Genomic DNA, 57,671 nt, shown 5'->3' with positions numbered 1-57,671 from the left:
GGGTAAACTACTTCATAAAAATCAAAGTTCGTCTCGGAATTTTTAACAATATTATAGCGATCTTCTATTGTATGTAATTCATTGATTAAATCATTTATCAACATAGTATCCATGAAGACGCCCCCCTTATATTCAATTTAATTTATCATAATTTAAACTAACCGTCATTTAAATTGCTAGCTATATAAACAGGATAAATACATTGAAATATTGTTTTACTAGTTAATTAACGTTAAAATAAAGTAGATTAATAATGAAATTCATAGATAAGATTAAATACTTATTTGTCTATTTTTATTATTATCTATCATAGTTTGAACATATAATCATTTTACATAAATGATTATTAATAGTATTAGTTAGTGTAAGTATTACATAACCACTATTATATGAATTCAAACTTGTGTGGTGAATTAAATGAATTACCCTAATGGAAAACCTTTTAAGGGAAATACGACTATGGTCGGAAGAAACGGTAAATCGAATTTTAGTAATATAGAATATGGTGGCCGTGGTATGACTCTTGAAAAGGATATTGAACTTTCAAATGATTATTATTTAAAACATGGTAAAGCGGTTATCCATAAAAAACCAACACCTGTTCAAATCGTTAATGTTCATTATCCCAAGCGAAGTAAAGCAGTTATAAATGAGGCTTACTTTCGTACACCTTCAACTACAGATTATAATGGCGTTTATAATGGTCATTATATTGATTTTGAAGCAAAGGAAACTAAAAATAAAACATCTTTTCCTTTGAATAATATTCATGATCATCAAGTAGAACATATGAAAAATGCATTTCTTCAAAAAGGAATTGTATTTTTAATTATAAGATTCAAATTACTTGATGAAGCATATTTATTGCCATTTTCCAAATTCCAAAAATATTGGGATAGATATAAAAATGAAATAAAAAAATCAATAACAGTTGAAGAAATAAGAAAAAATAGTTACTATATTCCTTATCAGTATCAACCAAGATTAAATTACCTCAATGCAGTTGATAAGTTGATATTAGATGAAAGTGAGGACCGCGTATGACGGAAAATAAAGGATCTTCTCAACCTAAAAATGGTAAAAATGGGAAGTCCAAAGCAAAAAAGAATAAGAATGTGAAAAGAACGATTATCAAGATTATTGGCTTTTTATTAATTGCCTTTATCGTTTTAGTTCTATTAGGCATTTTATTATTTGCGTATTATGCATGGAAAGCTCCTGCATTTACCGAATCTAAATTACAAGATCCTAAACCGGCAGAAATTTACGACAAAAATGGTGATTTAGTAAAAAAATTAGATAACGGCGCAAGAAGAGAACATGTTGAGTTAAAAGATGTTCCTAAAAATATGAGAAATGCTGTGTTAGCAACTGAAGATAACCGATTCTATGACCACGGTGCAATTGACTATAAACGTTTATTTGGTGCCATTGGTAAAAACTTGACTGGTGGATTTGGTTCACAAGGTGCATCTACTTTAACACAACAAGTAGTTAAACGAGCATTCTTAAGTGAAGAGAAATCTATCGGACGTAAAGCACAAGAAGCTTACCTATCCTACCGTCTAGAACAAGAGTACAGTAAAGATGAAATCTTCCAAATGTACTTAAATAAAATTTATTATTCAGATGGTGTTTATGGCGTTAAAGCTGCAGCTAAATATTACTTCAATAAAGATTTGAAAGATTTAAATCTTGCGGAAGAAGCATATTTAGCAGGTTTACCACAGGTGCCTAACCTTTATAATATTTACGACAACCCTAAACAAGCGGAAAATCGTAAAAACACTGTACTCTACTTAATGCATTATCACAACAGAATTTCTGATAAAGAGTATAATGCCGCTAAGAAAATTAATTTAAAAGCTAATTTAGTAGATCGTACAGCTAAGGAACGTCAAATTGGCACTGATAACTCTGATTCAGAATACGATTCATATGTGAACTTTGTTAAATCTGAATTGATGAACAATAAAGAATTCAAGAATAAAAACTTGAGTGATGTTCTTCAAAGTGGAATTAAGATTTATACAAATATGGACAAAGATGTTCAAAAAACATTACAAGATCGTATAGACAACGGTAATTACTATAAAAATGAAGACCAACGTGTTGGTTCTACAATTCTTGATAGTAAGACTGGTGGCTTAGTTGCAATTTCTGGAGGTCGTAACTTCAAGGACGTTGTTGACAATAACGCTGCAACTGATGCGCATTTAACTGGTTCATCATTGAAACCGTTCTTAGCTTATGGTCCAGCTATTGAAAACATGCAATGGGCTACGAATCATGCAATTCAAGACGAATCAAGCTATTCAATAGATGGTGGTACATTCCGTAACTATGATGGAAATGGACATGGTACTGTAACTGCGTATGATGCGTTAAGACAAAGTTTCAACATTCCAGCGCTTAAAACTTGGCAACAAGTTAATTCACAAGCTGGGGATAATGCAGCTAAGAAATTCGCATCAAAAGTTGGATTAGATTATCAAAGTGACATTGGCCCTTCTGATGTACTTGGTGGTGGCGCTTCTGAGTTCTCACCTACTCAATTAGCATCTGCTTTCGCAGCAATTGCTAACGGCGGTACTTACAATAATGCACATTCTATCCAAAAAGTTGTAACAGCTGATGATGACACAATTGAGTTTGACCATACAAGTCATAAAGCTATGAAAGACTACACTTCTTATATGTTAGCTGAAATGCTTACAGGTACATTCAAAGCCTATGGTTCAGCCTATGGACATGGCGTATCAGGCGTTACTATGGGTGCTAAAACTGGTACAAGTACTTACGGTACTGAAATTAACCAACAATATAACCTACCTGATAACGCTGCAAAAGACGTTTGGATAAATGGTTTCACACCTAAATACACAATATCTATCTGGATGGGCTTCAGTGAAATTAAAGAAGGTGGCGTTAACTCATTCTTAGGTCACTCAGAACAAGAATATCCACAATATTTATATGAGGATGTTATGTCTGATATTACTTCAAGTGATGATGGTGACTTCAAGAAACCAGATTCAGTTAATGGCTCAAGTGCTGATAATTTATCAGTAAGTGGTCACCCAGATAACAACACGACTAATCGTGAAGTAAATGGTAGCAGTGGCTCAAGTTCATCAAATAGCTCAAATAGTTCAAATAACTCAAGTAATTCTAATAGTAGTAACACTAATAATAGTGGCAATATTAATTCAGGAACTACAAACAATAATTCAACAACACAAGGTACTAATACTGTCGGAAGTACACTTTCAAACATCTTTAATTTAAATAATATTTTCGATTTTAAAAAGTCCTCATAGTGTTTTTGAAATGTTAAATAATTAAAAGAAGGCAATTTCTATTACATCAAATAGAAATTGCCTTTCTTTATAATCATTGATAAAAATTAAATATTTGAGTATAAATATAAGCCAGTAGATGAATTAAATAACTCATTTTACTGGCTAATTACTGTTATAGTATTAACTTTGTCGCTTTCTTCTAATTTGGTATGACGCATTCATTTTAATTAATTCATTTTTTAAAGTCTTCATTTGACTATAACCCATAAAGTGATATTTTCTAGCTAACATATATCGATAGCGTTCTTCAAAGTTCATTGGAACTACTGGGTATTGATCTAATAATTTGAAATCAATAGTTTTAATTTCATTAATTTCTTTAAAAAATTGAATTATTAAATCAAAGTACTTATCGATTACTGGCTTAGCGTTTGATGAATTTAATGCTCTTTGTTTAGTGTATTCATCAAGTAACTCTTCAATTTCATCAAATTCTTGTTTATTAATCATTTAATCAAGCTTCCTTTAATTGCCCTTTCATACGTTTTTGCCCTTCTCTACAATCATTTAGTAAGGGACATATGTCACACTTAGGCTTTCTAGCTAAACAATGGTAGCGACCAAAGAAGATAAGTTGATGATGACTTCTACTCCATCTTTCCTTTGGAATAATACTACATAATCTATCTTCTACTTGTGTCACATTATCTTTCCATCTATTAATTCCTAGTCGCTTAGAAACACGTTCAACATGCGTATCAACTGCTAATGATGGCTCATCGAAAGCTACACTCATAACAACATTTGCTGTTTTACGACCGACTCCAGCTAAACTTTCTAATTCTTTATGAGTACTAGGAATTTGACCATTGAATTGTTCGAGTAGTGACTGACAAAGCTTTTGTATATTTTTCGCTTTGTTACGATATAAGCCAATCGAACGTATATCATTTTGCAGTTCTTCGATATCCACATTCAAGTAGTCTTGAGGCGTTTTATATTTTTGAAAAAGCGTACGTGTAACTTTATTTACTAAATTATCGGTACATTGAGCTGATAAAAGGACTGCAATTGTTAATTCGAAAGCATTATCATGTTTGAGCTCGCATTCAGCATTTGGAAACATATCAGCTATGACATCTATCATTTCTAGTGCTTTCTTTTTACTTATCATCTAACTTCTCCCCATTTAACCAATCAAATTTTGGTATATGATTAACCGTATGTGTCATAGATGGCTTGTTAAATTGTTCTCTTATTTTCTTAGATTCTTCAGTAGTTGTGACATTATTCTTTTTCCAATTTAACAATATACGATCTACGTACTTGAAACTAAGTTTGTCATGACTATATGCTTCATCTAACGCTGCTCTAATTAAAGTAAAGTCATGCTTGTCTGTGTCAATCCATTGATTAAGTGTTTCAATTTCATATGGTGAAATAGGTCTAGCAAACAAGGATTCTATATATTGGAAAAGGTCTTTAAAATTTTGTTGAGCTTGATTTGTTAGTTGTTTTGAATGATCTTGAGATAAAATATTGCTTAATTTTTCATAGAAACCATCTAAATTCATATATTCCGTAAATTTACCTTCTTCGTCCTTTTTTACATGAAGTTGTAATAAATCCCTTTGAATTAAATGCTGAATGATGCTAGTTATTTCACGTGGTTCCATATCTGAGCCTAATTTCAACTCATCGATGGATGGTTGTTTATTTGTTGTTTCAGAGGCATAAATCAATTTAATTAAAATAATTAAATCTTTTTCTGTCAGTCCTAATTCACTATAATGGTCAAATAATTCTCTTCTAACGACGACAGGACGTGTTTTGAGTTGAATTTTATTCAAATTGATATTCCCCCTCTTTAAAGTTGAAAAAGCGTCCAGTCAACATGCTGACTGGACGAGTAAATTAATATGGTATGTGGGATTAGAACTTATGGATATAAACGATTTAATAATCGTGGGAATGGAGCAGTTTCTCTTACGTGTTCCACACCAGAAATCCAAGCAACAGTTCTCTCTAACCCTAATCCAAATCCGCTATGTGGCACACTACCATAACGACGTAAGTCTAAATAATAGTTATAACTTTCAGCGTCTAATTGATGTTCATCTATACGTTGTTCTAATAATTCTAAATCATTAATACGTTCAGAACCACCAATGATTTCACCATAACCTTCTGGTGCAATTAAATCTGCACATAAAACTGTTTCTTCATTCTCTGGATTTGGTTGCATATAGAATGGTTTAATTTTAGTTGGATAATTTGTAATAAATACCGGTAAATCATAATGATTTGCAATAGCAGTTTCATGTGGTGCACCGAAGTCCTCGCCCCACTCAATATCATCGAAACCTTCTTCTTTTAAGAACTTAATTGCATCATCATAAGAAATTCTTGGGAAAGGTGCTGAAACCTTTTCAAGTTTACTCGTATCTCTATCTAGTGCTTTAAGTTCTAATTGACAATTTTTAAGTACAGATTTAACGACATGTGATACATACTGTTCTTGGACTTCTAAACTTTCCACATGATTTGTAAATGCCATTTCTGGTTCAATCATCCAGAATTCAATCAAATGGCGTCGAGTTTTAGATTTTTCAGCTCTGAAAGTTGGTCCAAATGAGAATACACGACCATGAGCCATTGCAGCTGCTTCCATATATAATTGACCACTTTGAGAAAGGAAAGCATCTTCATCAAAGTACTTAGTATGGAACAATTCACTTGTTCCTTCTGGAGCACTTGCTGTTAAGATTGGAGGATCAATTTTAGTGAATCCATTTTCATTAAAGAATTCGTATGTCGCTCTAATAATTTCATTTCTGATTTTCATAACAGCATGTTGTTTTTTTGAACGCAACCATAAATGTCTATGATCCATTAAAAATTCAGTACCGTGATTTTTAGGTGTAATTGGATAATCATGTGCTTCGTGAATAACTTCAATTGATTTCACTTGCATTTCGTAGCCTAAATCTGAACGGTTATCTTCTGTGATAACACCAGTCACATAAAGTGATGATTCTTGTGTAATTTCTTTAGCTAGTTGGAATGTTTCTTCAGAAACCTCTGATTTAACCACTACACCTTGCATAAAGCCACTACCATCACGTAATTGTAAAAAGGCAATCTTGCCACTTGAACGTTTATTTGTTAACCAAGCACCAATAGTCACTTCTTGGTTAAGATGTTGTTTAGCTTGTTTAATCGTTGTTTTCATAACCAATCTCCTAATTGTCATTCTTTGTAATCAATACTTATTTATTTTAACAAAATAAATTGTGAAGTTCTAGCATGTGAACACACTATCTCAATGTATAACAGTTTGAATCATTTATTAGCATCAATATTATGTTGGATTTTGTTAACAAGTTTGCTAAATTGTTTAATATCGCCCTTTTTTTGCTTATAATTTTCTAAAGTTTGAGCAAAAAAGTTTTTATAGTTACTGCTTACAAGACGATCATCAAAAGAGACAATCAACCCTTGATCATCTTCATTGCGAATTAAACGACCTAAACCTTGTCTAAAACGAGTAACTGCGTCGGGTAAAACATAGTCCTTAAAGGTAGAATCAAATTCAGAATCCATAAGCCAATGTTTCGTATTGTATTTATTCATAAATGGAAGTTTAGCTATCATAACACATTTAATACCTTTAGCTTGATAATCAAAACCTTCGAAAAACGTTGATGTGCCAAGTAAAATTGTCTTATCAAAATTATTAAATTGTTGAACAATTTTATAGTTTTGATTTTGTTGTTGTGTAAGTACTACATAGTCTTCAAAAGTGGGTAATTCATTTAATAACTCTTGTACCATGTGCATCATACGGTAGCTTGTAAATAACACTAAACATTTCGAATCAGTGATTGTTACATACTCTTGAATATAATCCACTATAGATGCTATGTAATCATCGATATTTTTGAAGTTATAAGAACTAACATCACTAGGAATAAACACGTTCGTATTCGTGCGATTAGATAATGTCGATGGAACTTGATACGTGTTAAAATGCACATCTTCTTTAAACCAATTTTTAAAGGCATCAAACTTATGATTAAACGTCAATGTTCCAGAAATAAATGTTAATGAATTAAATTTATCTAAAACGCGAGTCGTTAAAATATCACGAACTGCATAATCTTTAACAATCAACTTAATAGTTGACTTTTGAGTTAGATTCCTAATGGACAAGTACGCAGTATGTTTATCTTTTAAACTCTGCTCTATATTTCGATAAGTATCATTAATATATAAAAGTTGTTTGCGTAAAGTCTTAATTGTTTTGTGCGTCATACCATTAAAAATTTCTAATGTCTTATTTATCTTATCAACAATCAAATGCAAATCTTTAAGTATCTGAGTTGAATCAAATTCAAATACATAATGGTGTCGATGTATATCATCATCATAAACGTCAGAGTTTTGAATGATTTCGAATATATGATTAAATAGACGTTCATTTAAATCATGTATTTCTGATATATTCATTTTTAAACCGAATACATCTATCGGTGCGATATCTAAACGTTCTAAAATTCGTTGTTGTTCTAGTTTATCAATCGCTTTTAATAATTTTTCATTTTCATTTTTTCCTATTAAACCAAGTTGATATTTTAAATCTGAATAATCGAGTTCATTAGTGACTTGGTTTAATGCATAGTCAGGTAAACGATGTGCCTCATCAATTATACAATCATCGAAAAGTTGATAAATTGAATTCTCTTGGTCTGAGTGTATGAGATGTGCATGATTAGTGATTCCGATTTGAATATGATGTGCATTTCGTTTGATGTAATTGTAATAATGTATATCATGTCTAACTGCTACATAAGTTTCAATCTTTTGGTCAAAATACATTTTCTGGCCACCTTTAAGATTTAAATCTTGAATATCTCCATTTTCCGTTTCGATAATCCAGGTCAATAATTGCATTTTTAAAATATTAACTTCATAGTTGGTAGTTTCATCTTTCAAAATCTGACTAATTAAGCCAAGTGAAATGTATTCAGATTTACTTTTTATGAGTGTGGCATTAATTTTAAAGTTTAGTGCTTGATTGATACTCGGAATATCTTTTAGCAAAAGTTGATTTTGCAACAGTTTAGTATTAGTCGAAATCATGACATGACGTCCAGTTTCAATGTTATACATCAAAGCCGCCAAAAGATATGCCAATGACTTTCCACTACCTAAAGGTGCTTCAATCATCGCTTTATCATTGTGCATGAGTTGCTCTAGGATGATTTCAGATAAATATAGTTGTTGTGGACGATATGTTAGATTAAGTGATTTAACTACTTCACTATACAATTCTTTAAGTGATCCATTAAATGTTGTTTTAGGTGCTTTTAAATCAATTTGCTTTTTATAAATTATTTGTTCGAATTGACCGTATTGATTATCTAAAGGTGAATTTTCATGTTGACGTACCATTTCAAACAAGACATTAAATAAGTCATATTTTAAATTTTTACTTAAATAATAGAGTTGTTTTAATGTATCTATTGGTAGTTGTTCGAACTTTTGAAAGGCTTTAATCATTAGTAATGCAGTAGTAGTAGCGTCTTCATCAGCCCTATGTGCGTTGTCTAAGGGTATGTCGTGTGCCTCTGCTAATTCACTAAGTTGATAACTCTTATCAGTAGGATAAGCAATTTTAAATAATTCTAACGTATCCAGAACCTTTTTAGGTTCAAAATCTATATTACAGTTTTGAAAGGCTTGTTTTATAAAATTTAAGTCAAAATCAACATTATGAGCAACGAAAACACAATCTTTCAATTGTTTGTAAATTTCTTGTGCAATTTCATGAAAATAAGGGGCTTGCTCTAACATGGTATCTTCAATAGAAGTCAACGCTTGGATGAATGGAGGAATTTCCAAATCAGTACGAATCATAGAATGATAAGTCCCAGATATTTTATTGTTACTTACAAAAGTAATACCAATTTGTATAATTTCATCATAATCAAGTTGATTGCCAGTTGTCTCTAAATCTACAACTGCATAACTTGTGTGTCCCATAACTAACTCTCCTTATTTTCATGTCATTCGCATTATATATCTATATCCGCACTAATAAGGTGTCTAACTTCATTATTTTCGTCTCTAACTATTAAGAAACCATCGTCATCAATATCGATTGCTTCACCTATAAATTGTTTGTCGTTTTCAGTGAAACGCAATTGGCGTTGCCATATATTTGAGGCTTCAATATACTCATTTCGAATTTCTGAAAAAGGCTTTGTTAAAAATTGTGAATATCGTTTTTCGATTGATGAAATGAGCTTTTCTAAAAATGAGTATCGATTAATTTTATTATTACTATATAAACGAATGCTTGTTGCTCTCTGTTTAATATCATCAGAGAAATCACTGTCACTGTGGTTTAAATTAATACCTATACCACAAATAATAGCGTCAATTGAATCGTAATTTGCTATCATTTCAGTTAAAAAACCACATACTTTTTTATCAGCAATATAGATATCGTTCGGCCATTTAATTTCTACTTTATCATTCGTGAAAGATTGTATTGCATCCCTAATTCCTAAAGCAATAAACAAGTTAAATTTTGGGATCATTGAAAAAGGTACATTTGGACGCAATACTAGAGACATCCATAAGCCTTTTCCTTTTGAAGAAGCCCAATTACGATTAAATCGACCTCTTCCTTTTGTTTGTTCGTCACTTAATATAATCATAGACTTATTATTATCTACCAATTCTTGCTTAGCAATAATCTGAGTTGATTCAACACTTTCAAATACTTTTATCTCCGAAGCTAGTTGTGAATTTTTTAAAATATAAGATACGATACCATTATACCAACTATCTGGGAGTTCATTTAATTGGTGGCCTTTATGATTGATAGATTCGATTTTGCAACCATCTTTTTTTAATTGATCAATGACTTTTTTAACAGCTGCTCTAGAAATATTTAGCTGATCAGCAATATATTGTCCCGAAATATATTCAGATTGATGTATATATAACATACGTATAACATCTTGACTATATTTTGACATTCTCTTTCACCCACTTCAATAATTCATCTTTTAAATTTGGAACTTTATTTGTTAACACATCATTTTCTATTTGTCTAAGAACTTCTTTCAGCCAAGGGCCACTTTTTTTAGACGTAATTCTAAGTATATCTCCACCATTTATGTTTAGATCTCTACGACTTCTAATAGGTAAATGTTGATCAATTTCTTTTATTGATTGAAGATTAAATATTAACGGAGAGGCTACTTTAATGTTATTGTCTTCAAGTATTGAATTAATAGCAATGATATCTAAAATATTATTCATACCATAGTTATAAACGAATAATTTTAATTGATCTTTAGATGAAACATGAGGCATCTCTAGCATTATTTTATGATATTGATTGATTTTAGTTTTCTCATTGTTGCTTATATTTAAGTCAGAAAGTGAAGTATTTGTTTGTTCAACAGTCATTAATATTGCTAACCATAATTCAAAGCTTATTGGTGAATTAACTTTAGTTTGCTTCATATCAAGACTTCTAAAGAAAGGTACATAATTAAAGAAATTCAAACCTATTAGGTTTAGGTAGCTTTGGCTTACATTTTGACCTTTAATTAATTTTTTTAATTCCACGACAATGCGTTCTATAGATAAATGTTCTACATCTGCGATTTGATGTTTCATCGCATCAAAAGTATCACCTTCTATAGTAAAATTCAATTGGGATTGAAAGCGTAAGCCTCTTAAAATGCGTAATGCATCCTCTTTAAACCGTTCTTTAGCATCACCAACAGTTTTAATAATATGTTGATTTAATGCTGCATTACCGTCAAAATAGTCATAAATATTAAAATTTTTATCCATGGCAATTGCATTAATTGTAAAGTCACGACGTTGTAAATCTTCTTTTAAATCACGCACGAAATAGACTTCACTAGGCCTACGATGATCAACATACTCTGCTTCAGCTCTGAAGGTTGTTACTTCATAATTTGTTCCTTGATACACGACATTTATAGTGCCATGCTCTCTCCCGATTGGGATAGTCTTGTCAAATATTGTTTCTATTTCATCTGGTGTAGCACTAGTAGTAATATCGATGTCGTGAATGGGTCTGTTCATTAAGTAATCTCTCACCGATCCACCAACGAAATATGCTTCAAATCCATGTTGTTCTATTTTTTCTAAAATGGGTTTTGCTTGATTAAATAGTTCTGTTCCCATACTAATCCTCTTTTTGATTTAACATTTTTCTATAGTAGTGTTCATATTGATCAGTTATTAATTCTGAACCAAATCGTACATCAATATCCTTTAACATAGCAGTTTGCATTTTATTATATAATTCTTTATTTGAAAGCAGTTGTAACGCATATTCACTTGCACTAGTGCTATCTCCTATATCCACAATGAAACCAGTCTCATCATGTTTAATAACCTCTTTAATCCCACCAGCATTAGAACCTATCGGCACTACTCCTGTTTTCATTGCCTCAAGCAAAGTTAATCCAAAGCTTTCTTTTTCACTTAATAGAAGTACTAAATCAGACATTTGGTAAAATTCACTTACTTGGTCTTGCTTGCCTAAGAATAGTACATCACTATCGATACCTAAGTGACGCGCTAACTTTCTCATGTCTAATAATTCAGGACCGTCTCCTAACAAGATTAATTTACTTGGTATGTTTTTATGAACTTTAGCAAATGTCTCTAATATAGTATCTATGCGTTTCACTTTTCTAAAATTAGATACATGTATAAGTACCTTTTCATCAGGTTTAATACCATATACTTCTTTAAGCGTTTCATCATGACGTGTTGTAAATTCATTTTCACGCACAAAATTATAAATAGGAACAATTTCTTTCTCGGTTTCAATGATTGATTTAGTTTGATGTGCCAAAGAGTGACTCACACTTGTAACAATATCACTTTGCTCAATCCCAAATTTAATGGCGCCTTTGAGTGAATGGTCGTAACCTAGCACTGTGATATCAGTACCGTGTAACGTGGTCATTATTTTAATATCTTTTCCAGACATTTGACGTGCTAAAATTCCACAAACTGCATGAGGTACTGCATAGTGCATGTGTAATACATCTAAATCGTATTCCTTTATAACTTCTGAAATTTTAGTACTCAAAGTAATATCATATGGAGGATATTGAAAGACTGCATATTGATTTACTTCAACTTGATGAAAAGTAATATTAGGTAAAGGCTTACGTATTCTAAAAGGAATATTGGAAGTTATAAAATGTACTTCATGGCCTCTTTCTGCCATTTTTATTCCTAGCTCAGTAGCAATAATACCAGAACCGCCCATAGATGGATAACATGTGATACCTATTTTCATGAAAATCTATCCTCCTCTTGTTTATATTTATTTGCGTTCAAAACGATTTTTATCTCTAGTGTTGAACTTTTCCATTGTTTCATTAAAACTTTCAGTCATATCAATATCTAATGAATTAGCTATACAAAGTAAAACAAATAAATTGTCTCCTAATTCAGCTTTAATTGTATTATCTTCTTCAGTTTCTTTCTTTTTCTTTTCACCATGATAGTGGTTTATCTCTCTAGCAAGTTCTCCAGCTTCTTCTGTTAAACGTGCTAAATTTGCCAGTGGAGAAAAATAACCAGCTTTGAATTGTCCAATGTACGCATCCACTTCATTTTGCATTTCTTTCATAGATTTCATTACGATCACTTTCTCCTTTATTATTTACTCTTATTAAGTATATATCATATTAAAAAATCATGCATTTTATGAATATGAAAAGAACAGACTATATTTTAAATCATACTGCTATATTTAAAAAATAAAAAAGGAGCAGAACAGAATTCATCTTGAATTCATTGTTCTACTCTCTTATAAGGATATCTAAAGTTAAAAATTTTGGTATTTGAACATTCAAAGTTTTAAATAACTACTAAAAATTTATAGTAGTTTTTACATCATTGTTTTTTATACCTATAACCCTAATTTCATTAATTATCACTTGCTTTAGCGATTAGAATAATTCTAACTAGTTCTGCAACAGCTGTCGCAGTAGCAGCAACATAAGTCATTGCAGCGGCTGAAAGAACCTTTTTAGCATGTTTATATTCTTTTTCATTTACAATGTTTAATGCAGTTATTTGTTTCATTGCTCTTGAACTTGCGTCAAATTCAACAGGTAAAGTTACGATTGAGAATAAGACTGCAAGTGACATTAACCCAGCACCAATCCATAAAGCTGTTGAGCCAAATGCACTACCCATAGCTGTTAAGATGATACCTAACATGATAATCATGTAACTTAATGAACTACCTAAATTAGCTAGTGGTACTAATGCACTTCTAAATCTTAAAAATGCATACCCTTGTTGATGTTGAATCGCATGTCCAACTTCGTGTGCAGCAATAGCTGTACCAGCTACTGAAGGTCTATCGAAGTTTGCAGGAGATAAACAAACAACTTTCTTTTTAGGATCATAGTGGTCTGTTAAGAAACCTTCACCCTTTACTACGTCAACATCATAAATACCATTTGCATGAAGTATTTCTTCTGCTACCTCGCGACCAGTTTTACCACTTGTTGATCTTACTTGTGCATATTTTTCATAGTTAGATTTTACTTTGTGTTGTGCCCACATAGGAATGAGCATAATAATGACAATATATATTATATAAGACATTATAGACAATAATTCCACTCTCCTTTAATCATATTCTACTGACTATCTAGTATTTAATCAAATAATTTAACCGATAAGATTTTTTTTAAATTATAATATAAACTTAGTGCAAAAACACTTAGCCAGAAAGCAATATAGCCTACCATCTCTTTGTGCTGTTCAATAAAATCATAGTACGGGTACTTATTTAAAACATAATCCATATAGTCATTGTTAAGTACCCAGATCATTGCCACTAATAGCCCACTAATCCTAATTTTTAAACGAGGATAGAAATAAATAGCTTGAATCGCCATAATACCATGACTCATAATCAAAAAAACATTCATTATGGTTAAGTTATGATCTAGATTAATCATGAGAATATTCATTATTATTGCCCAAAGTCCATATTTAACTAAAGTTACGAATGCAAGCGCCTCTACAAATGGGATATGCTTATTAAAAATGAGACAAATAATAACAATACACAAAAAAAGTGAAGCGATTGGGCTATCTGGTATAAATGGCAAGAAATACCAAGGTGTTTTAACTAATTGATTACCATACCAAATAAATCCATATAAGGTACCGAGTATGTTGAAAATAAGTAAAAAGATTAAGCAAGAGTAGCGATATAAGGTTAACTCCCACATCTGTTTTAATGTAAGCATGTGATTAAATTCCTTTGTGACTTTATCGGTTTTCAAGGACTTCTAAAATCTGTGTTAATTGGTAAAATTGTTCTCGATCATTAAGTTGTAAGCTTAAATCTATATTATGTCGTAAGTGTTCTACTAGCGAATGCACTTTTGTAGAATCTAGAGGTAAACTATAAATTGTGTTTAGATAAGCCATGTACTGAGGAGAGTACATTAATTGATGAATAATTAAATCATTGAATCTAAAATCTATCGAGTGTTGGTCCGAAAAATGAATAAGAATATCGAAGTCGTTATGATGAGTTGTTACGTATTCGAATATCTCATTTGTATTAATGAGTAAGTGATTATTTTTAACTAATCTAATTGCTGGTGCATCTGTATTTGTTAAAGCAAGTTCTAACGTTTTATGGTCAAATATTCTTTGATTTACAAAATGTACATGTTCTAGTAACTCGGTATGAGATTTAATATAATTTAAAATCCACACGCTAATTCGTGATTTAAAATGATAATGAAACAAAGCATATTCAATATAACTTTGTTTCATTTGTGTAAGTGTTTGAGTCAAAAGAATCACCTACATTAATAATCAAGACGATTGGCTTCTTCTTGCCATGTCTCATTACTAGGGTCTATTTCTATTAATTGTTGTAATATTGTTTTCGCTTTTTCGTTATACCCGATTTCGATTAAATAATAGTAATAGTCATTTAAGAAAGCGCTTTGAGTTTTCATTGTAGGATAAGCTAGTTCAAAGAAATGTTGTGCTTCTTTATCACGTTCTTCTTGGCCAAATGCATGAGCTAAATGCCACATGAATACAGGGTCCAAATCATCTTCATCCACATATGATAGCAATGCGATGATTGCTTCATAATCTTCTTCATTTCGGAACAAATCACTCAAAATTAATAAAGGTTCATGATAAGCATTGTCCACTTCAAGTGCTTGTTTTAGTAATTCAACACCTTCATTTGCATCACCATGTTCAATTTCTAAACTTCCTGTTGAAACCATCAATTCTTTATAAAATTGATTTAAACGTAACCCCTCTTTGCCGGTCTCAATGGCATCAGGATAATTTTTTTCATTTTCATAAAGTGATTGTAAATAGAAATATCCTTGAATAAAATCGGGATCTTTCGATAGAAGGTTCTTAGTAATTTTAATGGCTTCATGAGTGATATCATTTTTTTCATACGCGATTGCTTTTTTGAAGAAATCTTCAGAAGTCATTTCATCTTCATTAATTTCATCATATAGATTAATCGCATCACTATAGTTTCCACTTTGTAATGCACAATCTGCCATACGAGCAAATAAATTAATACCATTTACTTCGTATTCACCCGTATCTAATACGACTTCATATTCACGTGTAGCGCGCAAATATTGACCATCAAAATATAGCATCTCAGCTAATGCGAAATGGATGATTGGATCATTTGGCTCTAATTCCCTAGCTTCAATTAATTTATCAATGGCAACTTCTGTCATATTAATTTGCTGATATAAATCAGACTCTAACATTAATTTTTCTGTTGATATTGCAACTTGACTTAAATATTCTAATGCTTCATCAGTTTGATTCTCTGACATTAGACCTTCAATAAAATATATAAGTAATTCACTTTCATCTGGATATTTATGATATAAAGTTCTAAATACCTCTAGACCTTGAGGTGTTAAACCAAAATTATATAAGGTTTCACCAAGAATAAATAATGCATCGTCATTATTAGAAGTTAAAGCATCATTTACACGAGAATCTAAATTATCTAATTTTTGAAGATTGATATCGTCTATTAATTTATAGATATCTTCCATACTGTTTTATCCCTCATTTTCTAAAAGCATTAATTTAGGAAGGAAACCTGGGAACGATACATTTACTGCATCAAACTGACGGATATTCAGTGGTTCATCACTTAATAATGATGCAATAGCTAACATCATCCCTATTCGGTGATCTGTTAAACTATCTACGGTTGCTGACTTTTTAAATTCTGAAGGATGAATAATAAGTCCGTCATCAGTGGGTTGCAATTCAAACCCTAATAAACCGAGCATGTCTGCAGTCGTATCAATTCGATTAGTTTCTTTCACTTTTAATTCTTCTGCATCTTTAATAATACTAGTACCACTTGCTTGTGTACACAATAGTGCAATAATTGGTAACTCGTCAATAGCTTTTGGAACTATATCACCTTCAATAAGAACAGGTTTTAAGTTTGGTGTGTATTTAACACGGATTGATGCAGTAGGTTCTGATGTATCTGTGATATTTAAACATTCAATATTTCCTTCCATTTGTTTAACGATATCTATAATACCTGAACGAGTTGGATTGATGCCAACATTATGAATTGTAATATCACTACCAGGAGTAATAAGTGCTGCCACTATAAAGAATGCTGCTGAAGAGATATCACCAGGCACATAAAAATCTTTAGCTTTTATATGTTCGATAGCATTTGGTTGAGTAGTAATTTCTTTACCAGAAATGCTAATCGGAATATTAAAATGTTCAAACATTGTTTCAGTATGATTTCGACTTACATCTAACTCAGTAATTTTAGAAATGTCATTAGAAAATAGACTTGCAAATAATAATGCACTTTTGACTTGTGCACTGGCTACTTCCATTTTATAGGTAATACCATTAATTGAAGCGGGTTTAATAATTAAGGGTGTAAAATTATCGTCAATGCCAGTAATATTTGCCCCCATTAATCTGAGTGGCTTCATTATTCTATCCATAGGTCGTTTACCTATTGAAGCATCACCGGACAAAACGCAATTTAGATTGAGCCCACTTAGTAAACCAGCTAATAATCGGGTTGTAGTACCAGAATTTCCAGTATATAGTGTTTGATGTGGTGTTTTAAATTTATTATAACCAGGTGAATCAACTATAATCTTTTCATCAGCAAGCTGTAAGTTAACACCTAATAATTTAAATATTTCTATTGTGCGTAAACAATCTTCACCCAAAAGAGGCTTATATATAGTCGATTGACCAGTTGCTAAAGACGCCAACATAATCGCTCGATGGGTCATTGACTTGTCTCCGGGCACTTCAATTTCTCCAATTAATGGCCCTTTTATATCTATTATTTGCTCATTTGACATACTGTAATCCACCTACTTTAATACTAGTTGTAAATCGTTAAATGCTTTTATTAATATAGTTTTTTCAACGTGACATACTCGTGGTTTTCCAAGTTCTTCAAGTAATACCATTTGAATACCTTCACCATTATTTTTCTTATCAGTTAGCATATAGTGATACATATCATCAAAGTTTAATTGCTGAACAATTTGAACTGGATAATGAAGTTTCTTTAAATACTTAGCATAATATGAGATGTCGAATTGTGTATCAAGTAAAGTATTAGCAACTATAAATTGGTAAATGATTCCAATCATAACAGCATGACCATGTGGTATTTTAGTCTTGTACTCAACGGCATGACCGAATGTATGTCCCAAATTTAAATACTTTCGCATATTGTGCTCTTTTTCATCTTTAATGATGACGTTTAGTTTAGCTTTAATTCCTTTGAAAATAAACTGATCTATATCATTCAAAGATTCTAGTTTTTCTTTTGTGGAGAAGTGTTTTTCAATGTCATCTACTGCAACTTGACCTGTTAATAGTGCATGCTTATAAACTTCAGCATACCCACTTAGTATTTCGTCATAAGGCAATGTTGCTAAGAAATTTAAATCGTATATCACAGCTTTTGGTCTATAAAATGCGCCAATTAAATTTTTACCGTGAATGGAATTAATCCCTACTTTACCTCCCACGCTAGAGTCATGGGCAAGTATTGTTGTAGGTACTTGTATGAAATCAACACCTCTTAATAAAGATGAAGCAAGAAATCCAGTGAAATCTCCAGTAGCACCGCCTCCTATCGCAACTAAACAAGTATTACGTGTTAAATTGTATTCAAGAAGGTGTTCTAGCGTTTGTTGATAATGTTCAAACGTCTTCATCTTCTCACCAGCTGGAACTATTATCTTATATATATGTGTTGATTCAAGTAACGGTGTAAACTTAGTTTTAAAGTTAAAATCGACGTACTCATCAATGATAAGAAACACTTTATCATAGTCTTGTATATATTCAGATAACTCCTCGAAAGCATTATGTTCAACTATAATTGGATAATTATTATTTGGATAAGTTGTTTGTAATTGCATATGAAATACCTCGTTCCTTACCTAATAATTTATTAGAATTCAATATTAAGGCGTCTTCGTTCATCAATTTGGGTTTTTAGCTGATCGATATGATTGGATTGAAACTCTTCTGTAATGGCTTTAGCAACCTCAAAAGCAACAACATGTTCACAAACAACACTTGCTGCAGGTACTGCACAACTGTCAGAACGTTCAATCGTGGCTTTGAAGTCTTCTTTAGTATTAATATCAACGGAATTAAGTGGTTTATATAAAGTAGGAATTGGCTTCATAACACCATTAACAATAATTGGCATACCATTTGTCATTCCACCTTCAAAGCCACCTAAATGATTGGAGCCTCTATAGAATCCAATTTCATTATCATATAAAATTTCGTCTTGAATTTCGCTACCTGGTTTTTCAGCAGCTTTGAATCCTTCACCGAAGCTTACTCCTTTAAATGCGTTAATACTTACAACACCTTGTGCTATACGACCATCTAATTTACGATCATATTGCACATAACTACCGACTGCAACAGGCATATTTTCAACCATAACTTGAACAACACCACCAATTGAATCGCCATCTTTTTTAGCAGCATCAATTTTATCTCTCATTTTTTGAGCGATAGTTTCATCAATTACACGTACGTCATTCTTATCAATATTTTGTTTGAATGTTTCAGTATCATATAAACCTTCATCTTTAATACCACCAATTTCAACAACACGACTATACATGTGAATGTCTAATTGTTCTAGAAGAATTTTAGAAACTGCACCTACTGCAACACGTGCTGCTGTCTCTCGAGCCGATGAACGTTCTAAAACATTTCTTAAATCTCTATGATTATATTTCATACCACCGATTAAATCTGCGTGTCCAGGACGGGGTTTTGTAATCGTACGTTTCATATTATCTCTTTCTTCATCAGAAATAGGCTCAATGCCCATAATATTTCTCCAATGTGTGAAATCATCATTTGTGACAACAATCGTAATTGGACTACCAAGTGTATATCCATTTCTGACTCCTGATACAATCTCTACTGCATCTTTTTCAATTTGCATACGACGTCCTCTACCGTAGCCACCTTGACGTTTAAACATTTCTTTATTTATATCTTCCGCTTTAATTTCTAAATTAGCAGGCACACCTTCAATAATTACTGTTAATTGAGGACCATGTGATTCTCCAGATGTTAAATATCTCATGAGAATACGCTCCTTTCCCTTTACTACGTTAAATTGTGATATGTGTTATCATATCACATTCAACCTTATAACATAACTAGTGTGCTACAGTATTTTTTAATTTATTAGAATATTTTAATAATTATCAAATGATAGATTAGTGATTTAATATTCAAATTAACAAAGAAGGTAGGACAGAATTCATTTTGAATTCATTGTCCTACCTTTAAAATGTTGAATATATGCTTAATTTAAGAAATTACCTATTTCAATCAACTAAAGTCAATTTGAATTGTAAACGCTTAATAAAATATTTCAATTTACTATTCATATAACCAAGTATCTCTAGGTGCTTCGTAGCTACTTAATTCCTCTTCTTTGAACCATAAATTAATCTCTCTTTGTGCTGATTCAACTGAATCAGAACCATGAATTACGTTTCTTCCTACTGTTAAACCTAAATCTCCTCTTATAGAACCTGGCGTAGCTTCAGAAGGATTTGTTTTACCTATAATATGTCTTGATACATCTACAGCGTCTTCACCTTCGACAACCATTGCAAAAACAGGTGCTGAAGTAATAAATGAAACTAATTTACCATAGAATGGCTTGTCAGTATGTTCGGAATAGTGTTCTTCAGCTAGAGATTGAGGAACTGTCATTAATTTAGCACCGACAAGTTTTAACCCTTTTCTTTCAATACGTGAAATAATTTCTCCCACTAAATTACGTTGTACTGCATCTGGTTTAATCATTAAGAAAGTTCTTTCCATCGTAATTGATCCCCCTGTGAATTAAGTCTGATTAATTTAAGACTTAAAGTATAAATGTTTATTTATGTATAGTAATATTGTGTAACAAACAACCTGCTACTATTCAATAGTAACAGGTTGTTAAAGCGCTTTCAATATTTTTCCGTTCTAAACACTACGTGATCCCATTTTCTTTATTAATTTAATAAAAAGACTTTGAGCATTGGGTTCATCAAGTTCATCAATTAACTTAAGCGCCTTAGCTAAATATTTGTCACTAATTGCTTTTGATTCTTTAATACTATAAGAATTTCTAATCTGTTCAATTAGAGGTTTAAACTCTTGAGATTCAGATTGATGATTTAGAGCAGCAATTTTTTTCTTAAATGACGTATCTTTTTTCATTTCAAGTAAAACTGGTAACGTTATATGTCCATTCATTAAATCGCTACCAACTGGTTTGCCAAGTTTCTTTTCAGTGCTAGTGAAATCCAAAATATCATCTACTATTTGGAAACTCATACCAATATAATGACCTATCATTTTAAGTTTTCGAATGGTTTCATCATTAGCTTCTGAAGTAATTGCTCCTACTTCAGTTGCTAGCTGAATTAATAAAGCTGTTTTTCTATTGATACGTCTCAGATAGTTAGTAATACTTTGTTCGCTATTAAATTGATCTTGAAATTGGAATAACTCACCAAGTCCTACATTTACAATTGAATTTGAAATTATGTGATGAATTCGATTGTCACGAATTTCAGATAAATGTTCGAGTCCTAATGCTAGTAGAAAGTTTCCAGTTAGTATTGCAGTAGTAACATCCCATTTTTTTACTATGGTTAATCGTCCACGTCGTTTGTCACTCTTATCTATAACATCATCATGAACGAGCGTTGCCATATGAATTAACTCTAATGCAACTGCGACGCGATACGTGTCTTCTGTTTTCTTTTGTGGACCGAATTGACTACTTAATATAACAAATGCCGGTCTAACTCTTTTACCTCCTGAAGAAAGCAAATGTGATGAGGCTTCACGTAATATCGGATCATTGCTTTCAATAGCTTTTTGAAGGCGTTTTTCTACATTTTTTATCTCGCTATTCATGTTTAACTTTGCCACGTTAATCACCTTTTATTTAGTCGAACTTTTTTGTTTATAGCCTAGATGCATTGCAGCAACGCCACCTGTAAAGCTACGAATTTTAATTTTATTAAAGCCAGCATGTTCAAACAATTGTTTTAACTTATCCTTATCTGGAAAATCGAACGTAGATTGTTGTAACCATTCATATTCTTCTTTTGATTTGGCAAATAATTTACCAAATACTGGCATTACAAATTTAAAGTACAATTTATAAACTTGTTTAAACACAGGCATTGTTGGTTGACTTGTTTCAAGACAAACAATCATTCCGCCTGGCTTTAAGACTCTGTTCATTTCTTTTAATGCAACTAAATAATCAGGTACGTTACGTAGACCGAAACCAATAGTTACATAATCAAATGAATTATCTTCAAACGGTAAATTCATTGCATCGCCATGTACTAAATGAATATTGTTCATATGTTTGGTTTTTTCTTTACCAACTTCTAACATGTTTTCACTAAAGTCTAAACCCGTCACCTCACCATGAGCACCAACTGCTTTACTTAAGGCTATTGTCCAATCAGCAGTACCACAACAAACATCAAGTGCTTTACTACCAACTTTAACTTGCATATCTTTCATTACATGTTTACGCCATACTTTGTGTTGTTCGAAACTAATTATGTTATTTAAACGATCATATTTACTTGAAATATTTTGAAAGACTGTATGAACTTGTTCTTTTTTTGCATTATTTTCAGTCATTAATATTACCTCTACTTTTCTCTATATAACTTTGATTGATATCTTTTAAAAACTGATGTACATCAGCGGCTTGATACATTTTAAGGTAAGATGGATAGTAATCATCAACCTCAGGAATTAATTTTTGATACAAATTTAAAGGGGCTACTTGTTCTTTACTGAAATGAGACAAAGTTATATATGGGAAGATTGTTTCTATTTCAATAATTGCATCATAGATATCTTCAGTTTCTATTACTTGATGATGTAAAGATGATTTTAATTCATTAGATTTAACAATTGCTTTACTCATTGCTAATTGAAAAGTTGGATCATTTATTTCAGCTAACAACGTATAAAAATGAGCACTTAGCAAATCACCAATCAAAATAGATTTCTTTGACTTTTGATTTTGAGTAATTTCATCAAGGTGTTTCATTGAAGTATCGATAGTGAGGCAAGCAAGTTTAGCATTCTTAGGAATATCATAACAATCTAATAATTCACCCAATCTAGAGTTTATGTTAATAGCTTCATAGTCATGAATTCCCTTAAGCTTTTGATTAATTTGTCTATTTAATTTGCTTATAGTTCTTTCCATGTTCACACCTCACGTTATTATCACTATACATCTTAACATTATATGAATAAAAATAAAATATAGCGACTTAACGTTACAATTACTTTATTTATTGAATTGAAAAGCTATTACGGAATAACAACATACATAATATAGTAATAAATTATATGCATTAATTCTCTAAAATGATTTATGTATAAAAAAAAGCCCTTTATAGGGCTTTTAAGTAAATTATTTAACAGCATCTTTTAATGCTTTACCAGCTTTAAATGCTGGAACTTTACTTGCAGGAATTTCAATTTCTTTACCTGTTTGAGGGTTACGTCCTTTACGTGCAGCACGTTCACGAACCTCAAAGTTTCCGAAACCAATTAATTGAACTTTTTCACCTTTAGAAAGTGATTGTTGGATTGATTCGAAAACAGCATCTACAGCTGAACCAGCTTCTTTTTTAGTTAAATCAGCTTGTTCTGCAACTGCATTAATTAAATCAGTTTTATTCATTACGAGTTCACCTCCAGATGAATGATAATGATATCTTTATATCATTATGCTATGACTTTAACACAACAATTAATGTTACCGCAATAATTTATGCACTTAAAACACTGAAATATCAGTATTTTATGTACAAGTCTGCGAAAAATTTTTGATAATGAGTAATATTACACTTTATTCAGATTTTTTATCTCTTCCCATTAAATCTTTAACACTGTCTTTAACCGGATTATCTTCGAATAAAACCTTGTAAAGTGCATTAGTTATAGGCATATCAACATTTTGTTGTTTAGCTAAATGGTATACAGAATTAGTAGTATAAATCCCTTCTACTACCATATTCATTTCATTTAAAGCTTCATCCATCGTTTGGCCTTGCCCTAATTTAAATCCTAAAGTGTAATTACGTGAATGCGTTGATGTACAAGTAACAATTAAATCTCCAATACCACCAAGACCTAAAAATGTCATTGGATCAGCACCTAATTTTTCACCTAATCTGCTTATTTCGGCTAAACCTCGTGTCATTAAAGCAGCTTTAGCATTATCACCATAGCCCATGCCGGCTACAATACCACTTGCAACTGCAATGATATTTTTTAATGCTCCTCCTAGTTCAACACCGACTAAATCATTATTAGTGTATACACGTAGATAATCATTCATAAATAAATCTTGAATCAATTTGCTAACTTTTTCATCTTTTGATGATGCGGCGACTGTAGTTGGTTGTTTAATCACTACTTCTTCTGCGTGACTAGGACCTGATAAAACACCGATTCCGCCATTGTGTTCTTCTGAAATTGAATCTTCAATCATTTCTGAAACACGTTTGAATGTATCATTTTCTATCCCTTTTGCAACATGTATAAAAGTTTTCCTAGTATCAATTAAATTATCAATTTCACTAGTAACTTCGCGCATTGCTTTAGTTGGTAGAGCCATTAAATATATATCAGTAAAATTCACGGCTTCTTTAATATCACTAGTTGCTTTAATACTACTATTTAAAACAACATCTTTTAGATAGCGTTTATTTTGATGGTGATCATTTAATTCTTTCACACTATCTTCATTTTTTCCCCACATTAAAACAGTATGTCCATTTTCAGCTAATACATTAGCTAATGCAGTACCAAAACTTCCCATACCAAAAACAGTAATTTTAGTCATAGTTTTATCTCCTTCTTAGTTTCTTCTTCTTGGAATGATGTGAATAGGTGTTCCTTCAAAACCAAATGCATGACGGATTTGATTTTCAAGGTAACGTTTGTAAGAAAAATGCATTAGTTCGACATCATTAACGAATACAACAAATGTTGGAGGCTCGATAGCTACTTGTGTAGTATAGAATACATTTAAACGACGGCCTTTATCTGTTGGCGTAGGATTCATAGATATAGCGTCAGTGACAACTTCATTTAAAGTAGAACTTTGAACACGTTTTTTATGGTTTTCGCTTGCTTCATTAATATATGGGAATAACGTGCGTAAACGAGTGCCTTCCTTAGCAGAAACAAAAGCAATTTGAGCATAATCTAAAAATTGGAACTGATTTCTGACATCATCAGCAAATTTCTTCATTGTGTTACTATCTTTGTCAACTGTGTCCCATTTATTCACTACAATGACAACTGCTTTACCTTCTTCGTGAGCATATCCTGCAACACGTTTATCTTGCTCGATTATACCTTCCTCAGCATCGATTACAATCAAGACTACATTAGATCGTTCAATTGCTTTAAGTGCACGTAGTACTGAATATTTTTCAGTTGATTCATACACTTTCCCTTTTTTACGCATACCTGCTGTATCTATTAAAACATAATCTTGTCCATCAAAACTGTATTCAGTATCAACAGCGTCTCTAGTAGTTCCTGCAACATTTGATACAATAACGCGTTCTTCACCAAGAATTGCATTTACTAAACTAGATTTTCCTACATTAGGACGACCAATTATTGAGAGTTTTATAGTATCTTCATCATATGGATCTTCAGTTTCTTCATTAAAGTGCTTAACTACCTCATCTAATAAATCTCCTAAACCTAAGCCGTGTGATCCTGATATTGGATATGGATCTCCAAAACCTAATGAGTAAAAGTCAAAAATGTCATTTCTCATTTCAGGGTTATCTACTTTATTAACGGCCAATACAACAGGCTTTTTAGATTTATATAGCATCTGTGCAACCATTTCATCACTTTGGGTTAAACCTTCTCGTACATTCACCATAAAGATAATGACATCTGCTTCATCAATTGCGATTTCAGCTTGTGCTCTTATTTGGGTTTGAAAAGGAGCATCTCCTATTTCTATTCCACCAGTATCAATAATATTAAATTCATGTGTTAACCATTCGCCTGATGAATATATTCTATCACGTGTAACACCAGGTGTGTCTTCGACAATTGAAACACGTTCACCTACTACTCTATTAAATATTGTAGATTTCCCCACGTTAGGCCTACCTACAATAGCTACAATAGGTTTCGTCATAAGCTAACTTCCTCTCTTTCTAAAATCTCTATAATTTTATCATATGACCTACTTATTTCAAACTAAGTATGTAAGTTAAGCAAAAATATGGTTTTTAAAACAATAAATCTCGCTACATTTCATAATTTAATTACCATTATGATCCATTAAATTGTGAGAAAATGAAAATTCCCAATTAAAGTCTTAAACTTTAATTGGGAATGAGTTTGTATAATAACTTGAGATTAAAATTTTAAGTCTTTAAATTTATCGCCAAAGACATCACCTAATGTTGGATTGTCTTCATTTGAATCATTACTTAAATAAGATTGAGTTGTAGCATCATCGCTCTCAACAACGTCCTCTTTAGGTAATGTAGCTTTAATTGAAAGTGAGATACGTTCATTTTCTTCATCTATACCTAAAATTTTAGCATTAACTTGTTGTCCTGGCTCAAGTTTTTCACCTGGTGTGCCAATATGTTCATGAGCAATTTCTGAAATATGCACTAAACCTTGAACACCTGGAGCAATTTCAACGAAAGCACCGAAGTTAGCTAAACGCGCAACTTTACCTTCAATAACATCATCTTCATGAAATTGTCCTTTAATGCTTTCAAATGGTGTAGGTAAAGTATCTTTGATAGAAAGTGAAATACGTTCAGCATCTTTTTCTACAGACTTAACTTTTACATCTACCTCTTGACCTACAGAAACTACATCTTCTGGAGAATCAACATGTTCATGAGATAATTCAGAAACGTGGACTAAACCATCTACGCCACCGATATCAACAAAAGCACCAAAGTTAGTTAGACGAGCGACTTTACCTTTAATAACATCACCAGCATTAAGTGATTCTAATAAAGAAGCTTTTTTTACATCATTTTCAGCTTGCTCTACTGCTTTACGGCTTAAAATGACTCTATTATTTTCAGGATCTAATTCTTCTACTTTAATGCGAATAGTTTGTCCATCGAATACAGAGAAATCTTCAATGAAATCAGTTGAAATTAGTGAAGCTGGTACAAAACCGCGTTGACCTACATCTACAACCAGGCCACCTTTAACTACTTCTGTAACTTTAGCCTCAATTATTTCGTCATTATCAAGTTTTTCTTGTAAATACTCATATGATTTTTCAGTTTCAAGTTGACGTTTTGAAAGAATATACGCACCTGAGTCATTTTCTTCATCAACTTCGATTTTAGTAACATATGCTTCAATTTCATCACCTTGTTTAACTACCTCACTTGGGTTCTCAATATGATGAGTTGAAAGCTGGCTAATTGGAATGATTCCATTGAATTTGCCACCATTAATATGAACTACGACTTGTTTGTCTTCAACTTGTTGAACCTCACCAGTGACTTTGTCACCTTCTTTAATATCATTAATCATTGATTCATTGAATTCTTCAGTCATCTTGTTTGCCTCCTTATACACTACATACATATAACATCTTATAAACCAGTAGAATTGTCAAGAAATTCCCCTTTAGTTTCATAAGTTCTTAAAAAAATTATCAATTATTAAAATTATAAAATGAAAATTTAACTGATTTATAACTTTTGAAAATTTAAAATTTTTATACGAACTAAATGTATGTTATACGATTAAAAAAGTGCTTAATAGTTACCACTTTTAATTATATAGAATAAAAATAGCTATTTAAAATAATTCGCACTTTAAACTTAGTTAAGTACGAATCACTCTAAATAGCTGTCATTATTTATTTAAATATTGTTAACCAAAGTCATTATTTCTTCAGTTACTTCTTCAATCGTTTTACCAGTTGTATCCACTGTGACGGCGTCATCAGCTTTTTTTAAAGGTGAAATGTCCCGATTCATATCGTAATGATCTCTTTCTTCTATTTCTTTTTTTAATTGCGATAGTGTTGATGGGATACCTCTTTGTTCGTTTTCTTTTTGACGTCTTTCAGCTCTTTCTTCAACTGAAGCGATCATGAACACTTTTAATTCTGCATCTGGTAATACTACTGTGCCAATATCTCGGCCATCCATAACAATTCCTTTTTTAGCTGCTAGATCTTTCTGCTTTTCAACTGCAAATGTTCTAACAGGTTCTTTAGAAGCAACATAAGATACATTTTGAGTTACATCATTTTCTCTTAAAAAATCAGTGACGTCTTGATTATCTAATAAAATTCGTTGTCCTTTACTTTTGTCATAGGTTAATTCCAACGTCGTTTGATTAACGAGTGTTTTAAAATCCTCTGGTTTATCATTTTGAAGATATTTATAAGTAATCGCACGGTACATTGCACCTGTATCAACGTAAATCATAGACAATTTACTAGCTACTTGTCGTGCAATGGTACTTTTACCTGCAGCTGCAGGACCATCCAAGGCAATATTTATTAAGTCCATATTATTTATCCTTCCTTGTTGTTTTATTTGTATTATTTTATCATAAATATGTAAATTAAAAATAGGAGGAACGAAATGAAAAGATTATTAGTTATACATACTGGTGGCACAATTAGCATGTCCCAAAACCAATTTAGTCAGGTAGTAACAAATGATGTGAATCCAATATCTCTTCATAGAGACATTATTGGCCAATACGCTGATGTTGATGAAATTCATCCATTTAACATTCCGTCTCCTCATATAACAATTCAAAATGTCGAGAAGTTGAGAAATATAATTATTGAAGCTAATGAGACAGATAAATATGATGGTTTTGTAGTTACACATGGTACTGATACTCTTGAAGAGACTGCATACCTTTTAGATTTATTATTAGACATTAGATGTCCTGTTGTTATAACTGGTGCAATGAGATCTTCTAATGAGATTGGTTCCGATGGATTATATAATTTCATTTCATCAATTCGTGTAGCCTCTTCTAGTGATGCAAATGACAAAGGCGTTATGGTCGTATTCAATGATGAAATACATACTGCTAGAAATGTAACGAAGACGCATACTTCTAACATCAATACCTTCCAAAGTCCAAATCAAGGACCATTAGGAATATTAACTAAAGATAATGTTCAATTCTATAATCAACCTTATAAACAACAGTCATTTGAAATAATAAATTATCAGTTGAAAGTACCATTGATAAAAGCTTATATGGGTATGGAAAGTGACATATTTAATTTTTATGCGCAACAAAACGTAGATGGTATCGTCATTGAAGCTTTAGGGCAAGGAAATTTACCTCCAAGTTGCTTGAAAGGTGTCCAATCTTGTTTAAATAATAATATACCTATTGTGTTAGTTTCTAGATCTTTTAATGGGATTGTAAGTCCAGTTTATGCCTATGAAGGTGGTGGCTTTCAATTAGCGAATAATGGTTTAATATTTTCAAATGGATTAAATGGTCCTAAAGCAAGACTTAAGTTACTAATTGGCCTAAGTAATCAACTCAATATTGTAGAATTAAAAAATTATTTTGAAAAGCAAAATTAATTACAAGATTTTAGAAAAATAATGTGATTTAATTTGATTTGCTTGAGAAGTTACTACTTAATAATCTTTTGGTATCATATTAATTTATCTTCATAAGGATGATAAGAGCTGAGAAGACACTAATGTTGCGTCGTTCTCAGCTCTTATTAACTATACTGCTGTTTTATACTTCTGTCCTTAACTTTCAAGTGGTGTTTGCTTTTTACTTAAAATACTCTGAGTAATAATCCCGCCATGATATTTACCATTTTCAATAAAGATTGCATTATTATCATTACCTGCAGCAATTACGCCAGCAATATAGCAATTCTCAACATTTGTCTCAAAAGTTTCTTTATTATGAACTGGAGCAGTTCCATATTCATTTGTATTAATTTCAATTCCAATAGATTCTAAGAAATCGTAATCAGGGTGATACCCTATCATTGCAAATACATGATCATTAGGTATCTCTGTAACTTTACCGTTCTTTTCATAAATCACGCTATTCTCTGTTATTTCAGTAACGTTCGCATTGAACTCCATAGTGATTTTTTCATGATTAACTAATGATTCAAAATTTGGCAATATCCATGGTTTAATGGCAGCTGAATATCGATCACCTCTGTATAGTACAGTTACATTTGCACCTGCTTTTTCTAATTCTAATGCAGCGTCAACAGCAGAATTTTTACCACCTATGACAGTAACATCTAAATTAAAAAACGGGTGTGCTTCTTTAAAATAATGTTGTACTTTAGGAAGTTCTGCCCCTTTAACCTCTAACTTATTATGTTGACCATAATAACCGGTTGCAACAGTTAAAAATTTACACTCATAAACATCTTTAGTAGTTGTTATAGTGAACTTATTGTCAATTTTTTTAACAGTGAGTACTTCTTCAAATGCATGAACATTTAACTGATGATGTTTAACAACTTCTCTATAATATACTAGTGCTTGATTGCGTCGGGGTTTACTTTCTTCGACTATAAAAGGAATATCACCGATACTTAATTTATCACTAGATGAGAAAAATGTTTGGTGTGTTGGATATTTATATATAGCATCTACAACATTCCCTTTTTCGATGACTAATGTATCAATACCCTTTCTTTTTTGTTCAATAGCAGCACTTAAACCGCATGGGCCTCCGCCGATAATAATACTTTCTATGCTTTGCATGTCATTGGCCTCCTTTAATCACCCATATATTATAGCAGTTGTTTCGCTATTTCTAAATAGAATAGCACTCACAATATTTATATAAAATTAAAATTATATGTGCATTGAAACAAAAAAAGACTGAAACAATTTTGTTTCAGTCTCTTTAGAATGATGATTAAGTTATTGTGGGATTATTAATTTTTGACCGTTAGAAATATTATTACTTGATAAGCCATTAGCTTGTTTAAGTTTATTTACATTTTCAACAGTACCTTCTCCGTAGTATTGAATAGCGATACGGTATAAGTTTTCATTACCTGATACTACGTGAGTTTGTTGTCCTGAATTAGAACTATTTGATTGATTATTATTGCTGTTACTTTGACTGCTACTGTTTGAAGTAGCTTGAGAGTTACCATTGTTATTGTCACTATTTGAGTTACTACCATTATTATCTGATGATGAAACGTTATCAGATGAATTTGATGAAGTACTATTATCTGAAGTGCTACTATTATCATCACTTGAATTACTAGATGATTCATTGTCTGTTGTAGCTTTGTCATTTGAGTCGTCATCATTAGTTGCTTTGTCTTTATCTTTGTCACTGCTTGCTTTGTCTTTGTCGCTATCATTACTAGCTTTGTCTTTACTATCTTTGTTGTTATCTTTGTTAGCAGTTTGTTCTGTTTTGTTATCTGCTTGGTTGCTATCTTTTTTATCGTTGTTTAAATACATTCCAATAAAGATAGCAAGTGCAGCTAGAATAAGTAATAAAGCGATAAGTGGAAGTAAAATACCTGCTAGACCACGTTTCTTTTTACCATTGTGAGCTTGGAATCCATCATTACCATCGTCATGTTTATGATTTCTATGATCGTCTTGATGATCACTGTTATGGCTATGATTATCTTTATGGTTATGATTATTATTTTTATGGTCTTTTTTATGTTTTGCAGCTGCTACTCCAGCTGCGCCAGCCGCACCGGCACCAACTGCTGCTTTTTTACCTTTATTACCTTTTTTGGGTTCTTCTTTAGAATGGTTATCTTTGGCGTCAAGATGCTCGTCATGAAGGTCTTTATCATGTTTTCTGTTTTGATCATATTGATTATCGTTATTTAAACCACGATCATCTTTATGTTCGTTATATTTTGAGTCATGATGTGCATCTTTTTTACGTTTGTCTTTTGCAGCTTTAGCACCAGCAGCTCCAGCGACTGCGGAACCTCCAGCTATTTCAGCGTCTTTGCCATGTCGAGACTTTTTGTTTTGTTGATCTTTGTGATTTCGATTATCTTGACGCTCATCGATACTTTCTTCATGATTACGACGATGACGATCCTCATCATTCAAACTATCATTATCATAGTCTTTATCATATTTTCTATTTGATGCTTCATGACGATTATTTCTACGTGAAGCATCATCATTAAAGTCTCTATCAAAAGAACGTTTGTCATCCTTATGTATTGGCTCGTTATCTAGATGCTCTTCTTGCTGATTGTGTTGTAACTCATTGAAAGAGTCTTCATCGTGTCGATCATCAAGTGAACCATTAGCATTTGAATCAGAACTTTGATTATCAAATTTTCTGTTTTTATTAGTAGCTTGGTTACGTCTTCTTTGACGTCTTTGTGCGTTTCTAGGTGGGAATTGTTGGTCTGATTGATTATCAAAATCATTGGACTCATTTGAATTTTCATCAAACTCGTTTGTATTATCTTCGAATTGATCATCAGAATTAATAGACTGACGATTTTTTTCGAAATCATCTCTAAAATTATTTTTAGACACGGTCATCATCCTCTCTTAAATAATTATTTAAATATCACATACCATATACCCCACAAAGCGTGAAATATGTATAGTATTTAAATATTTCTTGAAAAACTTTAAGTATTATAATTATATCCTCTTAAAATAAATTTAGTAAAGAAAAGCAACTATACTTTAAATAAATATTTTAACTTTTCAGTATAACTTAATTTTCTTTTAACTTTTTTTCTATTGGTAACTTTTATAGGCATCAAATTAGAATCTATATCACAACATTGCTGAGGTTGAGTTGGATTATCACCAAAAAATTCTAATAAATAACGACGTCTACATTGATCTAGGGATGTATAACCGATCATTCTTTGATAACCTAATTTTTTTCGAATTAATGAATTGTCAAAAATTGTTTTGAGTACGTTGGATGAATATCTTTGACTCAATATGGTTAGTATTTCTTGCTTTTGAGGAGGTAAAAAAGCACCTATATCAAAAGCATCGATGTCTTCAGTAGTTATCGCATCACTAAACAATAATGTCTCTAATATATAGCTATCGTCTGGCTGATATAGACTAATCGCTTGGCTTTGTAAATTATCTCTCCCGGCTCTACCAATTTCTTGTAAGTAATTTGAAGGACTTGTTGATAAATGAAAATGGATGACTGTTCTAATGTCTTTTTTATTAACGCCCATGCCAAAAGCACTAGTAGCCACGATAACGGGTATAAAGTTCTCCATAAATTGATTTTGTACAGTATGTCGTTCTTGATAAGATAAATCACCATGATAAATACCGGTTAAATAACCATAGTCGTATATCATATTGGCTAATTCTAAACAGACCTTTTTAGATGAAACATAAATAATAGTTGGACCGGATTGTTCTAAAAAGTTTAATAGCCACTTAATTTTAGCACCATCATTTTCAAAGTTAAGATGAGAAAAAGATATATTCTCCCGATTCATAGAAGTCTTAATTACGTTTAATTTCCTAGATAAGATAAGATTTAAGTCGTTTTCTAAATGAGGTGGTGCTGTAGCTGTTAAAGCCAGTATTGATGCATTTTTATAATGAGATGTTATCTTACCTATTAATGCATAATGAGGTCGGAAATCATAACCCCATTCAGATAAACAATGTGCCTCATCAAGTACAATTAATCCGAAGTCAATTTTCCTAATTAATTTAAAGTTTTGTGTTTGTAAAATAAATTCTGGACTTAAAAAAACAAAGCGACTTTTGTGTAATGAATTTATATTTTGTTGTTTTTCATTTTCATCCATGCCTGAATGAATAGAAGTAACAAATTTCTCACCTTGAGCTTTCAATTGCATCACTTGGTCATCCATAAGAGAGATTAACGGAGATATTATTAATGTTGGCTTTCCTTTCATATAGGTTGGCATTTGGTAACATAAGCTTTTACCACTCCCCGTAGGAAGAATACCTAGGGTATCTTTCTTACTAACTACACTTTCGATTATTTCTTTTTGACCAGGATTAAATGATGAGAATCCGAACCATTCTCTCAATTTTTCTTCAAGCACTCAATTCACCTCTCTCAATACCGACTATTAACAATTTAATTTGAAAATAAGATAATTGATCAAATTCTTCTTTATATAATTTTAATCTATGTCCTCTGTTTTGATAATAAAATGCTATAAATTCACTTGTTTGTGGGCCATTAACAAAGGTTTGGTATTCTGAAAAATATCCTTTTATAAATAATTCAAGAACGTGATCTTCGATTGTGTTAATTTTAACATTTTGGGTCACTGCAGCCTCATCCATAGAAAGACCTTTGAGTAATTGATGATACGTAATTGTCGTTTTATTTAACAAAGTCGGTAATATGATTGTTTGAGTTAATATAGGAAATTGTTTATCGTTTTCTAATGCAAACATCATTTGCACTAAATTATTGAGTTCAAGTTCAAATAACTTAGTTACAGGTATATCTTCTATTAAAGAAACCTGCTGTCGCGTATACATAGGTTCTTCATAACCTTGTAGATAATAATGGATTAAACAGTTGTTACTACATTTTTCATCAATTAAATGAAAGAGCTGTTCGATTTCTTTTTCAAAATCATCAACTAAATTTTGTTCCAGTATTTTTGAATAGATTTGTTTCACTCTACTTTGAACAGTTATTTGTTGTGTAATTGGTATAAAGTTTAAGTGGTTGTTTTTAAAATGAGTTATAGTTTGTATTAGTAATTGAATGCAACTAAAAGTTTGAATCATACTATCGTATGTATATCTTGGATGTATTGTAATGTCAGTATTTTGATTATTATAGGTGTCTAAAAATCGCTCAAAAGACGGATATTTTAATTTAGGTAAACTATGATATAATGATAAAAGTTGTTGGGAACATGCATCAAAAAATGTTTGATGTGATTTTTTTCCATTCAAAATATTATAAATACTTTTATTGGTTTTATAATCGAATGAATGATTTGATGCATAAGTAATAATTGAGTGCATTAATGAATCCTCACTTTATATAACTAATAGAATAGTAAATAAATTAATCGAAGTGTTATTTAACATTTGTTATACTAGTGTAGCATTTTTATCAAAGGAGGCGAAGAATTTGGCAAAGTATACAATCGTTGATATGGATACATGTATTGCTTGTGGAGCATGTGGTGCTGCTGCACCTGACATTTACGATTATGACGACGAAGGTATTGCTTTCGTAATCCTTGATGATAATCAAGGTACTGCAGAAGTACCAGAAGAATTATATGAAGATATGGAAGATGCGCTTGAAGGTTGTCCGACTGATTCAATTAAGATTGAAGAAGAACCATTTGATGGTGATGCTCTTAAATTTGAATAGTCACATATTGTGAGTGAATTAATAATGAAACCTCCTAATGTTGAATAATTAGTTCAACATTAGGAGGTTTTCTATGATAATACGCGTTTTAATCTTCTGTATAAAAGCGTAAATATAATTGAAATCACGATACCTTTTATAATATTGAAAGGTATAACTCCTGATAAAATGATAATTTTTAGATTGTTAAAGACATCACCTAAATTAAAAATCATTCCATATAATGGAAGTAAAACAAAGTAATTCAGTATACTAAGTACGATAGTCATTACTATAGTACCTATTGCTAGCCCCACAACCAATGAACGTGGTGTATCACTATGACGGCCTTGACGCTTAGTTACATAATAAGCGGATAACAGGAAACTAACACCTGCTAAAAAATTGGCAACTGGACCAACAGGATCTCCCATATTGAATAAAAAATTAAGTATATTTTTGATAAGTGCTACTAAAATACCAGCAATGGGACCTAAAAGAAATGTTGCTAATAAAGTTGGAACATCACTAAAGTCTAATGTTAAGTATGGTGGTAAAAAAGGTAGCGGAAATTTAATGAATGTTAAAATAAACGCTATGGCACTTAACATGCTAATAGTGATAAGACGTTTGTTTTGTTGCATATTTAATTTTCTCCTTCCATTCATCTTACATAGAATAGGAGATAATTTTGCACAACAAAAAAACCTCCATCTTCTCCCATCCAGACTATACTGTCGGCTTCAGATTTCCACTGAATCAGCCACTTCAAAGAAGCGGGTCGCAGGCTTAATTTACTGCCGGTTGGGAATTGCACCCTACCCCGAAGATGAATTATATAATTGATTAATTTAATTTTTATATTACCTTATGTGAAAGCATTGCGCAATAATGGTGCTTAGACTTATTTAAAAAAGAGCAATACACCATTCTTAAGTACAAGGTGTTTGCTCTTAGATAAAATAAATATATTAATAGGTATATTTATTTTTAGGCTTTGGTAACTTAATTATGAATGTTGTACCTTTGTTTACTTCACTTTCAACTTTAATAGTACCACCATGTTCTTCGATTATCATTTTACAGATAAATAGTCCTAAACCAGTTCCCTGTTTACCTCTAGTTCTTGAAGCCTCTACTTTATAAAATCTGTCGAATACGAGTTCAATATGCTCTGGAGATATGCCGCTACCAGTATCTTTAATGTACAACGTTTGATAGGAATCATCCGTAGTTGTTGTAATTGATATTGAATCACCTGGTTGAGTATAACGTGTGGCATTGTCAATTAAATTTGTTAGAACTTGGTCTATGCGATCGGCATCGTATTCCCATAATTCATCACCGATGTTTGGTTCTAATGACATATTTAATTCTAAATCATCAGCCTGTTGTTTATATTTCATTTGCATTTTAGATAGTATAGGTTTAATGGGTTGTTTTTCTTTATTAACAGTTAAACCCTCTGCATCCATGCGAGCCACATTTAATAATTCATTTACTAATCGATTTAAACGTTTCGTTTCATCTAATACAATTGATAAAGAATCTCGAATTTCTTCTGGTTCGGTTACAATACCATCTACAATTGATTCAGTGTAACCTTGTAATAACGAAATAGGTGTACGTAATTCATGTGAAACATTGGCAATGAAATCTTTCTTCATCTGATCTAAATTATGTTCATTAGTCATATCTCTTATAATGACTACAATTCCACTACGGCCATCTTGTTGAATTCTCTCTACATAACTCATGATTATGACGTAATATTTATTGTTAATCTCATATTCTTGGAATTCGGTGTCTTTTGAAACAAATGTAGTTTCAATTTGCTTTTCAATTTCTTTATATACAGTTTTGTCTATTGATTTAATAATATAGTCAGCCATTTTATTTGAAAGAATAACTTCCCTCTTATCATTTAAACCCAATACACCTTCAATCATAGAATTAATCAAACTATCTCTTATATTTTTTTGAGTTGAAAGTGCCTCTATATTCTCTTGTATTTCAGAACTCATATTATTAAACGTATGTGATAATTCGCCTATCTCATCTTTAGTTGAAACACTTGTCTGTTTTGAATAATCACCTTTAGAAATATTAATAGCTTGAGTTCTAAGATGTCGTAAAGGTTTAGTAATTCTATTTGACAAAAAGAATGCAAATATTGTTGAAATAGCGATAAATATAATGGCGGTGATTAAAATGATAATGGTAATTGCATTATTAGTATCTTCAATAGACTTTAAATCTTGATAAATGAATACTGCACTATATTTTGAATTTGCATTTTCTTGTGCTTTCATAGGATAGCCTAACAAAATATAGGAATGGGAATTACCGTTATTACTTATTGTTATATTTTGAGTGGTAGACTTTCCTTGAGAGAAGACGCGTTGGAATTGCGAATTCTTGTGTATCTCTTCAAGCATTTTGTCTTTAGTATTGCTATTTGAACTTTTAAAACTTGAAGACTTATTAGCCATTATAATAACGCCACCTGATCCATCTATTAATTGTTGGCTGTGTTCTATGGCTAAAGTTTTATTATCAGCTTGTTCAACTAAGTGGCTGATTCTAGACGCATCTTCTCTTATAGCATTTTCAGTTTGTTGTGTGTAGTAGTATTGTATAAAAGTAATTAATGCCGCACTTAATAAAATTAAAACTGTCGTTACTATGAAAAGTATAGTTAACCACAGTTTTATTACCACACTATTTAGTCGATTCGTCATTAGACTTTACCTCGAATTTGTAACCAACACCCCAAACAGTTTGAATCATATGTGCAGCATCTTCTGATACACGATTAAGTTTCTCACGCAGGCGTTTAACATGAGTGTCTACTGTTCTTAAATCACCATAAAATTCATAATGCCATACTTCTTTTAAAAGTTGTTCACGATCAAACACTTTATTAGGTGTCTTAGCTAAATAAATAAGTAATTCGTACTCTTTTGGAGTTAAATTAACTTGTTGGTTATCTGCTAATACACGATGTGCATCATTATCAATAATTAAATGATTAAATTCAATAACATCTCTTGCATGAGGTTCACTTTGTTCAGGTTTAGAAGATTGCGTTCTACGTAATAATGCTTTTACTCTTAAAACAACCTCTCTTGGTGAGAATGGTTTGACGATATAATCATCTGCGCCAGACTCAAATCCTTCTACCCTATTTGTTTCTTCGCCTTTAGCTGTAAGCATAATAATAGGTGTGTCTTTATGTTCACGTAACTTAGATGCTACTTCAATACCTTCCATTTCTGGTAACATCAAGTCTAAAAGTATGCACGCATAGTCATTTTCTATAGCAAGATTATAAGCTTCTTTGCCATTACTTGCTTCATGAATCGTAAACGATTCTCTCTCTAGGTATAGTTTCAATAATCTTCTGATTCTATCCTCATCGTCTACAATTAATATTTCATTTGTCATTTTGTTTATACCTCCTACACATGCTCAATTCACTCATTATTATAGCATACAGCATGATTGAAAGCTTTACTTTAAAGTTAACTTTGTGAAAAAAATAGCAAGAGAAATTAATATCATTTAATTTCTCTTGCTATTGTAAAATATACTTCATTTATTTTCCGTTTTCTGCCATATGTCTTAATACTTTAACTTCATGAGGTGTCAGTACTCTGCCCTCACCTGCATTTAATCCTTTAAGGTTCAAATTGCCGAACTCAATTCTTGTTAATTTATCAACTTGATGTCCAAAATGCTCGAACATACGACGAACTTGTCGATTTCGTCCTTCACTAATAGTGATTTCTACAAGTGTAATATTTTTATCTTTATCTTGCTTTTTTACTTTGACTTGAGCTGGTTGGGTAAAACCATCTTCAAGTTCAATTCCATTTTCTAAAGCTTTAACTTCTTCTCTCATGAGGTAACCTTTTAATTTAGCCACATATTTTTTTTGAATATGATATCTTGGATGAGTCATTAAGTTTGTAAATTCGCCATCATTAGTAAGTAACAATAATCCTGATGTATCATAATCTAATCTACCAACAGGATAAATTCTTGTCTCTAAATCTTTAAAGTAGTCAGTAACCACAGTTCGTCCTCTATCGTCAGACACACTTGTTATAACTTGAGTTGGTTTATAGAACAAAATATACATTTTGTCTTCTTGTTCAATTTTAATTCCTTCAACCTCAACTGTATCAGAACTTTTTACTTTAGTACCTAATTCAGTTACGGTTTGCCCGTTAACTTTAACTTTGCCTTCGGTAATTAAAGTTTCAGCTTTTCTTCGTGAAGTGTATCCACTATTAGCAATTCGTTTTTGAAGCCTTTCTAATTCTTTACTCATTTTGTATCTCCTTTTTGATTTACTAAATTACTAAAGAAATCTTCCATTTCTTCTTCATCTTCTTCAGTTGTTGGTAAATCTTCCATTTTTTCTATTCCAAATACATTTAAAAACAAATCCGTTGTTTGTAAAGCATGACTACGAGAATTTTCTACATCTTTAGCTTCAATTAATCCACGTGCAATTAATGTTCTAACTGCACCATCAGAATTAATTCCTCTAATTAATTCTATGTCACTACGACTCAATGGCTGATTATACGCAATAATTGATAATGTTTCCATTGCAGCTTGAGATAATTTCATATTAGATTTTTGTTCAATTAATTGTTCGATATAAGGTGAAGCTTCTTTTTTTGAAGTTAAAATATATGTTGAACCAAATTTTTGAATTATTAAACCACTAGAGGTGTATGATGAAATTAATTCAGATAATTTAGCTTGATTAATATCGAGAATTTCTAATAATTGCTTTTCGTCAAGCCCTTCATCCCCAGCTGTGTATAGTAATGCTTCTATGATTCCGTGTTTATCCAATATTAAAATTCACTCCTCTAATGATACGTATATCATCAAAATTTCTAACTTGTTCTATGTTAATTACTCCTGATTTAGACATCTCCAATATAGCTAAAAAGTGAGTAACCACCTGTTCTATTGGCTCGCTAAAAGTAAATAAACTGAAGAAATTAAAAGATGTATGATGCTTTAATTGTGTAGTTACCTTTTCAGTAGCTTGTTGAATAGTGAAACTTTCTTTAATTATTTCAACTGTCTTAGGTTTATTAAGAGCTAATCTTCTTTTAACGCGTTGATAAGCAACAATTAAATCTGTTAAATCTAAGGTTTGGCTTTCATCCCATGTTACGTTTTTCTCAAGATGGGATAGGTCAGTTGGGTGTTTAGTAAAATAGTGCTCTCGCTCTTCTTTTTTCTCAGTTAACAATTGTGTGTATTCTTTATAATTTTGATATTCAATTAATCGCCCTACCAAATCTTCACGAGGATCTTCTTCAAGGTTATCGTCTACATCATGTTGAGGGAGTAATAATTTACTTTTTATCATTAATAGCTCTGAAGCCATAACTAAATATTCACTAGCTACATTAATTTCTAGTTGCTTCATAGCGTGGACGTATTGCATATATTGCTCTGTTAATGATTTCATTGGTATATCATAAATATCAATTTCATATTTTTGAATTAAGTGGAGTAGCAAATCTAATGGGCCATTAAAGGCATCTAATTTTACTTCATACATATTAATCGTCCTCATATTGAATCTCTATCGTGCATAATTTCCTAAAATATTATAGCATGAATAATACAAACATTAAATTAAGGATGAGATGGATTGGACAAAGCCTTAATCGATTTTTATTATTATTTTCACAAACACCAACATTATTTCTTATGTCATGATATTTTGGAAGAAGCATGGAAATCAAATATAAATTTTTCTAAAAAGGATGGCATAGTGAGTTTAATTTTATTTTCAACTGCTATGTACCATTATAGAAGAGGTAATACAAAAGGTGCACTTGTAACTTTGAAAAAGTCATTGAGCACTTTTGAAAAAGCAAATGATAAAACGTTGTTGCAACTTAATGAGCAAGATTATAAAACATTAATTTTAAGTCAAATTAAATCCATTGAAGATTCAAAATCTTTTAAACCTGTATACATACCGATAAATAATATTTTTGAAAAACAGATTATTAATACTTATCCAGATTACAAATTTACAACACTTTTAACTCAAGATGAATATATAGTTAATCATCATAAAAAACGAGATAGAAGTGATGTAATCAGTGCAAGACATCAAGCGATGATTGAAAAACAAAATATTAGGAGTGGAAAAGATTTAAAATAAAATTTAGTGTAGCTCGACTTACATTAATTATAAAATATCTTTTTGGAAACTTTTATGAAAGTACTCTTAATCCACTCCCAATTTAAGAGTATTTATTTGTGGTCTAGGCTCTCGGATGAAATTGGTTATACATCTGTCTGATTTGAGTTTTAGAAACATGTGTATATAACTGAGTAGTAGAAATATCAGAATGACCTAACATCTCTTGAACTGCTCGTAAATCTGCGCCATTTTCTAATAAATGAGTAGCAAACGAGTGTCTTAATGTGTGTGGGGTCAAAGTTTTAGTAATATTCGCTCTTAAACCATATTGTTTAATTAGCTTCCATATACCTTGACGTGTCAAAGGTCGACCATGCAAGTTCAAAAACAGTACATTCGTTACCGTTTTTTTAAGTAATTGAGGTCTAACAGTATTGATATAAGTATCTAAATATTCAATGACAGTGTCACCTAAAGGAATGATTCTCTCTTTGTTCCCTTTACCGAAAACTTTAACAAATCCCATAATTAAGTTGACATCGTCTATCTCAATTTGTATTAATTCAGTAACACGCATGCCTGTTGCGTATAATAATTCTAAAATTGTACGATCGCGATACCCATTATTTTTAGTTAAATCCGGTGTTTCTAGTAACTGAATTACTTCTTCAACATCTAAAACATCTGGAAGTTTTTTTTCGTACTTAGGCGTTTCAATTAAAACGGTGGGATCTTTAGCAGCATATTTTTCGCGTAAAGCAAATTGATGAAAACTACGTATTGTTGAAATAAATCTTGCAATAGATTTTGCGGACGCGCCTTGATCTATTAGAGAACCAAGGCATTCTTGTATTGTTTGTCTATCTATAAAATCAATATGAGCAATTTTTTGTTCTTGCATATATAATTGATATTTTTTCAAATCTCTGCGATAAGCGCCAATCGTATTTTCACTTAAACCTTTTTCAATTTGTATAAATTTTAAATATTCCTCGATAATTGTTTCCATGACAACACCTCTATTTGAATAAACTCAAAATCATTTTTATGTAATAGTATTAAGAAAGACTAAGACAATGATTTAAAATTGTCCTAGTCTATAAGTTAATCTATTTTCCTTTAGCTTGGCATTCAGCGCAAACGCCGTGAAAAGTTAATCTGTGATCAAGAATTTTAAAGTTATATTCTGTTTCTACTCTTTCTTCAACTTGAGGTAATAAGTCTTCATGAATTTCATCAACTTTACCACATTCCATACACACTAAATGGTGATGGAAGTGTTTAGCGCCCTCTTTTCTTAAATCAAAGCGTGCAACACCATCACCAAAATTAATTTTGTCAACTACTTTTATTTCAGCTAAAAGTTCTAATGTTCTATAAACAGTTGCTAGTCCAATTTCAGGTGCTTTGTCTTTCACTTTTAAATAAACATCTTCCGCGCTTAGGTGATCCTTTTCATTTTCAATTAGAACTCGTACTGTGGCTTCTCTTTGTGGTGTTAATTTATATGAAGATTGTTGTAATTGTTGTTTAACTCGATTTAATCGTTCTTCCATGGGAGCGACACTCCTCTATCAATAATTATAATCATTTTAAATTGAAAATATTTCAATTACTAAATTACCAATATTTTCAATTAAATGCAAGAGCTTTACAGCACTTAATTAGAATGATTATAATTTAATAATATATATTGTAAACCAATTATGGTTTTAGCATCTTCTATTTCATGATTATCAAGCAATGCTTTTATATCTGAAATCGGTACTTTATGCAATTCAACAAACTCATCTTCATCTAGGTTAAGTTGCCCTTCGCTTAGATTATTGCTGAAGTATATAGTGAGTTTTTCATTTGTGAATCCAGGACAACCATACATGTCTGTTATAAATTCTAAATTATTTGCCACATAACCTGTTTCTTCTTCTAATTCTCGTTTGGCAGCCTCTTCACGAACTTCATCTTGTTCTAATTTTCCAGCCGGTATTTCTAACAAAGCTTTTTCAACTGGTTTACGAAATTGCTTAACAAGTAATACTTCGTCATTAGGCGTTATTGCACAGACTGCCACTGCACCGTTATGGTAGACTAATTCCCTTCTAGATGTATTGCCATCAGGCAACTCCACATCATGAATTTCTAAATCTATAATTTTGCCATTATAAATTACTGTTCTATCAAACGTCTTTTCATTAAATTCCATTAAATTCACGTCCCTTTCAATTCATTATATAAATTGGTAAGATGAATGCGTTACCTAAAGTTTATCGGAAGGAGATTGGACATGCAAAAGAATATTTTAAAAAGTGGCATCGAAATTTCAGAATTAGGGTTAGGTTGTATGAGTTTAGGTACAGAGTATGCTAATGCTGAACCTATCATTGAAAAAGCGATCGAAAGTGGTATCACTTATTTTGATACTGCTGATATTTATGATAGAGGGACTAATGAAAAAATTGTGGGCAAAGCTTTAAAAAAATATCAAAATCGTGATGATATTGTAATTGGAACAAAAGTTGGAAATCGCCCTACTGAAGATGGAGGTACAACATGGGACCCTTCTAAGAAATATATTAAAGAAAGTGTAAAGGGATCATTAAAACGATTAGGACTAGATCATATAGATTTATATCAATTGCATGGTGGTACAATAGATGATCCATTGGATGAAACAATTAGTGCATTTAATGAATTAAAGCAAGAAGGTATCATTAAGGCATATGGTATTTCTTCAATACGCCCAAATGTTATTGATTATTATTTAAAACATAGTGAAATCGAGACAATTATGTCGCAATTTAATTTAATTGATAATCGTCCAGAACAATTATTGAGTGACATCCATGCGAAAGGCGTTAAATTGTTAGCACGCGGACCTGTATTTAAAGGGTTGTTAACTTCCAATAGTATTGATGCTTTAGATCATAAATTTAGTGAGGGCATATTTGATTATACACATCATGATTTAGGAGAAACGATTGCTTCTGTTAAAGAAATAGAAAGTAATCTTAGTGCTTTATCTTTTGAATATTTAAAATCTCATGATGCACTTGGCGCAATTATCATTGGCGCTAGTTCGCCACAACAATTAGAAGAAAACGTTAATAATTACAATAAAAAAGTAAGTCTTGATCAAGTGAAAGCAGCTCGAGAAAGAGTGAAGAACTTAGAATATACTCAACATTTAAAATAGATAACATACTTAATTAATTTTTAAATAATCTCTTAGGTGTTAGGGACAATAAATTAAAAACTTGTCCTACACACCTTTTGTTTCAATTTAAATTGATTTAATTTAATATTGCTTTAAATACCTATGTTTATCATGTTCACTTTCTTCTTTAATGACTACATTCATGATTTCCCCTCTTAATATTAGTTCATGAAATTTGAAATCTATAAATGATTGTTCGGCAGAATCTAATGAATCATAATAGTCTTGTCCTAATAAATCTGTAATAGTAAAAATTGTTTGTGATGATAGTGTATTCACATTCTCAATACATTGTTTGACGTCTCGGTTCACACAACATAACATACAATCACTCCTATTTACTGTTTGTTCTTAAATAAAAATGGAAAAAGCGATTCAAGAAATCTAGGGCATAATTGATAAAATTTTAAAGCGGAGTGCATCCATTTAGGTTGATTGATTTCACATTTACGTTTAATAATACCGTCAATAATATCTTTAGCTAATAGTGTTGGATCTAACATCATTGCGTCATACTTATGTGCATATGCGAGACTTGGATCTGCTTTTTCGTGAAAAGGCGTTCGAACAGGTCCGGGATTAACTAACATGACATGGTAAGATGGATGTTCTAAACGAAGTGCATTTAGAACTGCATTAAAAGCCGCTTTAGATGCACCATAATAAGCCGCATTTGCTTGTGTGATGAATGCTGCTTGACTCGAAATCCCTACAATACTCGCATGTTTGGATAAATATGGCAGTAAGGCATGCAGTAATAAATTAAAACCGATGATATTAACTTCGTAAGTTTCTAACATTTCATTAGTGGAATGTTGACTTATCGATTTAAAATACCCAAGCCCAGCACTATAAATGATACCGTCAATTTGAGTATCGATATATTGTGGTAACATGCTAATAGCATTTTTATCTTGCAAATCACAAGTTAGCATTTGTACTCTTTTTTCAAATGGTTTGAAATTGATTTGTTTATACTTTTCTTTGTTCCTAGCAAGAATTGTAACATTAGCCCCTTTTTTGATAAGTTGCTTAGTGATTTCAAGCCCCAATCCACTAGTGCCTCCAGTAACGATATAATGTTTACCTAACATAGTAATACCCTCTTTAATTATGATTAAGATTATAATAACCTAAATCATTTCATACATAAAGTTATCTATTATATAAAAAGAAGTGCCCCGGGATCACCTGAGCTAAAGCTCATGCGTATAGTAGCACTAACTTTTATAAAAAAAGTGCTACTAATATGTTACTATGGTTTTATAAATTAAAGAGTGAGGATGATGTTGTCAATGAAATTAGTATTTTATGGTGCAGGAAATATGGCACAAGCAATCTTCAAAGGTATAATTAATTCAAAAAAATTAAAGTCACATGATATTTACTTAACAAATAAATCGAATGAAGAAGCGTTAAAAAATTTCGCTGAGGAATTAGGTGTTGAATACAGCTACGATGATGAAAACTTATTACAAGACGCAGATTATGTCTTCTTAGGTTCTAAACCTTATGATTTCGAAAAAGTAGCACAAAGAATTCAACCATACATCAATGAAAACAATCGCTTTATTTCTATTATGGCTGGTTTACCTATCAATTATATTCAGGAACAATTACATGTTGAAAATCCTATCGCTCGAATTATGCCTAATACAAATGCACAAGTTGGTCATTCTGTAACAGGTATCAGCTTTTCAGGAAATTTTGGACCTAAATCAAAGGAAGAGGTTATCGATTTAGTAAATGCTTTTGGTTCAGTAATTGAGGTGGATGAAGACCACTTACATCAAGTAACTGCGATTACAGGAAGCGGTCCTGCATTTTTATATCATGTCTTTGAACAATATGTTAAAGCAGGTACAGATTTAGGTCTTGAGAAAGATCAAGTTGAAGAATCAATTAAAAATTTAATTATTGGTACAAGTAAGATGATTGAAAGATCAGATTTAAGTATGGAACAGTTGCGTAAAAATATTACTTCTAAAGGTGGAACAACTCAAGCGGGTTTAAATGCATTAGCTCAACATGATATTGAAGCAATCTTTAAGGATTGTTTGAATGCAGCAGTTCATCGTAGCGTTGAATTATCTAAAAATGAAGATAATTAAATTTTACTGTAAAAGAGACTAGGATAATGATTTCTCTGTGACTTCTATATCCTAGTCTCTTACTTTGTAATTTTAATTATACTTACTTTAAAGAGTTAAAGAATTAGTAGTTATTAAATTTTAAACGTATCAAAATCTTTAACAAATTCAAAATTTGGAACGTCTTCATGTGTCTTTAATTGTTGTTTAATAAGTTGAATATTCTCGTGATTATAGCGATTACTTAAATGTGTGATTAAGCTTCTTTTTACATTAGCTTGTTTTATTAATTCAAAAACATCTTCAATATGACTATGGTGATAATTATTTGCTAATGTTTTTTCGCCTTCAATGTATGTAGCTTCATGAATCATTACATCAGAATCTTTAGCAATGCTTAATTCCGACTGACATGGTTTTGTATCACCAAAGATGGATATAATTGGTCCGGGTTTAGCTGGCCCTTTGAAATCATCCGAATTATATACTTGTCCTTCATATTCAAAATTATCATAAGATTTTACTTCTTGATATTTTGGTCCAGGATATAAACCAATAGATTTAAGTGCCTCAACATCAATTGTTCCTGGTGTCGTCGGAGATTCAATGCGATAACCATAAGAAGGGATACCATGATTTAACAAATGTGCACTAATTGAGAATCCTTTATGATGATATGTGAAATGATTATCAATTTCTATATAAGTAATCGGATAGTTTAGATGAGATTCAGATAATCTTAGTGTAGTCTCAATAAATTGCTGTAAACCTCTAGGACCAATAACTGTCAGTGGTTTGTCTTCTCCACCTTGAAAAGAACGGCTTGTAAGTAGTCCAGGCAATCCGAAAATATGATCTCCGTGCATATGCGTTATAAAAATATGGTCAACTTTTCCTAGCTTAATTGAATGATGTAAAATTTGATGTTGTGTGCCCTCTCCGACATCAAATAGCCATATACTATTCGAAAAAGGTTCAAGGTTCAAAGCTATAGCTTGAGTATTTCTCTCTTTAGTAGGTAACCCAGCACTTGTTCCGAAGAATGTAACTTCCATGCATATGCCTCCTTTTCCTTCATTATATTTTATCATATGTGATTATTTTTGCTATAAAAAGACATAAAATAAATGCATTAGATACATTTTGAGTTATAATGATATTAAATTGTGCATCATTCCATTATATAAGTGCCCTAGCAAAATAATAAATATTAGGCAAATCAGTTTGAAGCGGTGCAAATATAATTTATAATAATACAATCATAGTATTAATAGAATTGAGGTTTTGAACTTGAGTAAACATTCTAAACATATTCCTTGTTTAATTACTATTTTCGGTGCTACCGGAGATTTAAGTCATAGAAAATTATTTCCATCACTATTCCATTTATTTCAACAAGATAATTTAGATGAACATATTGCAATAATTGGAATTGGACGTAGAGATTACACGAACGAAGTCTTTCGTGAACAAGTTAAAAGTTCTATCCAAAAGCATGTCAAAGATACGGATCAAATAGATGCATTTATGGAACATGTCTATTATTTTAAACATGATGTAAGTGATGAACAAAGTTATTATTCATTATTGAGTTTTTCAAATGAATTAGATTCACAATATCAGTTAAAAGGAAATCGCTTATTTTATTTAGCAATGGCACCTCAATTCTTTGGTATTATTTCGGATTACTTAAAATCATCTGGTTTAACCGATACTACTGGTTTTAAACGATTAGTTATTGAAAAACCATTTGGCAGTGATTTAAAATCGGCTGAGCAATTAAACAATCAATTAAGACGCTCATTTAAAGAAGAAGAAATATACAGAATTGATCATTATTTAGGTAAAGATATGGTTCAAAATATAGAAGTCTTACGCTTTTCAAATGCGATGTTTGAACCATTATGGAATAATAAATATATTTCAAACATTCAAGTAACATCCTCAGAAGTATTAGGTGTTGAGGACCGTGGAGGTTATTATGAATCTAGTGGCGCATTAAAAGATATGGTACAAAATCATATGTTACAAATGGTGGCCCTTTTAGCTATGGAAGCGCCAATTAGCTTAAATAGTGAAGATATACGTGCTGAAAAAGTTAAAGTATTGAAATCACTTAGACAGCTTGAACCTCAAGAAGTAAAACAAAATTTTGTACGTGGACAGTATGATGAAGGATTTATTGATGGTGAAAAAGTCATTGCCTATCGAGATGAAGATCGAGTAGCCGAAGATTCAAATACTCCAACTTTTGTATCAGGCCGACTAACAATTGATAACTTCCGTTGGGCTGGTGTACCTTTCTATATTAGAACGGGAAAACGTATGAAATCTAAATCGATTCAAGTTGTAGTTGAGTTCAAAGAAGTACCAATGAACTTATACTATCAGACCGATAAATTGTTGGATTCAAACTTATTAGTTATTAATATTCAACCTAATGAGGGTATATCACTTCATTTAAACGCGAAAAAGAACATCCAAGGTATTGATACAGAACCCGTTCAATTATCATATGCAATGAGTGCTCAAGATAAGATGAACACTGTGGATGCCTATGAAAATTTATTATTCGATTGTTTAAAAGGTGATGCTACAAACTTTACACATTGGGAAGAATTAAAATCTACATGGAAGTTTGTTGATGTTATACAAGATGAATGGACAAAGAATGAACCTAACTTCCCTAACTATGAGTCAGGTACAAATGGACCATTAGAAAGTGATTTACTATTAAGTAGAGATGGTAATCATTGGTGGGATGATATACAATAAATAGACAATTGATAAGCCTATAGTGAAGCCTTCTGGACTAAAGTAATATTTTGAGTTCAAGTATTATTTTAATAGTAGCTACCTAAATTGAGCATGTGCTTATAGCCAGCCTCTTTCAACTATAGTCATTCTTTTGGTGGTGGGACAATGAATTGATTTTAAATTTTGTCCTACCACCCTTTTCTATTAAAAAATTTTCAATATGGCACATGTTAAGATGTATATTTTCTAAAAATAAGGTAAAATAAAAGTTAATGATTGTAAATTTATTGGAGTGAGAGTTTTGGACGTTATCAAGCAGATACAACAGGCAATTGTATTTATCGAAGATCGTTTATTAGAGCCGTTTAATTTGCAAGATTTGAGTGATTACGTTGGTCTTTCTCCTTACCATCTTGATCAATCATTTAAAATGATTGTTGGACAATCACCTGAACATTACGCACACGCAAGAAAAATGACTGCAGCTGCTAAAGAAATGGTTCAAAGTTCTTCGAGGTTAGTAGATGTCGCAAAAAAGTATAACTATCATAGTTCAAATGATTTTGCGAATGATTTTAGTGATTTTCATGGAATTTCACCAATTCAAGCATCTACAAAAAAAGATGAATTAAAATTACAAGAACGTTTATATATAAAGTTGACAACTACTGAACGAGCACCTTATCCATATAGACTAGATACCACGGAAGATATAGCATTAGTAGGTTATGTACGTTATATTGAAGCAAATAATTTATCTAATCCTTATAAAGTTCCTGATTTTTTAGAAGATTTAATTCTTGATGGTAAAATAAAAGATTTAAAAAGGTATAATAACATAAGTCCATATGAGTTGTTTGTAATCACTTGTCCATTAGATAATGGATTGGAATTATTTATTGGTGTTCCAAGTGATAGATATCCATCTCATTTAGAAAGTAGAATATTACCTGGAAGACATTATGCGAAATTTAATCTCCAAGGTGAAATAGACTATGCGGTTAATGAAGCTTGGTATTATATCGAATCAAGTTTACAACTTACTTTACCTTATGAAAGAGATAGCTTATATGTTGAAATATATCCCTTTGATGTCTCATTTGAGGACCCATTCACTAAAATTCAATTATGGTTGCCAATTGAACAAGAAAATTATGATTTGTAAATATCAAAGAAATACATTCTCTAATCAAAGCACCATATCTTTTTGCAAATCTATAACGATAAGTGTTATAATCTAACTAACAAGAATATCTGCATTTTATGCACCAATCCCCTCACTATGCCAGTAGTGAGGGGATTTTTTTGGTGTGGCTTGTCGCCTATTTACTTATTGTTACGGTTTCGAAGCCAATACGAAAATAACGCAACAATACAACCACTTGTTACTGTGGCTACGATGTGCACAAGAATATCTGCCATTTTAGCACCCCCTCTCTGCGTATAGATAAACGCCTGAGAGATAGGCGACTTATTTATTATATCATCTCTAATATATGAGTCATGTATTATTTACGGCCGTAAAATGATTTTTTATTTTTCAAAAGAAAACGAGGTTAGGACAAAAAAAGTATGTCCTAATATTGCTTATGAATTAAATTTCTGCTACAAATGCTTCGAATGGCTTAAGTGATTTTGAATCTAATTGACTATTGTAGTTATGTAATTTGATTGCATTCTCATCGATATCAAAAGGTAATGTTAATGAACTTTGTTTATCAGTTAAGTTACCTGCAACCACTACAGTTTTGCCTTCTAATTGCCTAGTATAAGCAAACACATTTTCATTTTCTGCATCAATTAAATCAAACTGTCCGTACGTATAAATTTCATGAGATTTCTTTAATTGAATCAATTTTTTGTAAAAATTAAGTACAGAATGCTCGTCTTCTAATTGATGAGCTACATTAATATCTCTATAATTTGGATTAACAGGGAACCAAGGTTTTCCCTCTGTGAAGCCACCATTTGTAGAATCATTCCATTGCATAGGTGTACGAGAATTATCACGATTTTCCATTCTATACTTATCTAATAATTGATCAACGTCTCCACCTTGTTCTTTTACAATTTTATATTCATTTCTAACCGCAACATCATTAAACGTTTCAATACTTTCAAAAGGATAATTGGTCATACCAATTTCTTGTCCTTGATAGATAAAAGGTGTACCTTGCTGTAAGAAATACACAACGGCATGGCTTGTAGCAGATTCAAACCAGTAATCTTTATCGTTACCCCAAGTTGATACACGACGAGGTTGATCATGGTTTTCTATGAAAAGTGCATTCCAACCAATTCCTTCTAGTCTCTTTTGCCAGCGATTTAACACCTCTTTATATGATTTAACGTCAAATTGAGAATCACCAGTACTCCATAAACCTAAATGTTCAAATTGGAAGATCATATTGAATTTACCTTTATCTTCTCCAACCCACTCTTCTGCATTATCTGGAGTTACACCGTTGGCTTCTCCAACAGTCATAATATCATATTGGCTTAGTGACTCATCTTTCATTTCTTGTAGCCAATTGTGAATACCAGGTTGATTCATATCTACATCAAAGGCTGGAGCATATTTTTTTCCTTCTGGTACAGGTAAGTCACCAGCTTCAAATGTTTTCTTGATATGTGTAATAGCATCGACACGGAATCCATCAATACCCTTTTCAAACCACCAATTCATCATGTTGAATACTGATTCACGTACTTCTGGATTATCCCAATTTAAATCTGGTTGTTTTTTACTAAATAAATGGAAGTAATATTGATTAGTTGTTTCATCAAATTGCCATGTTGAACCATTAAAAATGCTCTCCCAATTATTTGGTTCAGAACCATCATCTTTAGGGTCTGCCCATATGTACCAGTCTCTTTTAGGGTTCTCTTTACTAGATTTTGATTCAATAAACCAAGGATGCTCATCAGATGTATGGTTAACGACTAAATCTAATATTAGTTTCATACCACGGTCATGTACACCTTTTAATAGACGATCAAAATCTTCCATTGTACCAAATTCATCCATAATATCTTGATAATCACTGATATCATATCCATTATCATCATTAGGTGATTTATACATTGGACTTAGCCATATAACATCAATACCTAAGTCTTTAAGATAGTCTAATTTTTCGATTACACCTGGTAAATCACCAATACCATCATTGTTAGTATCATTAAAACTTCTTGGATAAACTTGATACGCTACTGCTTCTTTCCACCAATTTTTATTCATAATTATGCTCCTTTATATTTTTGTAGTTGATACCCTTTCAACTATTTGAGTTGAAATCAATTTTTCTCTAAAAGAAATAGTTTCATTTCTTAATACATCAATGATTGTATTGCCTGCTGTGAGGCCTAATACATCTGGGTTAATGTTTACGCTTGTTTGAGATGGTGTTGCATTTTCAGTGAGAAAAGATGTATTAAACGTGGCAGTTTGTACATCCTCTGGAATGCGTAGTTGATATTCATAAAGCACATTTAATAATTGCATATTTAACATAGCATCAGACGTTATAATCACTGAAGGCGTATGAATAGCATCAATACAATATTGCTTTATACAATCACGTAAATCATTCATGGACTTTATTACGATACAGTCATTTGAAAGTTTAACGTTGTCACAGTATTGTTTAAATCCTACTGTTCTGTCTTCTGTAACTGCATAATGTCCAGATTCTTGTAAAAATAATATATGGCGGTGTCCTAAATGATATAAATATTGTGTTAATTGATAAGCTGCATCGATATTATTATTATCAATATGTATGATATTTTCGTAGTTCAAAGATTTCCCAATTATAAGATAAGGAACTTTAAACTCATAAAGTAGATGCTCAATAGGATCATCTTTCAATGAATATAAAAGAATAAATCCATCCACACTTTTAGATTGAATCATTGTTTTTACTTCATGATATAAGTCCCTGCTATTTTCCGACACAGTCATTCTAGTTGAATAGCCTCTTACATTACATGCCTGATTAATACCATTAAGAACGTCACTATTAAATGGATTTTGACGTATTTCAGGAGTGGAACTTTTCTGTATTAATCCAATGGTCATTGTTTTATTTGTTATTAATGTTCTTGCCGCTTGATTGGGTATGTATCCTAATTTGGACATAGCCGCTTTGACTTTATTTGAAGTTGCCTCACTAATTTTCGCATTGTTCCGTATCACCCTCGATACTGTAGATGTAGCTACATTAGCCTCTTTGGCAACATCTTTAATTGTAACCGTTGTATATCACCTCAATCTTTAAACTTTAGTAAACGCTTTCAATCATCTTATATTTTCATGGTATAGTATTCGTATTAGGAAGTCAATCATTTTGTGCAATCGTTTGCATAATTTTTAAAAAAGAAGTAAACCATTGAATTGGTTTACTTCTGTAACTAGTATGTGATTACTCTTCAACCCATTGAGTATGGAAGATACCTTCTTTATCTTTACGTTCATACGTATGTGCACCGAAATAGTCACGTTGTGCTTGAATTAAGTTTGCTGGTAAATTTTCAGAGCGATAACTATCATAGTAGTTTACGCTGGCAGAGAATCCAGGTGTTGGTACGCCGTTACGTACACCTGTTGCTACTACATCTCTCAATGCATCTTGATATTCTGTGACAATACCTTTGAAATAAGGATCTAATAAAAGGTTTTGTAATTCTGAGTTGTTATCATATGCGTCTTTAATTTTTTGTAAGAATTGAGCACGAATAATACAACCTTCACGCCATATCATTGCTAAATCGCCTAATTTTAAATTCCATTCATTTTCTTCACTAGCTTTACGCATTTGCGCAAATCCTTGTGCATATGAACAAATTTTACTCATATATAAAGCTTTACGGATTTTTTCTAAGAATTCATCTTTATTACCAATAAATTCTGCTTTAGGACCGTTTAATTCCTTAGAAGCATTCACACGTTCTTGTTTAATTGATGAAATGAAACGAGCAAATACTGATTCAGTGATAATCGTTAAAGGAATACCTAATTCTAAGGCATTGATAGAAGTCCATTTACCTGTACCTTTTTGACCCGCAGTGTCTAAGATCTTTTCGACAAGTGCTTCATTGTCATCATCTAATTTAGTGAAGATATCACCAGTGATTTCAATCAAATAACTTTCTAATTCACCAGCATTCCATTCTTTAAATGTCTTAGAGATGTCTTCATGTGACATACCTAATAAATCTTTCATCATCGCATAGCTCTCTGCTATAAGTTGCATATCTGCATATTCAATACCATTATGAACCATCTTAACATAGTGGCCGGCACCATTTGGTCCAATATATTCTACACATGATGCACCATCTTTAGCTTTTGCAGCAATTGCATCTAGTATATCACTCACTTTATTATAAGCTGCTTCTTGACCACCTGGCATTAATGAAGGACCAGTAAGGGCACCTACTTCACCACCAGATACACCCATGCCAATAAAGTTAATACCACTTTCAGCTAAGGCTTTATTACGACGGATTGTATCTTGATAATTAGTGTTACCACCATCAATTAAAATGTCATCATCATCTAATAATGGAAGTAAACTGTCAATTGTTGCATCTGTTGCAGGACCTGCTTTAACCATTAATAAAATTTTACGTGGCTTTTCTAATGAATTAACAAATTCTTCCAAAGAATATGTTGGGTGGATTTGTTTACCTTTAGATTCATTAACCATTTCATCTGTTTTTTCGCTTGAACGGTTATATACAGAAACGCTATAACCACGTGATTCAATGTTCCAAGCGAGGTTTTTACCCATTACTGCTAAACCTACTACACCTATTTGTTGAGTCATATTACTTACCTCTCTCATTCAATTTTTCAATAGTATTGTATCATAAAAGTCGAAAGTACTTCACTAAACTAAATTACGATTTAGCTACTAACTCAATAATTTTGACAATTTGTTTTGCTAATTGATTAAGTGAATTCACTGAAATACGTTCAGATGTTGTATGAATATGTTCATAGCCCACACCTAAAATGACTGTAGGGATTCCAAATGTATTAATAATACTGCCATCTGATCCGCCTCCAGCAATAACAGTATCCCCTGCTAATCCAAGTTCTCTAGCACTATTGGTAGCAAATTGAGTTACTTTGTCATCATTTTCTAATTTAAAACCAGGGTAGCTCTTCTCGATGATAACTTTTGCTTCACCACCTAATTCTTGTGCGGTAGTCTCGAATGTTTCCTTCATATGAGTGACTTGTTGTTCAATACTTTGATTATCATGAGAGCGTGCCTCAGCTTCTAAAACTACTTCATCAGCAACGATATTTGTAGCAGAGCCACCATGAAATTTACCTATATTAGCAGTAGTATAGTCATCAATTTGTCCTAGCTTCATGCGACTAATAGCTTTTGCAGCAATGTTTATTGCACTAATTCCTTCTGAAGGTGTACTAGCATGAGCTGTTTTTCCTAAAATAGTCGTGTTTATTACCATTTGAGTTGGTGCTCCTACTACTGTTGTGCCAACAGGTTGACTAGCATCAACTGCATAACCAAACTCAGCGTCAATGTATGTTGAATCTAGTTCTTTAGCACCTTTAAGACCAGATTCCTCACCAACAGTAATAATAAATTGGATTTGGCCATGTGGAATTTCATTTTCATTAAGATATTGAATGGTTTCAATTATTGCTGCTAATCCCGCCTTATCATCAGCACCTAGAATGGTACTACCATCAGAATAAATATATCCATCCTCTTTAATTTGAGGTTTAATATTTATTCCAGGTATAACAGTGTCCATGTGACTAGTGAAGTAAATTTTAGACACATCTTCTTTCGCACTAGTGGCTGGTAAAGTACATATAAGATTGTTAGCACCTAACCATGACTTTTCTGATGCATGATCTTCAATTACATTTAAACCTAGTTCTTCAAATTTCTTTTTTAAAATGTGTTGAATGACTTCCTCATGTCCTGTTTCAGAATTTATTTGGACTAATTCTAAAAATGTTTCAAGTAATCGTTGACTGTTTATCATTATGACAAACCCCTTTCTCGTTTGATTTCTATTTTAACTAATTTTCTACAATATCAAAAATAAATTGATTGCCATTTGTATAAAAATCATTTATGGTTAATTTATATATTAAGTAAAGTGTATTATGTAAGTGTTTTTAAATAAGGAGCGTCAAATAGTGAATAATAAAGTGTTAAGAATTATAATAATTGTAATGTTGATTGCAATTGTGGCAGCATTACTACTCACAAGTTTAGTGCCACTAATGTATTAATCTTCGCAATAAAAAAGAGTCCGGGACATAAATTTCCAGGATAAGTAAATAAAGACAATTTCTATTTAAATAATATAGAAATTGTCTTTTTTTTTAATGTTTTTGATTACTTTCAACTCGTTGAGTTGTTACTTTTCTTATATTAAGTGCCATTAGCACAAATCCTAGTTCTCTTTTGGCTTTATTTATCCCTCGAACGGACATTCGAGGGAAACCCCAAATAGATTTCATAAATCCAAAAACAGGCTCCACATCAATTTTTCTTTGACTGTAGTTGGTTTTGTTTTTGGTTCTGAATGCTTTTTATTATTTTGGGATTTAAAATATTCTCAATTATAATTCTTCATTATTTTTTTATTTGCTTTTAAATTGAAGTTCATACATTGTTGTTTCAGTGGACATTCTGAACAATCATCACATTCATATAATTTAAAGCCTCGTTTAAAACCATTCTTATCATGACGATAGGCATATCTTTTGAAACCTAATCTTTTATTGTTCGGACAAATGAATTCATCGAATTCGGTCTTAGGGATTGTTTCAACAATATCATTTACATGTTACCATTTGTTGGGATAAGAACTGAAGTTTCCATTGGTAGAGTAAGTCGAGTCATGTTATAATCCCTATACATAAGGCACCTCGTTAATTTAGTTTAATGAAGTTTATTCAATTATACGAAAGTGCCTTATTTTTTAAGTGTTTGAATGTAAAATTACATATAAATAAAAAGTATTTTGGCGAGACTCTTGAGGGAACAGGA

At 31.6% G+C, this 57,671-nt stretch carries 57 protein-coding genes, 1 pseudogene and 1 riboswitch (1 of these 59 only partly in view); of the genes and pseudogenes, 10 read left to right on the top strand and 48 right to left on the bottom strand.

Translation table 11 applies throughout. From position 1 onward, the window contains the following. Nucleotides 1-113 carry the start of a DUF1798 family protein gene (locus HMPREF2715_RS06130; RefSeq protein ID WP_070581681.1) on the bottom strand. It extends 226 nt beyond the left edge of the window, so the window shows 113 of its 339 coding nt (coding positions 1-113); it begins with the start codon at nt 111-113; the stop codon falls past the left edge of the window. Between the two features lie 304 nt (nt 114-417). On the opposite strand from HMPREF2715_RS06130, the gene recU reads away from it, so the two are divergent. Both recU and HMPREF2715_RS06120 read left to right on the top strand, forming a co-directional pair. After that, on the top strand, nt 418-1,044 hold the full coding sequence (gene recU, locus HMPREF2715_RS06125; protein ID WP_070581680.1) for a Holliday junction resolvase RecU: 627 nt from the start codon (nt 418-420) through the stop codon (nt 1,042-1,044). Beyond that, a complete protein-coding gene (locus tag HMPREF2715_RS06120) occupies nt 1,041-3,320 on the top strand; it encodes a transglycosylase domain-containing protein (protein ID WP_070581678.1) in 2,280 nt (759 codons plus the stop codon). The genes recU and HMPREF2715_RS06120 overlap by 4 nt, the downstream gene beginning before the upstream one ends. Before the next feature lie 162 nt (nt 3,321-3,482). Here the strand turns inward: HMPREF2715_RS06120 and HMPREF2715_RS06115 are convergent, their stop codons facing one another. The 25 genes from HMPREF2715_RS06115 to cmk form a co-directional block, all read right to left on the bottom strand. Beyond that, on the bottom strand, nt 3,483-3,812 hold the full coding sequence (locus tag HMPREF2715_RS06115) for a YpoC family protein (RefSeq protein ID WP_037550426.1): 330 nt from the start codon (nt 3,810-3,812) through the stop codon (nt 3,483-3,485). A 4-nt stretch (nt 3,813-3,816) separates the two neighbouring features. After that, a complete protein-coding gene (gene nth, locus HMPREF2715_RS06110) occupies nt 3,817-4,476 on the bottom strand; it encodes an endonuclease III (RefSeq protein ID WP_037550432.1) in 660 nt (219 codons plus the stop codon). Then, nucleotides 4,466-5,152 carry a DnaD domain-containing protein gene (locus tag HMPREF2715_RS06105; RefSeq protein WP_070442984.1) on the bottom strand — a complete coding sequence of 229 codons (687 nt, stop codon included), beginning with the start codon at nt 5,150-5,152 and terminating at the stop codon, nt 4,466-4,468. The genes nth and HMPREF2715_RS06105 overlap by 11 nt, the downstream gene beginning before the upstream one ends. An 89-nt stretch (nt 5,153-5,241) precedes the next feature. Beyond that, on the bottom strand, nt 5,242-6,534 hold the full coding sequence (gene asnS, locus HMPREF2715_RS06100; protein ID WP_070442981.1) for an asparagine--tRNA ligase: 1,293 nt from the start codon (nt 6,532-6,534) through the stop codon (nt 5,242-5,244). A gap of 110 nt (nt 6,535-6,644) precedes the next feature. Continuing rightward, on the bottom strand, nt 6,645-9,347 hold the full coding sequence (locus HMPREF2715_RS06095) for a helicase C-terminal domain-containing protein (RefSeq protein WP_070839648.1): 2,703 nt from the start codon (nt 9,345-9,347) through the stop codon (nt 6,645-6,647). Between the two features lie 32 nt (nt 9,348-9,379). Next, on the bottom strand, nt 9,380-10,351 hold the full coding sequence (locus HMPREF2715_RS06090) for a biotin--[acetyl-CoA-carboxylase] ligase (RefSeq protein WP_070581674.1): 972 nt from the start codon (nt 10,349-10,351) through the stop codon (nt 9,380-9,382). Then, nucleotides 10,338-11,540, bottom strand: a complete 1,203-nt coding sequence (locus HMPREF2715_RS06085; RefSeq protein WP_070839646.1) for a CCA tRNA nucleotidyltransferase — start codon at nt 11,538-11,540, stop codon at nt 10,338-10,340. The genes HMPREF2715_RS06090 and HMPREF2715_RS06085 overlap by 14 nt, the downstream gene beginning before the upstream one ends. Before the next feature lies 1 nt (nt 11,541). Then, nucleotides 11,542-12,672, bottom strand: a complete 1,131-nt coding sequence (gene bshA, locus HMPREF2715_RS06080) for an N-acetyl-alpha-D-glucosaminyl L-malate synthase BshA (RefSeq protein WP_070581670.1) — start codon at nt 12,670-12,672, stop codon at nt 11,542-11,544. Between the two features lie 27 nt (nt 12,673-12,699). Next, the gene (locus HMPREF2715_RS06075) at nt 12,700-13,017 is read right to left on the bottom strand and encodes a nucleotide pyrophosphohydrolase (protein ID WP_070581668.1); all 318 of its coding nucleotides are present in this window, start codon (nt 13,015-13,017) and stop codon (nt 12,700-12,702) included. A 290-nt stretch (nt 13,018-13,307) separates the two neighbouring features. Next, nucleotides 13,308-14,006, bottom strand: a complete 699-nt coding sequence (locus HMPREF2715_RS06070) for a zinc metallopeptidase (RefSeq protein ID WP_037550453.1) — start codon at nt 14,004-14,006, stop codon at nt 13,308-13,310. Between the two features lie 44 nt (nt 14,007-14,050). Then, a complete protein-coding gene (locus HMPREF2715_RS06065; RefSeq protein WP_070839643.1) occupies nt 14,051-14,650 on the bottom strand; it encodes a DUF1405 domain-containing protein in 600 nt (199 codons plus the stop codon). A gap of 22 nt (nt 14,651-14,672) precedes the next feature. Next, nucleotides 14,673-15,209 carry a YpiB family protein gene (locus HMPREF2715_RS06060; protein ID WP_070581665.1) on the bottom strand — a complete coding sequence of 179 codons (537 nt, stop codon included), beginning with the start codon at nt 15,207-15,209 and terminating at the stop codon, nt 14,673-14,675. 14 nt (nt 15,210-15,223) lie between these two features. Then, the gene (locus HMPREF2715_RS06055; protein ID WP_070839640.1) at nt 15,224-16,468 is read right to left on the bottom strand and encodes a tetratricopeptide repeat protein; all 1,245 of its coding nucleotides are present in this window, start codon (nt 16,466-16,468) and stop codon (nt 15,224-15,226) included. 6 nt (nt 16,469-16,474) lie between these two features. Beyond that, on the bottom strand, nt 16,475-17,773 hold the full coding sequence (aroA, locus tag HMPREF2715_RS06050; RefSeq protein ID WP_070581662.1) for a 3-phosphoshikimate 1-carboxyvinyltransferase: 1,299 nt from the start codon (nt 17,771-17,773) through the stop codon (nt 16,475-16,477). A 12-nt stretch (nt 17,774-17,785) separates the two neighbouring features. Beyond that, nucleotides 17,786-18,850, bottom strand: coding sequence for a 3-dehydroquinate synthase (gene aroB, locus HMPREF2715_RS06045; RefSeq protein ID WP_070581661.1), 1,065 nt, complete (start codon nt 18,848-18,850; stop codon nt 17,786-17,788). A 32-nt stretch (nt 18,851-18,882) separates the two neighbouring features. Beyond that, nucleotides 18,883-20,049 carry a chorismate synthase gene (aroC, locus tag HMPREF2715_RS06040; protein ID WP_070485458.1) on the bottom strand — a complete coding sequence of 389 codons (1,167 nt, stop codon included), beginning with the start codon at nt 20,047-20,049 and terminating at the stop codon, nt 18,883-18,885. 302 nt (nt 20,050-20,351) lie between these two features. Then, nucleotides 20,352-20,801 (bottom strand): nucleoside-diphosphate kinase, encoded by a 450-nt coding sequence (gene ndk, locus HMPREF2715_RS06035; protein WP_070839637.1) that lies wholly within the window; start codon nt 20,799-20,801, stop codon nt 20,352-20,354. 147 nt (nt 20,802-20,948) lie between these two features. Next, on the bottom strand, nt 20,949-21,905 hold the full coding sequence (locus tag HMPREF2715_RS06030) for a polyprenyl synthetase family protein (RefSeq protein WP_011275739.1): 957 nt from the start codon (nt 21,903-21,905) through the stop codon (nt 20,949-20,951). 12 nt (nt 21,906-21,917) lie between these two features. Further along, entirely contained in the window at nt 21,918-22,637 is a 720-nt protein-coding gene (locus HMPREF2715_RS06025) for a demethylmenaquinone methyltransferase (RefSeq protein ID WP_070442953.1), read from the bottom strand. Further along, on the bottom strand, nt 22,630-23,217 hold the full coding sequence (locus HMPREF2715_RS06020; protein WP_070581657.1) for a heptaprenyl pyrophosphate synthase subunit A: 588 nt from the start codon (nt 23,215-23,217) through the stop codon (nt 22,630-22,632). The genes HMPREF2715_RS06025 and HMPREF2715_RS06020 overlap by 8 nt, the downstream gene beginning before the upstream one ends. 210 nt (nt 23,218-23,427) lie before the next feature. Then, on the bottom strand, nt 23,428-23,700 hold the full coding sequence (locus HMPREF2715_RS06015) for an HU family DNA-binding protein (RefSeq protein ID WP_011275733.1): 273 nt from the start codon (nt 23,698-23,700) through the stop codon (nt 23,428-23,430). 168 nt (nt 23,701-23,868) lie between these two features. Next, nucleotides 23,869-24,867 carry an NAD(P)H-dependent glycerol-3-phosphate dehydrogenase gene (locus HMPREF2715_RS06010; protein WP_070839634.1) on the bottom strand — a complete coding sequence of 333 codons (999 nt, stop codon included), beginning with the start codon at nt 24,865-24,867 and terminating at the stop codon, nt 23,869-23,871. Nucleotides 24,868-24,882: 15 nt separating this feature from the next. After that, nucleotides 24,883-26,193 carry a ribosome biogenesis GTPase Der gene (der, locus tag HMPREF2715_RS06005; RefSeq protein ID WP_070581655.1) on the bottom strand — a complete coding sequence of 437 codons (1,311 nt, stop codon included), beginning with the start codon at nt 26,191-26,193 and terminating at the stop codon, nt 24,883-24,885. A gap of 224 nt (nt 26,194-26,417) precedes the next feature. After that, nucleotides 26,418-27,596: a 30S ribosomal protein S1 gene (gene rpsA, locus HMPREF2715_RS06000; RefSeq protein WP_070442944.1), complete on the bottom strand. Its 1,179-nt coding sequence runs from the start codon at nt 27,594-27,596 to the stop codon at nt 26,418-26,420. A 311-nt stretch (nt 27,597-27,907) separates the two neighbouring features. Beyond that, nucleotides 27,908-28,564 carry a (d)CMP kinase gene (gene cmk, locus HMPREF2715_RS05995; RefSeq protein WP_011275729.1) on the bottom strand — a complete coding sequence of 219 codons (657 nt, stop codon included), beginning with the start codon at nt 28,562-28,564 and terminating at the stop codon, nt 27,908-27,910. Nucleotides 28,565-28,639: 75 nt separating this feature from the next. Between cmk and HMPREF2715_RS05990 the strand changes: the two genes are divergently transcribed. After that, complete coding sequence (locus HMPREF2715_RS05990) at nt 28,640-29,614, top strand: asparaginase (protein ID WP_070581653.1); 975 nt, start codon at nt 28,640-28,642, stop codon at nt 29,612-29,614. Nucleotides 29,615-29,791: 177 nt separating this feature from the next. Here HMPREF2715_RS05990 and ypdA read toward each other — a convergent pair whose 3' ends face one another. The 4 genes from ypdA to HMPREF2715_RS05970 form a co-directional block, all read right to left on the bottom strand. Beyond that, nucleotides 29,792-30,778 (bottom strand): bacillithiol disulfide reductase YpdA, encoded by a 987-nt coding sequence (gene ypdA / locus HMPREF2715_RS05985; RefSeq protein WP_037537045.1) that lies wholly within the window; start codon nt 30,776-30,778, stop codon nt 29,792-29,794. Nucleotides 30,779-30,940: 162 nt separating this feature from the next. Then, nucleotides 30,941-32,563 carry an elastin-binding protein EbpS gene (ebpS, locus tag HMPREF2715_RS05980; RefSeq protein ID WP_256327017.1) on the bottom strand — a complete coding sequence of 541 codons (1,623 nt, stop codon included), beginning with the start codon at nt 32,561-32,563 and terminating at the stop codon, nt 30,941-30,943. Nucleotides 32,564-32,706: 143 nt separating this feature from the next. After that, nucleotides 32,707-34,086: a RecQ family ATP-dependent DNA helicase gene (locus HMPREF2715_RS05975; protein WP_070581650.1), complete on the bottom strand. Its 1,380-nt coding sequence runs from the start codon at nt 34,084-34,086 to the stop codon at nt 32,707-32,709. Then, nucleotides 34,079-35,032, bottom strand: a complete 954-nt coding sequence (locus HMPREF2715_RS05970; RefSeq protein WP_070581648.1) for a YpbB family protein — start codon at nt 35,030-35,032, stop codon at nt 34,079-34,081. Before HMPREF2715_RS05970 ends, HMPREF2715_RS05975 begins: the two co-directional genes overlap by 8 nt. A 109-nt stretch (nt 35,033-35,141) precedes the next feature. Here HMPREF2715_RS05970 and HMPREF2715_RS05965 point away from each other — a divergent pair, with 109 nt between their 5' ends. Next, entirely contained in the window at nt 35,142-35,390 is a 249-nt protein-coding gene (locus HMPREF2715_RS05965) for a ferredoxin (protein WP_002449743.1), read from the top strand. A gap of 71 nt (nt 35,391-35,461) precedes the next feature. Here the strand turns inward: HMPREF2715_RS05965 and HMPREF2715_RS05960 are convergent, their stop codons facing one another. From HMPREF2715_RS05960 to HMPREF2715_RS05935, 6 genes are all read right to left on the bottom strand, one after another. Further along, nucleotides 35,462-36,013, bottom strand: a complete 552-nt coding sequence (locus HMPREF2715_RS05960; RefSeq protein ID WP_070581646.1) for an ECF transporter S component — start codon at nt 36,011-36,013, stop codon at nt 35,462-35,464. 64 nt (nt 36,014-36,077) lie between these two features. Then, nucleotides 36,078-36,204: riboswitch (FMN riboswitch) on the bottom strand. A gap of 136 nt (nt 36,205-36,340) precedes the next feature. Continuing rightward, on the bottom strand, nt 36,341-38,110 hold the full coding sequence (locus HMPREF2715_RS05955) for an ATP-binding protein (RefSeq protein ID WP_070581645.1): 1,770 nt from the start codon (nt 38,108-38,110) through the stop codon (nt 36,341-36,343). Further along, nucleotides 38,091-38,816 carry a response regulator gene (locus tag HMPREF2715_RS05950; protein ID WP_037550503.1) on the bottom strand — a complete coding sequence of 242 codons (726 nt, stop codon included), beginning with the start codon at nt 38,814-38,816 and terminating at the stop codon, nt 38,091-38,093. Before HMPREF2715_RS05950 ends, HMPREF2715_RS05955 begins: the two co-directional genes overlap by 20 nt. A gap of 151 nt (nt 38,817-38,967) precedes the next feature. Continuing rightward, nucleotides 38,968-39,705 carry a pseudouridine synthase gene (locus HMPREF2715_RS05945; protein ID WP_011275719.1) on the bottom strand — a complete coding sequence of 246 codons (738 nt, stop codon included), beginning with the start codon at nt 39,703-39,705 and terminating at the stop codon, nt 38,968-38,970. Further along, on the bottom strand, nt 39,702-40,241 hold the full coding sequence (scpB, locus tag HMPREF2715_RS05940) for an SMC-Scp complex subunit ScpB (protein WP_070442919.1): 540 nt from the start codon (nt 40,239-40,241) through the stop codon (nt 39,702-39,704). The genes HMPREF2715_RS05945 and scpB overlap by 4 nt, the downstream gene beginning before the upstream one ends. After that, nucleotides 40,234-40,965 carry a segregation and condensation protein A gene (locus HMPREF2715_RS05935; protein WP_070581643.1) on the bottom strand — a complete coding sequence of 244 codons (732 nt, stop codon included), beginning with the start codon at nt 40,963-40,965 and terminating at the stop codon, nt 40,234-40,236. The genes scpB and HMPREF2715_RS05935 overlap by 8 nt, the downstream gene beginning before the upstream one ends. 93 nt (nt 40,966-41,058) lie before the next feature. On the opposite strand from HMPREF2715_RS05935, the gene HMPREF2715_RS05930 reads away from it, so the two are divergent. Further along, a complete protein-coding gene (locus HMPREF2715_RS05930) occupies nt 41,059-41,580 on the top strand; it encodes a DUF309 domain-containing protein (RefSeq protein ID WP_070581641.1) in 522 nt (173 codons plus the stop codon). 103 nt (nt 41,581-41,683) lie between these two features. On the opposite strand, the gene xerD is transcribed toward HMPREF2715_RS05930, so the two are convergent. The 3 genes from xerD to HMPREF2715_RS05915 form a co-directional block, all read right to left on the bottom strand. Then, complete coding sequence (xerD, locus tag HMPREF2715_RS05925; protein WP_070442911.1) at nt 41,684-42,571, bottom strand: site-specific tyrosine recombinase XerD; 888 nt, start codon at nt 42,569-42,571, stop codon at nt 41,684-41,686. A 100-nt stretch (nt 42,572-42,671) separates the two neighbouring features. Beyond that, nucleotides 42,672-43,118: a ferric iron uptake transcriptional regulator gene (locus HMPREF2715_RS05920; RefSeq protein ID WP_011275714.1), complete on the bottom strand. Its 447-nt coding sequence runs from the start codon at nt 43,116-43,118 to the stop codon at nt 42,672-42,674. A gap of 104 nt (nt 43,119-43,222) precedes the next feature. Continuing rightward, nucleotides 43,223-43,765: an NUDIX hydrolase gene (locus HMPREF2715_RS05915; RefSeq protein ID WP_037537035.1), complete on the bottom strand. Its 543-nt coding sequence runs from the start codon at nt 43,763-43,765 to the stop codon at nt 43,223-43,225. Nucleotides 43,766-43,846: 81 nt separating this feature from the next. On the opposite strand from HMPREF2715_RS05915, the gene HMPREF2715_RS05910 reads away from it, so the two are divergent. Then, entirely contained in the window at nt 43,847-44,755 is a 909-nt protein-coding gene (locus HMPREF2715_RS05910; protein ID WP_070839628.1) for an aldo/keto reductase, read from the top strand. A 102-nt stretch (nt 44,756-44,857) separates the two neighbouring features. Here HMPREF2715_RS05910 and HMPREF2715_RS05905 read toward each other — a convergent pair whose 3' ends face one another. Both HMPREF2715_RS05905 and HMPREF2715_RS05900 read right to left on the bottom strand, forming a co-directional pair. After that, complete coding sequence (locus HMPREF2715_RS05905; protein WP_070581640.1) at nt 44,858-45,100, bottom strand: hypothetical protein; 243 nt, start codon at nt 45,098-45,100, stop codon at nt 44,858-44,860. A gap of 14 nt (nt 45,101-45,114) precedes the next feature. Then, entirely contained in the window at nt 45,115-45,870 is a 756-nt protein-coding gene (locus tag HMPREF2715_RS05900; RefSeq protein WP_033079848.1) for an SDR family NAD(P)-dependent oxidoreductase, read from the bottom strand. Nucleotides 45,871-46,071: 201 nt separating this feature from the next. Between HMPREF2715_RS05900 and proC the strand changes: the two genes are divergently transcribed. Further along, on the top strand, nt 46,072-46,887 hold the full coding sequence (proC, locus tag HMPREF2715_RS05895) for a pyrroline-5-carboxylate reductase (RefSeq protein ID WP_033079849.1): 816 nt from the start codon (nt 46,072-46,074) through the stop codon (nt 46,885-46,887). 113 nt (nt 46,888-47,000) lie between these two features. Here the strand turns inward: proC and rnz are convergent, their stop codons facing one another. Beyond that, nucleotides 47,001-47,921 (bottom strand): ribonuclease Z, encoded by a 921-nt coding sequence (gene rnz, locus HMPREF2715_RS05890; RefSeq protein WP_046309245.1) that lies wholly within the window; start codon nt 47,919-47,921, stop codon nt 47,001-47,003. 235 nt (nt 47,922-48,156) lie between these two features. Here rnz and zwf point away from each other — a divergent pair, with 235 nt between their 5' ends. Then, on the top strand, nt 48,157-49,641 hold the full coding sequence (zwf, locus tag HMPREF2715_RS05885) for a glucose-6-phosphate dehydrogenase (protein WP_070839626.1): 1,485 nt from the start codon (nt 48,157-48,159) through the stop codon (nt 49,639-49,641). Nucleotides 49,642-49,924: 283 nt separating this feature from the next. After that, nucleotides 49,925-50,788, top strand: coding sequence for an AraC family transcriptional regulator (locus HMPREF2715_RS05880; protein WP_033079852.1), 864 nt, complete (start codon nt 49,925-49,927; stop codon nt 50,786-50,788). Between the two features lie 161 nt (nt 50,789-50,949). Here the strand turns inward: HMPREF2715_RS05880 and HMPREF2715_RS11875 are convergent, their stop codons facing one another. The 5 genes from HMPREF2715_RS11875 to HMPREF2715_RS05860 all read right to left on the bottom strand — a co-directional run bounded on the left by HMPREF2715_RS11875 (nt 50,950) and on the right by HMPREF2715_RS05860 (nt 56,655). After that, a complete protein-coding gene (locus HMPREF2715_RS11875) occupies nt 50,950-51,045 on the bottom strand; it encodes a type I toxin-antitoxin system Fst family toxin (protein WP_107609979.1) in 96 nt (31 codons plus the stop codon). A gap of 172 nt (nt 51,046-51,217) precedes the next feature. Continuing rightward, nucleotides 51,218-52,864 carry a glycoside hydrolase family 13 protein gene (locus HMPREF2715_RS05875; protein WP_059776565.1) on the bottom strand — a complete coding sequence of 549 codons (1,647 nt, stop codon included), beginning with the start codon at nt 52,862-52,864 and terminating at the stop codon, nt 51,218-51,220. A gap of 12 nt (nt 52,865-52,876) precedes the next feature. Then, entirely contained in the window at nt 52,877-53,872 is a 996-nt protein-coding gene (locus HMPREF2715_RS05870; RefSeq protein WP_070581637.1) for a LacI family DNA-binding transcriptional regulator, read from the bottom strand. A 175-nt stretch (nt 53,873-54,047) separates the two neighbouring features. Continuing rightward, nucleotides 54,048-55,454, bottom strand: a complete 1,407-nt coding sequence (gene gndA / locus HMPREF2715_RS05865) for an NADP-dependent phosphogluconate dehydrogenase (protein WP_070442887.1) — start codon at nt 55,452-55,454, stop codon at nt 54,048-54,050. 73 nt (nt 55,455-55,527) lie between these two features. Further along, nucleotides 55,528-56,655 carry a M20/M25/M40 family metallo-hydrolase gene (locus tag HMPREF2715_RS05860; RefSeq protein ID WP_070839623.1) on the bottom strand — a complete coding sequence of 376 codons (1,128 nt, stop codon included), beginning with the start codon at nt 56,653-56,655 and terminating at the stop codon, nt 55,528-55,530. Between the two features lie 157 nt (nt 56,656-56,812). Between HMPREF2715_RS05860 and prli42 the strand changes: the two genes are divergently transcribed. Beyond that, a complete protein-coding gene (gene prli42, locus HMPREF2715_RS12030) occupies nt 56,813-56,908 on the top strand; it encodes a stressosome-associated protein Prli42 (protein WP_176744141.1) in 96 nt (31 codons plus the stop codon). Here the strand turns inward: prli42 and HMPREF2715_RS11650 are convergent. Beyond that, nucleotides 56,897-57,426, bottom strand: a pseudogene (locus HMPREF2715_RS11650) (transposase); the annotation flags it as partial. The gene prli42 and the pseudogene HMPREF2715_RS11650 sit on opposite strands and share 12 nt — an antisense overlap. Between the last annotated feature and the right edge of the window lie 245 nt (nt 57,427-57,671).

The sequence above is a fragment of the Staphylococcus sp. HMSC062A01 genome (genome assembly GCF_001836805.1).
GTDB classification, from domain to species: Bacteria; Bacillota; Bacilli; order Staphylococcales; family Staphylococcaceae; genus Staphylococcus; species Staphylococcus haemolyticus.
Note: the sequence above shows the minus strand (reverse complement) of the source record. Positions and strands in the feature narration are given on the sequence as shown.

Bases quoted from the DNA above. Each gene is read 5' to 3' on its own strand.
- HMPREF2715_RS11875 (WP_107609979.1), bottom strand. From the start codon at position 51,045: ATGGCAGATATTCTTGTGCACATCGTAGCCACAGTAACAAGTGGTTGT.
- HMPREF2715_RS05875 (WP_059776565.1), bottom strand. From the start codon at position 52,864: ATGAATAAAAATTGGTGGAAAGAAGCAGTAGCGTATCAAGTTTATCCA.
- HMPREF2715_RS06025 (WP_070442953.1), bottom strand. From the start codon at position 22,637: ATGACTGAAAATAATGCAAAAAAAGAACAAGTTCATACAGTCTTTCAA.
- ebpS (WP_256327017.1), bottom strand. From the start codon at position 32,563: ATGACCGTGTCTAAAAATAATTTTAGAGATGATTTCGAAAAAAATCGT.
- ndk (WP_070839637.1), bottom strand. From the start codon at position 20,801: ATGGAAAGAACTTTCTTAATGATTAAACCAGATGCAGTACAACGTAAT.
- HMPREF2715_RS05860 (WP_070839623.1), bottom strand. From the start codon at position 56,655: ATGATAAACAGTCAACGATTACTTGAAACATTTTTAGAATTAGTCCAA.
- HMPREF2715_RS06055 (WP_070839640.1), bottom strand. From the start codon at position 16,468: ATGGAAGATATCTATAAATTAATAGACGATATCAATCTTCAAAAATTA.
- HMPREF2715_RS06020 (WP_070581657.1), bottom strand. From the start codon at position 23,217: ATGGAAAGAACTATAAGCAAATTAAATAGACAAATTAATCAAAAGCTT.
- HMPREF2715_RS06065 (WP_070839643.1), bottom strand. From the start codon at position 14,650: ATGCTTACATTAAAACAGATGTGGGAGTTAACCTTATATCGCTACTCT.
- HMPREF2715_RS05960 (WP_070581646.1), bottom strand. From the start codon at position 36,013: ATGCAACAAAACAAACGTCTTATCACTATTAGCATGTTAAGTGCCATA.
- der (WP_070581655.1), bottom strand. From the start codon at position 26,193: ATGACGAAACCTATTGTAGCTATTGTAGGTAGGCCTAACGTGGGGAAA.
- HMPREF2715_RS06075 (WP_070581668.1), bottom strand. From the start codon at position 13,017: ATGAAATCTATGAAAGAAATGCAAAATGAAGTGGATGCGTACATTGGA.
- HMPREF2715_RS05945 (WP_011275719.1), bottom strand. From the start codon at position 39,705: ATGAGTAAAGAATTAGAAAGGCTTCAAAAACGAATTGCTAATAGTGGA.
- gndA (WP_070442887.1), bottom strand. From the start codon at position 55,454: ATGACTCAACAAATAGGTGTAGTAGGTTTAGCAGTAATGGGTAAAAAC.
- ypdA (WP_037537045.1), bottom strand. From the start codon at position 30,778: ATGCAAAGCATAGAAAGTATTATTATCGGCGGAGGCCCATGCGGTTTA.
- HMPREF2715_RS06010 (WP_070839634.1), bottom strand. From the start codon at position 24,867: ATGACTAAAATTACTGTTTTTGGTATGGGAAGTTTTGGTACTGCATTA.
- HMPREF2715_RS05950 (WP_037550503.1), bottom strand. From the start codon at position 38,816: ATGACAAATGAAATATTAATTGTAGACGATGAGGATAGAATCAGAAGA.
- HMPREF2715_RS06090 (WP_070581674.1), bottom strand. From the start codon at position 10,351: ATGTCAAAATATAGTCAAGATGTTATACGTATGTTATATATACATCAA.
- HMPREF2715_RS06085 (WP_070839646.1), bottom strand. From the start codon at position 11,540: ATGGGAACAGAACTATTTAATCAAGCAAAACCCATTTTAGAAAAAATA.
- xerD (WP_070442911.1), bottom strand. From the start codon at position 42,571: ATGGAAACAATTATCGAGGAATATTTAAAATTTATACAAATTGAAAAA.
- aroA (WP_070581662.1), bottom strand. From the start codon at position 17,773: ATGTCAAATGAGCAAATAATAGATATAAAAGGGCCATTAATTGGAGAA.
- bshA (WP_070581670.1), bottom strand. From the start codon at position 12,672: ATGAAAATAGGTATCACATGTTATCCATCTATGGGCGGTTCTGGTATT.
- nth (WP_037550432.1), bottom strand. From the start codon at position 4,476: ATGATAAGTAAAAAGAAAGCACTAGAAATGATAGATGTCATAGCTGAT.
- HMPREF2715_RS05955 (WP_070581645.1), bottom strand. From the start codon at position 38,110: ATGACGAATCGACTAAATAGTGTGGTAATAAAACTGTGGTTAACTATA.
- HMPREF2715_RS05905 (WP_070581640.1), bottom strand. From the start codon at position 45,100: ATGTTATGTTGTGTGAACCGAGACGTCAAACAATGTATTGAGAATGTG.
- recU (WP_070581680.1), top strand. From the start codon at position 418: ATGAATTACCCTAATGGAAAACCTTTTAAGGGAAATACGACTATGGTC.
- HMPREF2715_RS06120 (WP_070581678.1), top strand. From the start codon at position 1,041: ATGACGGAAAATAAAGGATCTTCTCAACCTAAAAATGGTAAAAATGGG.
- HMPREF2715_RS05970 (WP_070581648.1), bottom strand. From the start codon at position 35,032: ATGCACTCAATTATTACTTATGCATCAAATCATTCATTCGATTATAAA.
- proC (WP_033079849.1), top strand. From the start codon at position 46,072: ATGAAATTAGTATTTTATGGTGCAGGAAATATGGCACAAGCAATCTTC.
- HMPREF2715_RS05910 (WP_070839628.1), top strand. From the start codon at position 43,847: ATGCAAAAGAATATTTTAAAAAGTGGCATCGAAATTTCAGAATTAGGG.
- rnz (WP_046309245.1), bottom strand. From the start codon at position 47,921: ATGGAAGTTACATTCTTCGGAACAAGTGCTGGGTTACCTACTAAAGAG.
- aroB (WP_070581661.1), bottom strand. From the start codon at position 18,850: ATGCAATTACAAACAACTTATCCAAATAATAATTATCCAATTATAGTT.
- asnS (WP_070442981.1), bottom strand. From the start codon at position 6,534: ATGAAAACAACGATTAAACAAGCTAAACAACATCTTAACCAAGAAGTG.
- HMPREF2715_RS05900 (WP_033079848.1), bottom strand. From the start codon at position 45,870: ATGTTAGGTAAACATTATATCGTTACTGGAGGCACTAGTGGATTGGGG.
- HMPREF2715_RS05915 (WP_037537035.1), bottom strand. From the start codon at position 43,765: ATGGAATTTAATGAAAAGACGTTTGATAGAACAGTAATTTATAATGGC.
- HMPREF2715_RS06115 (WP_037550426.1), bottom strand. From the start codon at position 3,812: ATGATTAATAAACAAGAATTTGATGAAATTGAAGAGTTACTTGATGAA.
- HMPREF2715_RS05990 (WP_070581653.1), top strand. From the start codon at position 28,640: ATGAAAAGATTATTAGTTATACATACTGGTGGCACAATTAGCATGTCC.
- rpsA (WP_070442944.1), bottom strand. From the start codon at position 27,596: ATGACTGAAGAATTCAATGAATCAATGATTAATGATATTAAAGAAGGT.
- HMPREF2715_RS05920 (WP_011275714.1), bottom strand. From the start codon at position 43,118: ATGGAAGAACGATTAAATCGAGTTAAACAACAATTACAACAATCTTCA.
- HMPREF2715_RS06015 (WP_011275733.1), bottom strand. From the start codon at position 23,700: ATGAATAAAACTGATTTAATTAATGCAGTTGCAGAACAAGCTGATTTA.
- HMPREF2715_RS05935 (WP_070581643.1), bottom strand. From the start codon at position 40,965: ATGTATGAAGTAAAATTAGATGCCTTTAATGGCCCATTAGATTTGCTA.
- cmk (WP_011275729.1), bottom strand. From the start codon at position 28,564: ATGGACTTAATAAATATTGCCTTGGATGGTCCTGCAGCTGCAGGTAAA.
- aroC (WP_070485458.1), bottom strand. From the start codon at position 20,049: ATGAGATATTTAACATCTGGAGAATCACATGGTCCTCAATTAACAGTA.
- HMPREF2715_RS06095 (WP_070839648.1), bottom strand. From the start codon at position 9,347: ATGGGACACACAAGTTATGCAGTTGTAGATTTAGAGACAACTGGCAAT.